Below are 56,990 nucleotides of genomic sequence, written 5' to 3'. Positions count from 1 at the left end.
GCTGTGTGTTGCACCGATCATCCCGAGGTCCGCAGCCTTGTCGGCAAGATCACCGACAGGCGTGTCATCACCTACGGTTTCAACGCGCAGGCCGATGTGCGGGCGTTGAACCTGCGCTACGAGGAGGGTGTGGCGCATTTCGATATCGCGCTGCAGGCCGAGGATATCGTGATCGAAGACTGCAGCCTGCCGATGCCGGGGGATCACAACGTCTCGAACGCACTGGCTGCTGTGGCCGTGGCGCGGCATCTGGGCATGAAAGGCGACGAGATCCGCGGCGCACTCGCCGCCTTTGGCGGCGTGAACCGGCGCTTCACCAAGGTGGGTGAGGTCGGCGGCGTGACGATCATCGACGATTATGGCCATCATCCGGTCGAGATCACGGCGGTGCTGAAAGCCGCGCGTCAGGCCACCACAGGCCGTGTGATCGCGGTGCACCAGCCGCATCGTTATTCGCGCCTGTCCAGCCTTTTCGAGGATTTCTGCGGCTGCTTCAACGAGGCTGATGTGGTGGCCATCGCCGAGGTTTACGCCGCGGGCGAGGCCCCCATCGCGGGTGCCAGCCGTGACGATCTTGTGGCCGGCCTGATCCGGCATGGCCATCGCCATGCCCGCGCGGTCACGGACGAGGACGATCTGCTGCGTCTGGTGCGCGAACAGGCGCGTCCGGGTGATATGGTGGTCTGCCTCGGGGCCGGCACGATCAGCGCATGGGCAAACAACCTGCCCTCGCGCATGGAAGGCTGAGGCGATGCTCTGCCGCCCGCAATGCTGCTGGGTGCTGGGCGGGATTTATCCGGATATTTGGAGCAAGAAGACACAGGCGGTGCGGCGGGTATGAGCATTTCCCTGATCCTTGCCTGTCTCTGGGCGCTGGCGGCCAATCTGGCCGCGATGTTCCCCTCAAGCGACAACCATTGGAAGCGGGCCTATGTGCTGATCGCGCTGGGTATTCCCCTTGTCGGCTATGTGACCTATGAAAACGGTCCGGTCGCAGGGCTTCTGGTTCTGGCGGCAGGGATGAGCATGTTGCGCTGGCCGGTGATCTATCTGGGTCGCTGGATGCGCCGCCGGATGGAGAAACGGGATGGCCCGACCTGATGCGATAACGGGGCTGCGCGGCAGCCTGACAGCGGGTAAGGCGCTGTCCGAGCTGACTTGGTTGCGCGTGGGTGGTCCCGCGGACTGGATCTACCAGCCTACCGATGCAGCGGATCTGGCGCATTTTTTGGGCGCTCTGGATGGGGATGTGCCGGTTTTTCCGATGGGGGTGGGCAGCAACCTGATCGTGCGCGATGGGGGGCTGCGCGCCGTAGTGATCCGGTTGGGGCGCGGTTTCAACGGGATCGGGATCGAAGGCAATCGCGTCACGGCAGGGGCGGCTGCACTGGATGCCCATGTTGCGCGCCGCGCGGCAGAAGCGGGACTTGACCTGACATTTTTGCGCACCATCCCCGGTAGTATCGGCGGGGCCGTGCGGATGAATGCGGGCTGCTATGGGAGCTATGTGGCGGATGTGCTGGTCAGTGTCGAGGCCGTCACCCGCGACGGGCGCATCGTGACGCTAAAGCCTGACGGTCTGCGCTTTACCTATCGTCAAAGCCAACTCCCCGAAGGCTGGGTGCTGGTCGCGGCCACATTCGAAGCTGCTGCGGGGGATCCCGCAGAACTGGCGGCGCGGATGGAGGACCAGCTTGCAAAGCGTGACGCCAGCCAGCCGACGCGCGAGCGTAGCGCGGGCAGCACCTTCCGCAATCCGGCGGGTTTTTCCAGCACAGGGCGCGCCGATGATGTCCATGATCTGAAGGCGTGGAAGGTGATCGAGGACGCCGGAATGCGCGGCGCGCGGCTGGGTGGCGCGCAGATGAGTGAGATGCATGCCAACTTTATGATCAATACTGGGCGGGCAACCGCCGCCGATCTGGAAAACCTTGGTGAAATGGTGCGAAAAAAGGTTTACGATTCAACTGGTATCACGCTAGAGTGGGAAATTATGAGGGTCGGCGAAACGGCCCCGGAACGCGGTTAACAGGCATTAGCAAAAAACGGGGTCATCAAAGACCCGGGAACTGAGGCAAGAATTGGGTATGTCGGGCAGGACAACCCCCAAGGTTGCAGTATTGATGGGCGGCTCCTCGGCTGAGCGTGAGGTGTCGCTGTCATCCGGGCGCGAATGCGTCGCAGCATTGCGGGACGAAGGTTACGAGGTTGTCGCGTTGGACGCGGGGCCTGACCTGCCCGCACGCCTTGTCGAGATTGCCCCCGATGTCGTCTTCAATGCCCTGCATGGACGCTGGGGCGAGGATGGCTGTGTGCAGGGCCTGCTGGAATGGCTGCGCCTGCCCTATACGCATTCGGGCGTGCTGGCCTCGGCGCTGGCGATGGACAAGCAGCGCACCAAGGATATCTACCGCGCCGAAGGCCTGCCTGTGGTGCCCAGCGTGCTGGCCGCCCAATCCGACATTGCTGCAACCCATGTGATGCCACCGCCCTATGTGGTCAAACCCTTCGATGAAGGATCATCCGTCGGTGTGGTGATCGTGCGCGAGGGGATGAATGCTCCGCGCCTGCCCGAGGGTCTGCCGGACGTGCTGATGGTCGAGGCCTATGCCCCCGGGCGCGAGTTGACCGTGACGGTCATGGGCGAGCAAGCGCTTGGCGTGACCGAGATCATCACCGATGGCTGGTATGACTATGATGCCAAATACAAGCCCGGCGGCTCGCGCCATGTGTGCCCCGCCGAACTGCCTGCCCAAATTGCCGAGGCCTGTCTGGATTATGCCTTGCGCGCGCATCGCGCCTTGGGCTGCCGTGGTGTGACACGCACCGATCTGCGTTGGGATGATGCGCGCGGGCTGGATGGTCTGGTGCTGCTGGAAACTAACACCCAACCGGGCATGACACCCACATCGCTGTCGCCCGAACATGCCGGATTGATCGGCATGAGTTTTGGCCAGTTCTGCGCCTGGATGGTCGAGGATGCCTCATGCAGCAGGTGAACGCGCGTCTTGATCCCGCCCCCTCGCGCTGGTCCTACCGGATGCAGCGGCTTATGCTGACGCCGCTTTATCGCAATCTGTTGCGGATCGGGCTGCCCTTTGCCATCAGCTTTGGCGCGGTCACTGCCTATATGGCCGACGATACGCGGCGCGAGGCGGTGATCACTGCAGTGGTCGATCTGCGTGACCAGTTCCAGACGCGGCCTGAATTCATGGTCAACCTGATGGCGATCGACGGGGCCAGCACATCGGTCGCCGAGGACATCCGCGAGATCGTGCAACTGGATTTTCCGCTGAGCAGTTTCGATCTGGACCTTGCCGCCATTCTGACAACGGTGCGCGAATTGCCTGCCGTGGCCGATGCCGAGGTGCGCGTGCGCTCGGGCGGGGTGTTGCAGGTCGATGTAACCGAGCGGATTCCGGCGGTTCTGTGGCGCACCGGCGACGGGCTTGAGGTATTGGACGCCGACGGCCAGATCACCGGACCTGCCAGTTCGCGCGAGGAATTTGCCACGCTGCCACTTATCGCGGGCCATGGCGCTGACGGCCATGTGACCGAAGCGCTGGATCTGGTGCGCGCGGCAGGGCCGTTGGGCGCGCGGATGCGCGGGCTCGTGCGGATGGGCGAGCGGCGCTGGGATGTGGTTCTGGATCGTGATCAGCGCATCCTGTTGCCTGAAGAGGCTCCGGTGCAGGCGCTGGAGCGGGTGATCGCATTGGATCAGGTGCATGAAATGTTGGAGCGGGATGTTTCCGTCGTCGATATGCGGCTAGCCGCACGCCCGACGATCCGCATGAACCCTGCCGCTGTCGAGCAGTGGCAGGAATACCAAAAAACGAACGCGGGGATAGCAGAACGATGATCGAGCTTTATGACAGCCAGCGCGCCATGCGGAATATGCGCCGCGCCGCCATGCAACGCGGCGTTGTGGCCATTCTCGATGTGGGCAGTTCCAAGATCGCCTGTCTGGTCTTGCGCTTTGACGGCACGGATCGGGGGGTGGAACCAGACGGTGTGGGGCCGATGGCAGGACAGGCGGGTTTTCGCGTGATCGGGGCTGCCACAACCCGTTCGCGGGGGGTGCGCTTTGGCGAGATTCACGCCATGCAAGAGACCGAGCGCGCCATCCGCACCGCCGTGCAGGCCGCACAGAAAATGGCGAATATCCGCGTCGATCACGTGATTGCCTGTTTTTCGGGCGCCGATCCGCGCAGCTATGGTCTGGCGGGCGCGATTGATCTGGAAGGCCATGTTGTCACCGAACAGGACGTGAGCCGCGTGCTGAGCGCGTGCGATGTGCCCGATTATGGCGACGGGCGCGAGGTGCTGCACGCGCAACCCGTGAACTTCGCGCTGGATCACCGCACGGGTCTGGGCGATCCGCGCGGGCAGATGGGGATGCGCCTTGCCACGGATATGCATATGCTGACCGTCGATGCGGCCGCGATCCAGAACCTTGCCCATTGCGTCAAGCGTTGCGATCTGGAACTGGCAGGCGTTGCCTCGTCTTCCTATGTGTCGGGCATTTCCGCACTGGTCGAGGACGAGCAGGAGCTTGGCGCGGCTTGTATCGACATGGGCGGCGGGGCGACCGGCATTTCGATCTTCATGAAAAAGCACATGATCTTTGCCGATACGGTCAAGATGGGTGGCGACCACGTGACCGGCGATATCTCGATGGGGCTGGGTGTGCCTGCCGCGACAGCCGAACGGATCAAGACCTTCTATGGTGGTGTTGTGGCGACCGGTATGGATGACCGCGAAATGATCGAGATCGGCGGCGATACCGGCGATTGGGAACATGACCGCCGCCGCGTCAGCCGTGCCGAACTGATCGGGATCATGCGTCCGCGCGTCGAGGAGATCCTTGAAGAAGTGCGTGCGCGTCTGGATGCGGCGGGCTTCGACCATTTGCCCAGCCAGCAGATCGTTCTGACAGGCGGCGGCAGCCAGATCCCCGGGCTTGACGGGTTGGCCAGCCGCATATTGGGCCATCAGGTGCGTCTTGGGCGGCCTTTGCGGGTGCATGGTCTGCCACAATCCGTCACCGGCCCCGGCTTTGCCAGCGCGGTCGGGTTGTGCCTGTTTGCGGCCCATCCGCAGGATGAATGGTGGGACTTCGAGATTCCGGTCGACCGCTATCCTGCACGGTCGTTGAAGCGGGCGGTAAAATGGTTCAAGGACAACTGGTAAACGCTATATATGGCGTCATCGGCAAAATCCCGCGTGACAGCGGCTTGGAATTGCCATATTTTGTGGTGAATTCGCGTTTTTTTGGTGACGATCCCCGCTGTACGCGTTAAGCTTTGAATTGAATTGGCAGAAAAAACGCTCGTGAATGCGGGCCGAACCTCAGGCGGACAGATCATGACATTGAACCTTTCGATGCCCGGACAGGAAGAATTGAAGCCCCGTATCACTGTTTTCGGTGTGGGTGGCGCAGGCGGTAACGCGGTCAATAACATGATCGAGAAAAAGCTGACGGGCGTGGAATTCGTGGTGGCCAACACCGATGCGCAGGCGTTGCAGCAAAGCAATGCGCCCAGCCGCATCCAGTTGGGTGTCAAGGTAACCGAAGGTCTAGGGGCCGGGGCGCGCGCCGCTGTCGGGGCCGCCGCTGCCGAGGAATCGATTGAACAGATCGTCGACCATCTGGCCGGTGCGCATATGTGCTTCATCACCGCCGGCATGGGCGGTGGCACCGGAACGGGCGCTGCCCCGATCATCGCGCAGGCTGCGCGCGAACTGGGTGTGCTGACCGTTGGCGTCGTGACCAAGCCTTTCCAGTTCGAGGGTGCCAAGCGGATGCGTCAGGCCGAGGAAGGCGTCGAGGCGCTGCAAAAGATGGTCGATACCCTGATCATCATTCCGAACCAGAACCTGTTCCGTCTGGCCAATGAAAAGACGACCTTTACCGAAGCCTTCTCGATGGCTGACGATGTACTCTATCAAGGCGTCAAGGGTGTAACTGATCTGATGGTCCGTCCGGGCCTGATCAACCTTGATTTCGCCGATGTCCGCGCCGTCATGGACGAGATGGGCAAGGCAATGATGGGCACAGGCGAGGCGCAGGGCGAAGACCGGGCGATTCAGGCCGCCGAAAAGGCGATCGCGAACCCGCTGCTGGATGAAATCAGCCTGCGCGGTGCCAAAGGTGTTCTGATCAACATCACCGGCGGTCACGATCTGACCCTGTTCGAACTGGACGAGGCCGCAAACCGCATCCGCGAAGAAGTGGACGCCGATGCGAATATCATTGTTGGCTCGACGCTAGATACTGAAATGGAAGGCATGATGCGCGTCAGCGTTGTTGCCACTGGTATTGATGCGATCGAAGTGAACACAGAGATCCCGCGCCCGCGTCGCGGAATGGCGCAGCCGCTGACACAGACAGTTTCGGCTGAAGCACCGGCACCCGCTGCCGAAGCGCGTCCGGCACCGGCACCGGCACCCGAACCCGTTACCCAGCCAGCCGCAACGCAAGCGTCACCTGCGCCGGTCGCGGCACGTGCCGCAGCCCCGCGTGCACCGGAGCCGACATTCTTCGAAGATCTGGACGTCGAGCGGACAGCCGCTTCCGAGCAGATGGACGATATCTTTGCCGAGGACGTGCAGCAGGATGACGATCTGCCGCCACCCGCCTACCAGCCGCGTGTCGCGCAGTTCCAGCCGCAGCAGGACCGCTTCGAGGACGAGGCAGAGAACTTTGTCGCCCCGCGCGCTCCCGCGCCCGGTACACCTTCGCCCGAGGCGTTGGCCCGTTTGCAACATGCCGTGAACAAGGCCGCACCGCAGACTCAGCGTCCGGTGGCCCAGCCGCAGCAGGAACCCGAGCAGCGCGCTCGTTTCGGAATAAACTCGCTGATCAACCGCATGACCGGTCACGCGACTGAAGCACAAGACCGTCCGGCCGCGCAGCCTGCCCGCCAACAACCGCCGGTGCGCGCGCAAGCGCCGCAGGGCTATGCACAGCAGGCGCGCACAAACCCGGCAGAAGCACAGGACCCAGATCAGGAGCGGATCGAAATCCCCGCATTTCTGCGTCGCCAGGCTAACTGATTTGCCTGAAAAAGGGGCATTCGTGTCACAAAAAGAAGGACCGCCTCGGGGCGGTCTTTTCTTTTGTTTCAGTGTCTTGGTGGCGTTTGCGCCGCAGTGCGGCAACTATCCGCTTAGACGCTTCGGGGATGTTTCAGACCGTTACAAAGATTGAATTGTTACCAAAGCGTCATATCCCTATTTTCAGGTCTGAGCGGGGGACACCGCAAAATAACCAGAGGCCGACCGTGCAGCATACCTTGAAATCTCCAGTTCGCTTCAGCGGTGTTGGCCTGCATTCGGGTCAACCTGTGCAGATGGTCATCCATCCTGCCGCTGTTGAACATGGTATATGGTTTCGCCGCAGTGACGTGGTCTTCGGGGATGCGATGATTCCTGCCCGCTGGGATGCCGTGCACCAGTCGCCGCTTTGCACTTTGCTGGAAAATGGCGCGGGCGTGACGGTTTCGACCGTCGAGCATGTAATGGCGGCCTTGTCGGGCTGCGGCGTGCATAACGCGCTGATCGAGGTTGACGGACCCGAAGTGCCGATTCTCGATGGCAGTTCGGCGGCGTTCGTGCGCGCGATCATGGCGCGCGGCCTGCGGCGGCAGGATGCGCCGATCCGTGCTATCAAGGTTCTGGAACCTATCGAGGTGCGTCGCGGGGATGCATGGGCGCGTCTGGACTCGTCCGACAGTCTGGTGATTGATTTCCGTATCCAGTTCGACGATGCCGCGATTGGCGCGCAATCCAAGGCGCTGACCATGTCGAACGGAACATTCGTGCGCGAGCTTTGTGACAGCCGCACCTTCTGCCGTCAGGCCGATGTGGACGCGATGCGCGCCAATGGACTTGCCTTGGGCGGGACGCTGGAAAATGCTGTTGTGGTCGATGGCGACCGTATCCTCAGCCCCGGTGGTTTGCGCCACCATGACGAGGCTGTGCGCCACAAGATGCTGGATGCCCTTGGCGATCTGGCGCTTGCAGGTGCGCCTGTGCTGGGGGCCTATACCGGCCACCGCGCAGGTCATGCGCTGACGAATGACCTGTTGCGCGCCTTGTTTGCCAAGCCATCGGCCTATCGTATGGTTGTATGTGACGCCCCAACGACATCCCGTTTGCCGGGTGTGGGCGTGCATATGGATGAAATTCCCGCCGTGGCATAGGCTTCAAGCTGTCGTGACCGGACAGCATCTGCCCCAGTATTTGCGCCAAAGGCGTTTTGCACCGGAATTTTCTGTGCTAGGACCGTTGGTAACGGCAGGGTCAAGCCCTGCGGAATTGACCAAACAAGGGTGAGAGCAAGCATGACAGGCGGGTCCCGGACAAAGGTGATCGGTGGCATTCTACTGGCTGTTCTGCTGGCAGGTTGCGACAGCGTGACGGAACGCGCAGGCCGCGGTTCGATTCCTCTGGACGGCTTTACTGCCGAGCAGATCTACGAACGAGGCGAGTTCGAGATGGACCGGAACCAGTCCGAGGATGCAGCCTTCTATTTCTCTGAGATCGAGCGGCTTTACCCCTATTCCGAATGGGCCAAGCGCGGATTGATCATGCAGGCCTTCGCCTATCACCGCGCTGGCGACTTTGAAAACAGCCGTGCCGCGGCGCAACGCTTTATCGACTTCTATCCGGCGGATGATGATGCCGCCTATGCGCAGTATCTGCTGGCGCTGTCCTATTACGACCAGATCGACGATGTGGGCCGCGATCAGGGCCTGACCTTTCAGGCGCTGCAAGCCCTGCGGACCGTGATCGAGGTTTATCCCGACAGCGAATATGCCAGCTCTGCCGTGCTGAAATTCGATCTGGCCTTCGACCATCTGGCCAGCAAGGAAATGGAGATCGGGCGCTACTACCTGCGTGGCAACCATTATGCCGCAGCGGTCAACCGTTTCCGAGTCGTGGTGCAGGATTTCCAGACCACCAGCCACACGGCCGAGGCTCTGCACCGTCTGGTCGAGGCCTACCTTTCGCTGGGTCTGACGCAGGAAGCCCAGACAGCGGGTGCCATTCTGGGGCATAACTTCCGCTCGACCACATGGTATGAGGACAGTTTCAAACTGCTGACAGGTCGTGGTCTGGAGCTTGAGGCGGCGGGCGACAGCTGGCTGGCGCAAATCTATCGTCAGACAATCCGCGGACAATGGTTGTGAGCCACACCCTGATGCGGGTGACGGTTTGGATTGGTTGATGCGGGGGCGGACAGGGAATGCTGCGCGCGCTTGAAATTCGCGACATGCTGATCATCGACCGTCTGGAACTGGCGTTCCAGCCCGGCCTGAACGTGCTGACCGGTGAAACCGGTGCTGGCAAGTCGATCCTGCTGGACAGTCTGGGCTTCGTTCTGGGCTGGCGGGGACGCGCCGAACTGGTGCGCCAAGGTGCTGATCAGGGCGAGGTTGTCGCTGTGTTCGATCTGCCGGACGGGCACCCCGCCCATGCCGTGCTGGACGAGGCGGGCCTGCCCAGCGGGCCGGAACTGATCCTGCGCCGGATCAACACCCGTGACGGGCGCAAGACATCATGGGTCAATGACCGCCGCTGTTCCGGCGAGGTGCTGCGCGCGCTGTCCGACAGGCTGGTGGAACTGCATGGCCAGCACGATGATCGCGGATTGCTGGACCCCAAGGGCCACCGCGCCTTGCTGGATGAATTCGGCGCATTGGGGGATTTGCTGGACACGGTGCGCGCCGCGTGGCGCAGCCGCAGCAAACTGGCGCGCCGCCTGTCCGAAGCCGAGACTGCACTTCAGGCAGTGCGTGCCGAAGAAGAATTCCTGCGCCATGCCGTGGCCGAACTGGACGGGCTTGATCCGCAACCGGGCGAGGAGGCGGAACTCGACTCCCGCCGCCGCCTGATGCAAGGGGCCGAACGCACGCGCGAGGATATGGCCCGCGCCTATGCCGCCCTTGGCTTGCAGGGGGCCGAAGGCTCGATGGGGGATGCGCTGCGGTGGCTGGACGGTGTGGCCGATCAGGTTGACGGGATGCTGGATGCCCCGCTGGAGGCGCTGGGGCGCGCGATGAACGAGCTTGCCGATGCGGTGCAGGGGCTGGAGCGCGTGCAGGAGGCGATGAGCTTCAACCCGCAAGAGCTGGAAGAAACCGAAGAACGCCTGTTCGCGATCCGCGCGCTGGCACGCAAACACAGCGTGCTGCCCGATGATCTGGGCGCCTTTGCTGCTGGGCTGCGCGACCGCCTGTCAGCTCTTGACCGCGGTGATGCTGACCTCCGCGCGCTTGGCGCGGACCTGGCGCAGGCCGAGGCCGCCTATGATCAGGCGGCATCTGCACTGTCCGAGGCGCGAATCGCGGCCGCGGGGCGACTTGACCGCGCCGTGACAGCCGAACTTGCCCCGCTAAAGATGGAACGCGCCGTGTTCCGTACCGAGATCGACAGGGCCGAGCCGGCCGCCGAGGGGCGCGATGCCGTGACATTCAGTGTCGCCACCAATCCCGGCGCGCCCGCAGGCCCCTTGGCGCGGATCGCATCGGGGGGCGAACTCAGCCGCTTCCTGTTGGCGTTGAAGGTCTGCCTGAGTGACAGCGCAGCAGGAATCACCATGATCTTCGACGAGATCGACCGCGGCGTGGGCGGGGCCACCGCCGACGCGGTGGGCCGTAGGCTGGCCGCTTTGGCCGCAGGCGGACAGGTGCTGGTCGTGACTCACTCGCCCCAAGTGGCAGCCCTTGGCGCGCATCATTGGCGTGTCGAGAAACAGGTGCGTGCTGATATGACCACCTCGACCGTGGTGCCACTGGACGCGGCGGCCCGCATCGACGAGATTGCCCGCATGGTGGCAGGCGACACGATCACCGAAGAGGCGCGGGGCGCTGCGCGTGCGTTGCTGGCGGGTATGGCCTGATCCAGCCCGCGCGGTGGATGACGCGCGAGCGGAGTTGGATATTTAAGGCAAGAAGAAGCAGGCCGGATCAACCTTGTCGCAACAGCTTGCCGGGGTTCATGATATTGGCCGGATCTAGCGCCATTTTCAGCGTCTGCATCACATCCCAAGCCTCGCCATGTTCAGCCTGCATATAAGCCAGTTTGCCCAGCCCGATCCCGTGTTCGCCGGTGGCGGTGCCGCCCATATCCAGCGCGCGGGTGACCATCCGGTGTGACAGGGCCGCCGCACTGGCGACCTCGGCAGGGTTCTGGTCGTCATAGAGCAGGATCGCGTGGAAATTTCCGTCCCCGACATGGCCGAGGATCGGCCCCGCAATACCAGAGGCGGCGATATCGGCCTGTGTTTCTGTCACAGCCTCGGCCAGTCGCGAGATCGGCACGCAGATATCGGTAACCAGCGCCACCGATCCGGGGCGCGAGGCCTTGATCGCGTAATAGGCATTGTGCCGCATCGACCAGAGTGCGCTGCGATCCTCGGGGCGTGTGGCCCAATCGAAACCGGTGCCGCCATGATCGGCTACGATCTGTCCGAAGGTTTCCGCCTGTTCGCGCACGCCGGTTTCCGATCCGTGGAATTCCACCATCAGATGCGGGGTCAGCGGGATCGTGCTGCCGGACCATGCGTTGACAGCGGCGACGCTGGCCGCGTCGATGAATTCGATGCGCGCCATTGGCAGACCCATCTGGATCGTGTCGATCACGGCGGCCACGGCCTGGGACATGCTGTCAAAGCCGCAGATCGCCGCCGCTGTCGCCTCGGGCTGGCCCTGCAAGCGCAGAGTCAATTCGGTGATCAGGCCCAATGTGCCTTCGGAGCCGACGAAAAGCCCTGTCAGGTCATAGCCTGCGGACGTCTTGCGGGCACGTGTGCCCGTGCGGATCACGCGGCCATCGGCCAGCACGACCTCCAGCGCCAGCACATTGTCGCGCATCGTGCCATAGCGCACCGCCGTGGTGCCGCTGGCGCGGGTCGAGGCCATCCCCCCGATCGAGGCATTGGCGCCGGGATCAACGGGAAAAAACAGCCCCGTGGCGCGCAGTTCGGCATTCAGTGCCTCGCGCGTGACACCCGGTTGCACGCTCACATCCATATCGGCATGGTTGATCTGCAAAACGCGGTTCATCAGCCGGAAATCCACGCAGACCCCGCCTTGCGGTGACTGTGCTTGCCCCTCAAGGGATGTGCCCGCACCATAGCCGATCACGGGGATACCATGCGCCGAACAGATACGTAGAATCGCCGCCACCTCGGCGGTCGATTTGGGATAGACCACCGCATCGGGGGGCATGGCGGGAAAATGGGTCTCGGATCGGCCATGCTGCTCCAGTTCGGACTTGGAGCGGGTGGCGCGTTGTCCTAACAAGGAGTTCAGAGCGTCAAAAGCAGTCTGTCGTGTCATCCGGGTCTCCGAAACGTGCGGTTGAAAAGACCCTAGGCCATGCAAGCAGGACGGGGAAGGGGCTAGACTATGGTCAATCCGAAAGGCCGGCCTGTGCGGCGGCGTCGCAGGTCGCACGGCATGCGGTCGTTGTGATGTTTCAATCCCTGCCCGCTGATCTTCTGAAATTGCGCGATAGCGCCATGGTGGTCCTTGCCGATATGTGGCGAGTGCTGCGCCAGCGCGGTCCCAGCCAGTTCCAGTTCTGGCTTATCGCGCTGGTGATCGGGATTGCTGCGGGTTTTGCAGCGCTGTTTTTCCGCAAGGGGATCGAGACCTTACAGGCCTTTCTATATGGCACGGATGATGTGGCGATGCTGCATAGCTTTGCCTCGACCATGCCGTGGTACTGGGTGCTGTCGCTGCCAATTGCGGGCGGACTGGTCGTGGGGATCATCCTGCACCGTTTCACAGCCGATGCGCGCGTGCGTTCGGTCGCTGATGTGATCCAGGGGGCGGCAATGCAGGACGGGCGGGTCGAGCATCGCGCGGGGCTTGCCTCGGCTGCGGCGTCCTTGATCACGCTGTCCACTGGCGGCTCAAGCGGGCGCGAAGGGCCGGTTGTCCACATTGCAGCAGTGATATCCAGTTGGGTCAGCGAACGCATCCGTGCCGATGGAATCACGGGTCGCGATCTGTTGGGCTGTGCTGTGGCGGCGGCGGTCTCGGCCAGTTTCAACGCGCCGATCGCGGGGGCGATCTTTGCGCTGGAAGTGGTGCTGCGCCATTTCGCGGTCCATTCCTTTGCACCTATCGCCATCGCGGCGGTAGCGGGGACGGTGATCAACCGTATCGAATATGGCGGAGTGACCGAGTTCGTTCTGCCCGGTGTCAGCACATTGGAATTTTATGGCGAATTGCCTGCCTTTCTGATCCTTGGCCTGCTTTGCGGCCTTGTGGCGACCGTGCTGATGCGTGCGATCTTTGTGGCCGAGGATCTGGGAAACAGGATACAGTCTGCTACTGGCCTGCCGCGCTGGCTGCGTCCGGCTGTGTCGGGCGCGATGTTGGGGGGGCTGGCAATCTGGTTTCCCCATATCATCGGCGTCGGCTACGAGACCACCTCCGCCGCCCTGACCGGCCAGTTGCTGCTGCAAGAGGCCGTGGTGTTCTGCATCCTCAAGGTGGTGGCTGTGGCCATCACCATGGGCGGGCGCATGGGGGGCGGGGTATTCTCGCCCTCGCTGATGGTGGGCGCGCTGACGGGGCTGGCCTTCGGCATGATCGCCACGGCGCTGTTTCCAGATGTGTCAGGGGCCTCCACCATCTATGCTCTGGCGGGAATGGGTGCGGTGGCGGCGGCTGTGCTGGGCGCGCCGATTTCCACGACGCTGATCGTGTTCGAGATGACCGGCGACTGGCAGATCGGGATTGCCGTGATGGTTGCGGTGTCGTTGTCCACCGCACTGGCCTCGCGCCTTGTGGACCGCTCGTTCTTTCTGACTCAACTGGAACAGCGCGGCGTGCATCTGGCGGCGGGGCCGCAGGCCTATCTTTTGTCGATGTTCCGCGTGGGGGCCGTGATGCGTAAAGTCGGCGATCCCGGCATGGCGGACGAGGCGCGGTGTCACGAGATGATCGAGGACGGTATCTATGTCGAGATTACCGCTACGCTGGAAGCAGCCTTACCCCTGTTCGACCGCGCGGGCGTGCCCTTTGTGCCAGTGATCACCCCTGCAGATGCCGATGGCACCCCGCAACTATGGGGTGCGCTGTTCCATGTCGATGCTTTGAAGACCTATACAAGCGCATTGGCCGCAACCGCTGCCGAGGAACATAGCTGAGGCCGGTTTCTTCTTACCTCGAATATCCAAGCGGCAGCGCGCGTGACGTGCATCCGGCGAGCGGGTCAGACCTGTTCCACCGCAACAGTGTCCGAGGCGTAGAAAGCTATATGGCCCTTGATCCGCTCCATCGCCGGTTTGGGGTCTTCATAGGACCACGCGGCATTGGCCAATGTTGTGCTTTTCGTCACGATCGAGAAATAGCTCGCCACGCCCTTGTGCGGACAGGTGGTTTTCTGGTCGGTGCTGTCCAGAAAGGCCATCGCGACATCCTTGCGCGGGAAATAGATCACGAAGGGCATGGACCCTTCTGTCAGTTCCAGCGCATCGCTGGATTCGCCTAGAACGGCGCCGCCTGCGCGGACCACCCAAGTGCCTTCGGCTTTGTGGATCTTGATATGATCGGCCATTGTCGTCCCTCGTTTTCTGTTGTCTTGCCCGCCTGATGTAACACGACCCTGTCACAGCGGGGCAGTCGCCTGTGTCAACCATAGCCGTGCCGCGTCGGATATCCGAGGGGCGATTTTTTCCAGACAGGCCGCGTGGTAACCGTTCAGCCAAGCGCGCTCGGTGCTGCCCAACATGGCGGGCAGGATCAGGCGGCGGTCGATCGGTACCCATGTCAACGTATCGAAGGTGTACATGGCGCGGTCATCGGCCCCGGCAAGGGCAGGGGCCTCGCGGACCACGATCAGGTTCTCGATACGGATGCCGAATGCGCCCTCGCGGTAATAACCCGGTTCGTTGGACAGGATCATGCCGGGTTGCAGCGGCACGTCCGAAACACGGCTGATCCGCTGCGGGCCTTCATGGACGCACAGATAGACGCCGACGCCGTGGCCGGTGCCGTGGTTGAAATCAAGCCCCGCCGCCCAAAGCGGCGCGCGGGCGATAGCGTCGATATCGCGCCCCGCCAGCCCCTTGGGAAAGCGCAGTTGGGAAACCCCGATCATACCCTGCAACACACGGGTAAAGCAGGCTTTCTCATCCTCGCCGACATCGCCCACAGGCAAAGTGCGGGTGATATCGGTGGTGCCATCCAGATACTGGCCGCCGCTGTCGACCACGATCAGATGGCCCTGTTCCAGCCGCGCATTGCTGCTGCGTGACACGCGGTAATGCATGATCGCGCCATTGGGGCCGGTGCCCGCGATGGTCTCGAAGCTGATATCGCGCAGGGCGTTGCTGGCGCGGCGGAAGCCTTCCAGCGCGGTGGCGACGTCGATCTCGGTCAGGCTGCCTGCGGGTTGTGCGTCGAACCATGTCAGGAACTCGACCATCGCGGCGGCATCGCGCAGATGCGCCTCGGTCGTAGCGGCGATCTCGGCGCTGGTTTTGGTGGCTTTGGGCATGATGCAGGGGTCTTGGCCCCATACACAGGCAACACCCGCCTCGGCCAGTTCCTGGCTGACCCAGAGCGGGGCCGTCGCGCGGTCGACGCGCACGGGGCCTGTCAGGCTGCGCAGGCCGGGGCCGAAAGCCTCGACAGGGCGCAGGGTGACCTCGTCGCCCAGATGGGCGCGCAAGGCGTCATCGCATTTGGCGGGATCGGTATAGAGCGTCAGTTTGCCTGTATCATGCAGGATGGCGAAACCATGCGGCACCGGGTTACGCGGGATATCAGTGCCGCGGATGTTCAGCAGCCATGCGATGGAATCGGCCAGCGTGATCACTGCGGCTGTCTGTCCCGCATTCCGCAAGCCCACCGCAAGGCGGGTACGCTTGGCGTGATGCGCCTCGCCCGCCAGATCCTCGGGGTAGGGGGTGATCAAGCCTGCAGGCGGTGCAGGCTGGTCGGGCCAGATCCGGTCGACCGCATTCGAGACAGCGCGCAGGGTGATGGCGGTGCCTGCCAGCGCCTCCTCGATCTTGGCGATCTCCTCGGCCGTGTGCAACCACGGATCGAAGCCCACGATCCCGCCATTGGGCAATTGCCCGCGCAGCCATTCGGCCAGCGACAGATCAGGCCAAGGCACCGGCGTGAAATGGTCAAGGTCCACCTGTCCCTTGACCTGCGTGCGGTAGCGCCCGTCGATGAAGACACCCGCGATATGCGGCAGCACGCAGGCGAAACCGGCCGATCCTGTAAAGCCCGTCAGCCATGACAGTCGCGTATCGCGGGGCGCGACATATTCGCCCTGATGCGCATCAGCACGCGGAACCACAAAGCCGGTCAGCCCGTCGCGCGCAAGATCCTCGCGCAGTGCCGCCAGCCGTGGCGGACCCTGCTCGGGGCGGGCGCTTTCGTCAAAACTCTGGAACATCCTACATCGCCCTCTTCATGCCGATCATACGGGCACGCGCGCGCGGGTCGCGGTCGAACAGGCCTGCCAGTTGTTCGGTCATGGCTCCGGCCAACTGGTCGACATCAGTGATCGTGACCGCGTGCTGGTAATAGCGCGTCACGTCATGGCCGATGCCGATGGCGATCAGTTCCACCGCGCGGCGCCGCTCGACCATGGCGATGACGTCGCGCAGGTGTTTTTCCAGATAGTTCGCGGGGTTCACCGACAGGGTGGAATCGTCCACCGGCGCGCCGTCCGAGATCACCATCATAATCTTGCGCGCCTCTGGCCGCGCCATCATGCGGCGATGCGCCCATTCCAGCGCCTCGCCGTCGATGTTTTCCTTCAGCAGGCCCTCTTTCATCATCAGTCCCAGATTGGGCCGTGTTCGCCGCCATGGGGCATCTGCGGATTTATAGACGATGTGGCGCAGATCGTTCAGGCGGCCGGGCTGCTGCGGGCGACCTTCGGCCAGCCATTTTTCGCGGCTCTGGCCACCTTTCCAGGCGCGGGTGGTAAAGCCGAGAATCTCGACCTTGACCGAACAACGTTCCAGCGTGCGCGCCAGAACATCGGCACAGATCGCGGCGATACTGATGGGGCGGCCCCGCATCGAGCCGGAGTTGTCCAATAGAAGTGTCACCACAGTGTCGCGGAATTCGGTGTCTTTCTCGACCTTGAAGGACAAAGGCGTGGTGGGATTCGCGACCACGCGCGCCAGACGGCCTGCATCCAGAATACCCTCTTCCATATCAAACAACCACGAACGGTTCTGCTGCGCCTGCAGGCGGCGTTGCAGCTTGTTGGCCAGCCGCCCCACGGCCCCCTTCAAGGGCTCCAATTGCTGGTCCAGATAGGCGCGCAGACGTTCCAGTTCGACCGGATCAGCCAGTTCCTCGGCCAGAATTTCCTCGTCGAAATCGGTGTTGTAGACCGCGTAGTTCGGGTCGGCATCAGAGATAGGCTGCGGGGCAGGCGGCTCCAGCGGGGCCTCGCCGTCGGGCAGTTCGGTATCCTCGCCCATCTCCTGATCGGCCATCTCGTCCATGCTGACCTGCGCCTGGCTTGCGTCCTGGCTGTCCTCTTGGGATTGCTCGGGGCTGGCTTCGGCCTCTTCCTGCTGCTGGTCGTCCTGACCGCTGCTATCGGGGTCTTCCTGCTGATCGGCGCTATCGTCGGCGTTGTCGTCATCCTCGTCGGACTGGTCGGGATCATCGCCCAACTGGTCGCCGTAACCCAGATCCTCGATCACCTTGCGCGCGAATTTGGCAAAAGCCCCCTGATCGGCCAACGTGTCCTGCAAACCTTCCAGCGTGCCGCCCGCCTGATCCTCGATAAAGCCGCGCCACAACTCCATCACGTTCTGCGCACCGGTCGGCAGATCGCGGCCTGTGGCCAGATGGCGGATCATGTAACCCGCAGCGGTGGCCAGCGGCGCATCCGAGGCTTGCGTGATCTGGTCATAGCCCGCGCGCGCGGCCTCATGCGCGATCTTGGCGTCGATATTGCCAGCCGTGCCCGGCATGTCGCGCGCGCCCATCGCCTCGCAACGGGCGGTTTCCATCGCCTCGTAAAGCTCGCGGGCCATCTGGCCCGGAGGGGCGTAGCGCGCATGTAGGGCATCATTGTGGTAGCGGCGGTGCAACGCCAGCGCGTCGGCGGTGCCGCGCGCCAGCATTACCTCGTCGCGGGACATGCGTCGGCTGACCTGCGGCAAGCGCATCGCGTCACCGGACAGCCCCGAAGGATCGACCGAATAGCTGACCGTCAGATCGGGGTCATGGGCCATGACCTTGGTGGCCTCGGCCAGCGCCTTTTTGAACGGATCGGCGGGGTTGTCGGTCGGTTTGCTCATCTCACCTCTCCGGTCGCGGTCAAGGGCTTAGCCGCCCCTGTCGGGGCATCTGCGCGCGCGGACGACCCGATAGGGGCGGAAAAGCAACGGATCACTTCATCGCCATGCTGGCCGCCGATTCCGGCAATTCCTCGTCGAACAGGCGCTGGTAGAACTCGGCGACGGTCTGGCGTTCCAACTCGTCGCATTTGTTCAGGAAGGACAGGCGGAACGCATAACCTACATTGCGGAAAATCTCGGCGTTCTGTGCCCATGCGATCACGGTGCGTGGGCTCATCACGGTGGACAGATCGCCGTTCATGAAGGCGGTACGCGTCAGGTCGGCCACGGTCACCATTTGCTTGATCGTCTTGCGGCCCTTTTCGGTGTTGTAATGCGGATTCTTGGCCAGCACGATATTGGTCTCGGCCTCGATGCTGAGATAGTTCAGCGTCGCGACAAGGCTCCAACGGTCCATCTGACCCTGGTTGATCTGTTGCGTGCCGTGATACAGGCCGGTCGTATCGCCCAGACCCACGGTGTTCGCGGTCGCAAACAGGCGGAAATACTTGTGGGGCGTGATCACCTCGTTCTGGTCCAGCAGTGTCAGCTTGCCGTCCACTTCCAGCACGCGCTGGATCACGAACATCACATCGGCGCGGCCCGCGTCATATTCGTCGAACACGATCGCGGTCGGGTTGCGCAAGGCCCAAGGCAGGATGCCCTCGTGGAATTCGGTCACCTGCACGCCGTCTTTCAGCTTGATCGCATCCTTGCCGATCAGGTCGATCCGGCTGATGTGGCTGTCAAGGTTGACGCGCACGCAGGGCCAGTTCAGGCGGCTCGAGACCTGTTCGATATGCGTCGATTTGCCCGTGCCATGATAGCCCTGGATCATCACGCGGCGGTTATGGCTGAAACCCGCGAGAATCGCCAAGGTCGTGTCGGGATCGAATTTATAAGTGCTGTCATGCTCGGGCACGCGTTCGGTACGCTCGGGAAAACCTTTGACAACCATATCGGTGTCGATCCCGAAAACCTCACGGACCGAGATATCCTCGGTGGGTTTCGCGTTGATGTCGATCATGCCATCGGCCATGGAGCTGTCCTTCCCGTATAGGGCCTCCGGCCCTCATGCATCTGCGTGGTATCTCTGTCAGGTTTGGTGCAACATAATACGCCCAAGGGCAAGGGGGCGCGCCGTTTTCCCTTGCGGCGATGCGCCGTGATTTCCCGATCTGCCTTGCGGGATGAAACTTTCGGCGGGTGAAACTTTTTCAGGCCGTATCGCGTGACTTCTTCAGGTTCCTTTACGTCGGGAGCCTGTTCATGTGCCTCCCCGGTCACATGAACGTGCACCGCCTGCGCTTGCGGAACTGCAGGCGGTGCACGCAAATGGAATGGATCAGGAGGATCGGATATGAACCGACGCAGTTTTTCTATATTGTCCGGTGCGGCGCTGGCCTTCGGGCTATCCGGCACGCACCGCAGCCGCGCACAGGGCGGATCGTTCGCGGTGACGCGCACCGATGCGGAATGGCGCGCCATGTTGACGACGGCGCAATACAACGTGATGCGCGAGGAAGGCACCGAACGGGCCGGATCGTCACCGCTCGACAAGGTCTATGATCCGGGCGTCTACCATTGCCGTGGCTGTGATCTGGCGCTTTACGCATCCGAGGCCAAGTATGACAGCCGCACCGGCTGGCCCAGTTTCTACGCGGCATTGCCCGGCGCGATCGGCACCAAACCCGATCGCAAGCTTTTCGTGACGCGCACGGAATGTCACTGCAGTCGTTGTGGCAGTCATCTGGGACATATCTTCGATGACGGACCTGCGCCGACCGGCAAGCGGCATTGTCTGAACGGGGTGTCGCTGGTCTTCAAACCGGCCTGAAACCCGTCCTGACCGACTTGCGCGGCAGGCTCTTTACCGCCAGATCGCTCGCGAGATTCACAAGTGGAATTGATCGCGGGCGATATTGTCGCTAGCTTAGTCCAAGATGTGGCGGACTGGACAAGTGAACATGGCGAAAAGCCCTGAACCTGATGCGATGCTGTGCTTCAATCTTTATGCGGCCAGTCACGCGTTCACGCGTTATTACAAGCGTCTTCTGGCGCCGCTGGGGCTGACCTATCCGCAATATCTGGTGATGTTGCGGCTGCACCAGTCCGATGGCCAGCATGTCGGCAGTCTGGCGCGGGATCTGTGTCTTGAAACCAATACACTGTCACCGCTGCTCAAACGGATCGAGGCGATGGGCCTCGTCCGGCGGGCGCGCAGCGGCGATGACGAGCGGCGGGTCGATCTGTTTCTGACGGACAAGGGGCGTAAGGTTGCCAATGAATGCTCGGACATTCCCTATCAGATCATGCAGGAACTGGATCTCGATCTAGAGACTGCCCTGAAGCATTCCGAAAGCCTGTTGGGATTGCGCCAAACTCTGTCGCTCCGCGACAAGAGCGATCACTAGACCAAGGGGCAAGCCCACTTATTTGAAATTGCGGCTGTCCTTGATCTGGTCCCAAGCCCAGACAACCTCTTGCAACTGGTCTTCCTGACTGCGGTCCCCGCCGTTCATATCGGGATGCAGCACCTTGATCAGCGCCTTGTAGGATTTGCGGACCTCGGCCTTGGTCCAGTGGTCCTTGGCTTCCAGAATCTCGATCGCACGACGCTCGGTCGGTGGCAGCTTGCGCGTGCCGCCGGTGATCGACTTGCCCGGATTACGCGTAGCGTTGCTGCCCAGCACCTGATGCGCGTCTTCGATCCCCAGCCGTGCCCATGCGCGGGCTTCGGGATCGCCCAGCGGTTTGGTGGCGCGTTCCCAGACCTTGTCTTTGGACATTTGCGCGTTGATTTCGGCCTCCGTGGTGCCGTCAAAAAAATTCCATTTCAGGTTATACTCGCGCACATGCTCTTTGCAGAACCACAGATAGTCGTCCAGCACATCGGGTGCCTTGGGCGCGCGGAACTTTCCAGCCTCCTGACAGCCCTCGTGATCGCAAATCCGGCTTGAGGTCTCAACAGCGCCGGACATGCCACGGCGACCGCGGGGGTTCTTCTTCTTGGCTGACGATACGGACATGTCGAATCCGAAGGGATCTGGCTTGGACATAGGTTCACCTTTTCGACTCGGAGCACAGAGTTTAGACTGTTTGCCTGAGGATTGAAGGGGGCAGCAGGCAAAATAATGACACGGACAGAAGAGATCACACAGGCACTTGAAACAGCGTTCACACCGCAACATCTTGAAGTTATTGACGAAAGCGAGCAGCATCGCGGGCATTCGGGCTATGCCGAGGGCGGTGAGAGCCATTTTCGCGTTGTTATCAGGTCGCCAAAATTCGAGACAATGACCAGATTGGAGCGGCATCGCGCGATTCATGGTGCTTTGGGGCCCGATCTGATCGGGCGTATCCATGCGCTGGCGCTTGATATTCAGGCCTGATCGCAACACCGGCTAAAAAAACGTGGCCAGACGGAAGAAGGCCAGACCGCAGATTGTGTCAGGTCTCGTCGCGCGGCGTATCCTTGACCAGACTGCCGGTCAGTGCGCGCGGCGAGGGCACGGGCGGCGCATTGCCGGAAGGCTCCGACACAGCGGATAGCGAGGGTCGCAGGAACGGAACTGCCTCTGGCAAGGGGCGCGATGTCTGGGTGCCTGTCTCGATCTCGCGCGGGTTGAAAGCGGCCAGATCGGTATCGCGCTTGCGGCGGAAAACCAGCATGTTGTGATAGACCGTCTTGGTCCCCGTCAGGCCCGCGCGCTCCTCGGATGGCAGGGTTTCGGCACGCAGGAATTCCCAGCCGTCATTGGCCATGGCGTTCATGGCTTCCTGCAATGTCAGGGCAAAGCGGTCGGGGGCTGTCTTGGCGCCCTTGGCCTTTGTCCCTTTCACGGGGGCAGGTATCACGCGGTATTCATAGCTCATGGGATGAGATCCTGACATTTGGGTCGGGTGTGTCTAGCAGGGGCGGCGGTGTCATTCCAGCCTTTGTCGTGGCGCTCGCACAAAGACCGGCGATTATCCGCGTTGCCCTGCGTGCCGCCCTCAGCGCCGCTTGAGAGCTATCGCACGTCCGATCCGTTCGGGGCGTGGCAGAGTATCATGTGCTGTCTGCAGGGCGGCCAGTTTGGCGCGGATATCATCGGGCATGGGCGCGACTTTCGGACCGGACATGTCAATATGCAGCCCCAGCGCCTCGCCGGTGGCGGCCAGCCAGCCATCCTCGTGCCAGAGTTCCTGATAGGTGTGGAACCGCTTTTCGTCATGGGCAATCAGGTGGAAGGTCGAGCGGACCTTGGCCCCCAAATGCAGTTCGCGGACATAGCAGATGTGAAATTCCGCTGTAAATGTCGAATGCCCCCGTGACTTGATATAGTCTGGCCCAAAGCCCATCAACTGATAGGCCTCGTCGGCGCAGCGATCGAACAGCACGTTGTAATAGGCCATGTTCATATGGCCGTTATGGTCGATCCATTGCGGTTCGACCTCCATCACCGAGGATATGAACGGCGCGGGAATGGTCATGGCTGTCTCCTGTCCCCTGAACGGTTTGCGATCCTCATAGGCCGAGCTTTTCCATCACAAGCTGGTTCACCGCTGCCGGATTGGCCTTGCCGCCCGTGGCTTTCATCACCTGCCCCACAAACCAGCCAGCCAGTTTCGGATTCTGCTTGGCCTTTTCGACCTGCGCGGGGTTCTCGGCGATGATCTGGTCTACAGCGGCCTCGATCGCGCCGGTATCGGTGACCTGCTTCATGCCGCGCGTCTCGACGATCTGCGCGGGATCGCCGCCATCGGTATAGACGATCTCGAACAGGTCTTTGGCGATCTTGCCGTTGATATCGCCCGAGGCAATCAGGTCGATAATCCCGCCCAGTTGCGCGGGGCTGACAGGGCTTTGCGCGATATCAAGGCTGTCTTTCTTCAGGCGGCCAAACAGTTCGTTGATAACCCAGTTCGCCGCCATCTTGCCATCGCGCCCCTGCGCCACTGCCTCGAAATAGCCCGCAGCATCCAGTTCGGCGGTCAGCACGCTGGCATCATAATCGGTCAGGCCGAAATCCCCCATGAACCGCGCCTTCTTGGCGTCGGGCAGTTCGGGCAGGCGGGCCTTGATATCATCGACCCAAGCCTGTTCGATCTCGAGCGGCAAAAGGTCCGGATCGGGGAAATAGCGGTAGTCATGCGCCTCTTCCTTGGAGCGCATCGAACGGGTCTCGTTGCGGTCGGGATCATAGAGGCGGGTTTCCTGTACGACCGCGCCGCCGCCTTCGACGATTGCGATCTGGCGCCGCGCCTCGACCTCGATCGCCATCTGGATGAAGCGCATCGAGTTCATGTTCTTGATCTCGCAACGCGTCCCAAGATGGCTGAAATCGCCGGTCGCCTGAAATTTCTCGTATTGGCCGGGCGCGCAGATCGACACGTTTACATCGGCGCGCAAGTTGCCGTTCTGCATATTGCCATCGCAGGTGCCAAGATAGCGCAGGATCTGGCGCAGCTTGGTGACATAGGCCGCTGCCTCTTCGGGGCCGCGGATATCGGGACGGCTGACAATCTCCATCAGTGCCACGCCGGTGCGGTTCAGGTCCACAAACGACATGTTCGGGTCCATGTCGTGGATGGATTTACCCGCATCCTGTTCGATATGGATACGCTCGACCCGCACAAGCCGCGCGATGCCGTTGCCCATCTCGACCAGTATTTCGCCCTCGCCCACGATGGGGTGGTAAAGCTGGCTGATCTGGTAGCCCTGCGGCAGGTCGGGATAGAAATAGTTCTTGCGGTCGAAAGCCGACCACAGGTTGATCTGGGCGTTCAGGCCCAGCCCCGTGCGGACCGCCTGTTCCACGCAGAAATCGTTGATCACGGGCAACATGCCGGGCATGGCTGCATCCACGAAGGAAACATTGGCGTTGGGCTCATTGCCGAATTTGGTGGAGGCACCGGAAAACAGCTTTGCATTCGAGGCGATCTGAGCGTGGACCTCCATCCCGATGACCAGTTCCCAATCTTGCTTGGCTCCGCTGATCACGCGGGGTTTCGGAGTCTCGTAGGTCAGATCAAGCATCGGGCCGGTCCTTTGTCACACTGTGCCAGCGTTCTAGGGCAGGGCTGCGGGCGGAGCAAGAGGGCAGAGGGCGCAGTCTGTGCAAGGCTGTCATGGGCGACGTTGCGTCTGTGGCACTGTGATGAGCAAGGCTACGCCTGTGGCATTGCGATGAGCAAAGGTGCGCCTGTGGCGCAACAACAGGCTTTCGCGACTCGGTTCGTCAAGGCAATCTGCGCCGATGCTGTCGCGCGCCATTCTTGTTTTGCTTTGGATCGCCTTGGTCCCCTCGCTTGCCACGGGGCAGGACGTTGCAATCACGACCGCAACTCTGACCACATCAGGGATGCTGCCCGCAGCCCCCACGCGGCCGCAAGCGCGCAGTGACGTGCTGCCCCGCATGGCATGGGACAGGCAGCGCGGGTCGGCGTTGTGGACAAGGGCGGCGCTGTCGGCCCTGCAGGGCCATGCCGCGGCGCTGCCGCGCTTGGTGCCCGGCGATATCGACACATGGTGCCCTGCCTACCGGCAGGCCGATGTGGACAGACGCCGCGCCTTCTGGGTCGGCTTTGCCTCGGCGCTGGCGCGCTATGAAAGCGGGCACCGTGCGGCGGCTGTCGGGGGTGGCGGGCTTTATCACGGATTGCTTCAGATATTGCCCGCAACGGCGGTAGGCTATGGCTGTCATGCGCGCAGCGGTGCGGCCTTGCAAAGCGGGGCTGCGAACCTGTCCTGTGCGCTCAGGATCATGGCGCGCACAGTGGCGCGCGACGGCGTGATCGCCCAGCAGGCCGGACGCTGGCGCGGTGTCGCCGCAGATTGGGGGCCGATGCGCGACGCGGGCAAACGGGGCGCAATGCAGGGCTGGCTGGCACAGCAAACCTATTGCAAGCCGCTCTCCGCGATACGGCCACAGGCGCGCCCCGCAGATCTGGTTGGTCAGAGCAACGAAAAAGGGTGACGTTCCACCTGAATACCGGCCTGTTGCAAGGCTGTTTCCAGCCTGTCCATGGAGGGCAGGCATTCTTGCGGCAGCCGGATACGGCTGTTGTCGTGCAGGACAAGGCTGACACGGAAGCTCAGATCCAGCCGCCGGTCCAGACGCACGGCCTTGATCCGCACAAGGGGCAGGGTCTGCCTCTGACGCCCGCTATGCCATTCCAGCCCGTTTGCGTCGATCCGCATTCCTGACGGACGGTCCGCGACCAGATCCCAGACAGCGGGCAGCGTGAACAGCGCGATGCCGGCCACGATCCAGACGGACGCGTCCACGGCGACGATCAGTGCTGCCAATGCGGACCAGATCGCCGCTAGAACCCCGGCAGTGCGGCTATTGCGGCCACGCAACCGATAGGCCAGCACAGGCGGGTCTTCTGGCGGGTCTTCGGGCGGGTCCTCAGGCGGCAAGGGGCGGCTCATGCTGCAGGCTGGTCATGGATATTTTTGGCAAGAAGAGGCAGGGGCTTTCCCTTGTGTTGCGGTCAGTCACCCAGAATGAGGCTGACCATTTCGGTCGTATCGCGGCTGAGATGGGGGGCGGCAAGAATACGCTCCAACGCGGCGCGGGCGTGGCGCTGGCGGGCGCTGTCATAGCGTTTCCATGTTTCGAAGGCCGCACACATCCGCGCCGTGGTCTGCGGGTTGAGCGGATCAAGCCGGATCAGCCAGTCGGCCAGCGTTGCATAGCCTTTGCCGGTGGCGTGGTGGAACCCTGCCGCATGGCCCGCCAGCGCCCCGAAAGTGGCGCGGAAACGGTTGGGGTTGCGGATGTTGAAGTCGGGATGTGCTGTCAGAGCGACGGCGCGGCTGGCGGCATCTTCGGGGCGGGCATGGCTGACGGACAGGGCAAACCATTTGTCCATCACCAGCCGGTCACGGCGCCACTGGTCGTGGAAGGCTTGATGTTCCGCCTCGCCCAATTGCCGCGCCATCAGGCAGGACAGAGCCGTCAGTTGCTGGGACATGTTATCTGCGGCTGCATATTGGGCGCGCGCGGTACTGCCACCGTCCAGACGGGTCAGCAAGGACAGCAACAGGGCCTGCAAGTCGCGTTTGCCAGCGGCGGCCGCATCGGGGCTGTAGGGGCCCGGTACAGTCATCGCAGCGTAGAGTTCCGGCAGCAGATCGGCCAGATGCTGTGCCATCGCTTGCCCCAGACGGTCGGTGGCCATGTAGATGGCTTGCGGGTCTGGCGTATGGCCCGCATCATGCAGGCTTTGGGCGATATCGTCCTGACTGGGCGGGCGCACGGCCAGCGCGCGGAAGGCCGGATCAAGGCTGTCATCGCGCAGCACGGCGCGCAGCGCGTCCAGATAGGCAGGGTCGACCGCGCTGCCGCTCAACGTCATCTGCATGAGGGTCTCGCGGCCAAGGGCGCGCCCTGACTCCCATTTGTTGAACGGGTCGGTGTCATGGGCCAGCAGAAAGGCGCGCTCGGCATTGTCGGAGGCACGCTCGAGGATCACGGGCGCGGAAAAGCCACGCAGGATCGAGGGGACTGGTTTCGCAGAGAGGTTCTTGAAGCGGAAATTCTGTGAAACCTCGGTCATTTCCAGGATGGTGGTCGGCACGACCTCGTTCCCGTTGGGGTTCAGCAGCCCCACGGCAATCGGGATCACGCGCGCGTCCTTGTCGGGCTGGCCGGGCGTCGCGGGCGTATGCTGTTGGATATGCAACGTATAGGTGCCGTCTTGCCAGCTGTCTGTGACCGTCAGGCGCGGAGTGCCCGCATCTGTATACCAGCGCTTGAACTGGGTCAGGTCGCGGCCTGTCACATCCTCGAAGACTTTCAACCAGTCCTCGATGGTCACGGCCTGCCCGTCATGGCGAGCGAAATATGCCTTGAGCGCATCGGCATAGGCCGCATCGCCCACCAGAGTCTTGAGCATGCCGACCAGTTCGGCGCCTTTCTCATAGACGGTGGCGGTGTAGAAATTGTTGATCTCGACAAAGCTGGAGGGGCGCACCGGATGGGCCAGCGGTCCGTTATCCTCGCGGAACTGGCGCGCGCGCAGGGCGATCACATCCGCGATCCGCTTGACCGGTGCCGAGCGCATGTCGGATGTGAACTGGCTGTCGCGGTAAACGGTCAGCCCTTCCTTGAGGCATAGCTGGAACCAGTCGCGGCAGGTGACGCGGTTGCCGGTCCAATTGTGGAAATACTCATGCGCGATGATCGCCTCGATGCGTTCATAATTCGCGTCCGTCGAGGTGTCGGGCGAAGCGAGAACGCAGCTTGAGTTGAATATGTTCAAGCCTTTATTCTCCATTGCGCCCATATTGAAATCATCGACGGCGACGATGTTGAAAATATCCAAGTCATATTCGAGCCCGTAGACCTGTTCATCCCACAACATCGCGCGTTTCAGCGCGTCCATGCCAAAGGCGCATTTGCCCTCGTCCCCCGGACGCACCCAGATATTGAGGGTAACATCGCGGCCGGATGCGGTGGTGAATTGATCCGCATGCGCGACCAGATCGCCTGCGACCAAGGCAAAGAGATAGGCAGGCTTGGGCCAAGGGTCGTGCCATTCGTCCCAATCCTCGCCCTGTGCTGTCGGGTTGCCGTTTGACAGTTTGACAGTCTCGGCCCCTTCGATCCGGACGGTGAAGACGGCCATCACATCGGGACGGTCGGGATAATAGGTGATCTTGCGAAAGCCTTCGGCCTCGCATTGGGTGCAATACATCCCGCCCGACTGGTAGAGCCCTTCCAGCGCGGTATTGGCGGCGGGCGCGATCTCGACCTCGGCCTCGAAAATAAAGGGCGCGTCGGGAACGGGGCAGGTCAGGCCCTGGGGCGTGACTTCGGGGGTGATGGCCTGTCCGTCGATACTGGCGGTGATCAGGGTCAACTGCTCGCCATGCAGGAAAAACCGCCGGTCTGTGCTGTCCGGATTGGGCCTGAAACGGATATGGCTGATCACGCGTGTCTTGTGCGGGTCCAGCCGGAAGGTCAGGTGCACCGCGTCGATCAGATAGCCGAAAGGCGTGTAATCGGACAGGTAAACGGGCTGGGGACTGGCGTCTTTCATTTCATTCCTCGGGATGTTGCTGTCAGAAGGGTAGGGCGCGTGGTGCCCCTTCGCAATGGGCGCGCCTGTCGTGCTGGCTGCGAGATGAGTATTTTTGGCAAGATGAAGCCTGTTGCGGCGTTGCCTTTGGCGCGGGGCTGCTAGATCGCTTGGGATGGCGGGCGTGATACTCTGGTTCAAGCGGGATCTGCGGGTGGCGGATCATCCGGCGCTGGCACAGGCGGCGCGGACAGGCTTGCCTGTGCTGCCGCTCTACATTGTCGAGCCGGGGCTATGGGCGCAAAGCGATGCCGATGCGCGGCATTACGGCCTGCTGCGCGAGGCGTTGGTGGATTTGAAGGATCAGTTGGAGCGGATCAGTCTGCGGCTGGTTGTGCGTGTTGGCGCGGCTGTCGATGTGCTGGAAGATTTGCGGCAGGCGCTGGGGATTACGCAGGTGGTCAGCCATGCGGAAACCGGCAACCGCTGGACCTATGCGCGGGATCGCCATGTGGCGGCATGGGCGCGAGGCCAAGGTGTGGTCTGGACCGAACTGCCGCAATCGGGTGTCGTTCGCCGGATGCGCGGGCGCGACGGTTGGGCAGCGCAGCGCGATGCCTTCATGCGCGCGCCTCTGGTGGTGGCGGGGCCGGTCACACCGACAACCGGTGTCGCGTCACAGGCATTGCCGGGGGCTGCCACACTCAAGCTTGGTGCGGATGCACCGCTGCGGCAGACGGGCGGGCGCGCTGCCGGTCTGTCCTTGCTGGCGTCGTTTCTGGAGGACCGCGGGCAGGATTACCGGCGCGCCATGTCCTCGCCGCTAGAGGGGGCTACGGCCTGTTCGCGGCTGTCACCGCATCTGGCGCTGGGCGCGCTGTCGTTGCGCGAGGTGGACCAGAGCGCGGCGCGCGCGGCGGCTTTGGCACGCGGGGCGGCATGGGCGGGATCAGTGCGGTCGTTCCGGTCGCGTCTGGCTTGGCGGGACCATTTCATCCAGAAGCTGGAGGACGAGCCGGAGATCGAGCATCGCTGTCTGCATCCTGCCTATGAGGGCTTGCGCCCCGCGATACCTGATCACGAACGGCTGGAGGCATGGACGAAGGGCGAGACAGGCTTGCCTTTTGTCGATGCCTGCATGCGCTCGCTTGCGGCTACCGGTTGGCTGAATTTCCGGATGCGCAGCATGGTCACTTCGGTGGCCAGCTACCACCTGTGGCTGGACTGGCGGGCGACAGGCGCACATCTGGCGCGGATGTTCACCGATTACGAGCCGGGCATCCACTGGAGCCAAGCGCAAATGCAATCGGGCACGACGGGGATCAATACGATCAGGATGTATAATCCGGTCAAGCAGGGGCTGGATCAGGACCGGGTGGGGGCGTTTACGCGGGCTTGGGTGCCGGAACTGGCGGATGTGCCGGATGCATTCCTGCAAGAGCCGTGGCGCTGGGAAGGGGCCGCGCGCCTGCGCTATCCGGTTCCGGTCGTGGATGTGAAACAGGCCGCCGCCTCCGCGCGCGACCGGGTCTGGGCGGTGCGCAAGGGCGAGGGGTTTCGCGCGCAGGCGGCGCAAGTTGTGCAAAAACACGCCAGTCGCAAGGACGCCAAGGGGCGGTTCCGCCGCGATCCTGTGCGTCTGAAAAAGGATACGCGGCAGATGGGATTCAATTTCTGATGGCGATGCGACGCAAATCCGACCTGCCCGAAAAGACCTGCGCCACGTGCGGGCGGCCTTTCACGTGGCGCAAGAAATGGGAACGTGTCTGGGACGAGGTGCGCTATTGTTCCGACCGGTGCCGGACCATGCGCGGCAAGGCCAGGGGTGTGCCGGACAAGACGGGTGAGGGGCGCTGATTTTGGTTAGTTTTCCTGACCGCCCGTGTTGCCTATCGGAAACTTTGGTTCTAGAACGCGACACAACGGGGTTAGCGGCCGGATGCCGCCATCTGAGGGAGCCAGACCATGACAGAGCGCGTGACCACAAACGGATTGCAGGTTGACCGGAAGCTTTTCGATTTCGTCGAGACGCGCGCCCTGCCGGGAACCGGTGTTGCTCCCGATGCCTTCTGGTCGGGATTTGCCGCGCTGATCCGCGATCTGAGTTCGAAAAACCGCGCATTGCTGGACAAGCGCGCTGATCTGCAAAGCCAGATCGACGCCTGGCACATCGCGCGGCGCAACCAGTCGCATGATGCGGCGGCGTATAAGGCGTTTCTGGAACAGATCGGATATCTTCTGCCGGAAGGCGGTGATTTCAAGATCGAGACCAGCAATGTCGACCCCGAGATTTCCAGCATCCCCGGCCCGCAGCTTGTGGTGCCGATCACCAATGCACGTTTTGCGTTGAACGCCGCGAATGCCCGCTGGGGCAGCCTCTACGACGCGCTCTACGGCACCGATGCGATGGGGCGCCTCGCGCCCAAAGGCGGCTATGATCGCGGCCACGGTGCGCGCGTTGTGGCACGTGCCCGCGTGTTTCTGGACGAGGCATTCCCTGTGCAGGGCACCAGCCATGCAGATGCGCGGCGCTATCACGTGCAGGACGGGCAGCTTTTGATCGACGATCATCCGCTGATGGACCCCGCAAAATTTGCCGGCTTCCGTGGTCATCCCAAGGCGCCGGACGCGGTGCTTCTTGTCAATAACGGGTTGCATGTCGAACTGGTTTTCGACCGCACCCATCCGATCGGCAGCCGCGATCAGGCAGGGCTGGCAGATGTGGTGCTGGAATCCGCGATTTCTGCGATCATGGATTGCGAGGATTCGGTAGCCTGCGTCGATGCCGAGGACAAGGTGTTGGCCTATGGAAACTGGCTGGGTCTGATGCAGGGCGATCTGGAAGAGACATTCGAGAAGGGTGGCAAACCGCTGACGCGCCGCCTGTCGGCGGATCGGGTGTTCACAGCGCCTGATGGCAGTGTCCTGACCCTGAAGGGCCGCGCGCTGCTTTGGGTGCGTAATGTCGGTCATCTGATGACCAACCCCGCCATTCTGGATGCCGAGGGCAACGAGGTGTTCGAGGGTCTGATGGATGCGATGATGACTGTCATGATCGCCATGCACGACCTGCAAAAACGCGGCAATTCCACTTTAGGGTCGGTCTATGTCGTAAAACCCAAGATGCACGGCCCCGAGGAAGTGGCCTTTGCCGACGAGATTTTCGCACGGGTCGAGGATGTGTTGGGCCTGCCGCGCAGCACCGTCAAAATCGGTGTGATGGACGAGGAGCGGCGCACGAGCGTCAACCTCAAGGAATGTATCCGCGCCGCCAAAACCCGCGTGGCCTTCATCAACACCGGCTTTCTGGACCGCACGGGCGACGAGATCCACACCAGCATGGAAGCAGGTCCTTTCAGCCGCAAGGATTTCATCAAGCGCAAGGGCTGGATCACCGCCTATGAGGATCTGAATGTCGATATCGGGCTTGAATGTGGCTTGTCCGGCAAGGCGCAGATTGGCAAGGGCATGTGGGCCATGCCCGACATGATGGCCGCGATGCTGGAGCAGAAGATCGGCCACCCCAAGGCGGGCGCGAACTGCGCTTGGGTGCCCAGCCCCACGGCGGCCACGCTGCATGCGCTGCATTACCACAAGGTCGATGTCTTCGCCGTGCAGGGGCGTCTTGCAAAGGGCGGACGGCGCGGCCATGTCGAGGGCGTTCTGGATATCCCGCTGGCCACCTACCAGAAATGGACCGAGGCGCAGAAGATCGCCGAGGTCGAGAATAACGCCCAAGGCATTCTGGGCTATGTCGTGCGCTGGATTGATCAGGGTGTAGGCTGTTCCAAAGTGCCGGATATGAACGATGTCGGTCTCATGGAAGACCGCGCGACCTGCCGCATTTCGGCGCAGCATATCGCCAACTGGCTGCATCATGGCGTTGTCAGCCGCGATCAGGTGATGGAGGCGATGCGGAAAATGGCCGCTGTCGTGGACCGTCAGAATGCGTCCGATCCGCTTTATCGGCCGATGGCACCGGATTTCGACGGCATCGCCTTTCAGGCGGCTTGCGATCTGGTGTTCCAGGGGCGCGTGCAGCCCTCTGGTTATACCGAGCCGGTACTGCACCGGCGTCGTTTGGAATTCAAAGCGGCATAACTGGCCCATCAAAAGGATATCATGATGATTTCACTGGATCAGGCACGGCTGATGATCGACGTGGCCCGCAAGGCAGGCCACGAGATGGGGTTGAAGCCGCTTAGCGTTGCTGTGCTGGACGCGGGCGGGCATCTGCTGGCTTTCGAGCGCGAGGATGGCGCAAGCCCCGGGCGTTTCGAGATCGCACGTGGCAAGGCCTATGGCGCAGTCATGCTTGGCATGCCTGGATCGGCCCTGCAGGCGCGGGCGGAACAGCAGCCCTATTTTATTGCTGCTGTGAATGGTGCCTATGATGGCAAGCTGATCCCTGTACCGGGTGGCGTGCTGGTCATGCAGGGAGATAATGTCGTGGGCGCTGTCGGTGTGACGGGCGACACATCCGACAATGATGCTGCCGTGGCCGTGGCGGGGATCGAGGCCGCAGGCTTTGCCGCCAAGGCCTGATCCGGTCAAGGTGCAGACAGGCGGTGAGCGGCGCAAAAGCGCCGTAAATACGGGCAGATGCGGCAAAGCGGGGCAGAAATGCCCCGCTTTCGTGTTTCATTGCTGTGCGGAAACCTATATCTTGGGATTTAACAGGCGCGTAACACCATCAGGACAGCAGGCATGGCACGACCCGTCGTCGGCATTATCGGCAACCATCATCTGATCAATGACCAGTATCCCGCACATGCAGGCGGTGCGATGAACTCCGAGGCTGTGGCCTGTGTCGCGGGCTGTATGCCGCTGCTTATTCCGGCCGATCCGCGTTTCGTGTCGGTCGATGAACTGCTCGACAGTTGCGATGGTTTCCTGCTGACAGGCGGACGTCCGAATGTGCACCCCAACGAATATGGCGAGGACGAGACCGAGGCGCATGGCGCCTTCGACCGTGCCCGCGATGCGATTGCCCTGCCGCTGGTGCGGGCCTGTGTCGAGCGCGGCCAGCCGTTTCTGGGCATTTGCCGTGGTTTTCAGGAAGTGAATGTCGCGATGGGCGGCAGTCTTTACCCCGAAATCCGCGATCTGCCGGGGCGGATGAACCACCGCATGCCCCCCGATGGCACGCTTGAGGAAAAATTCGCCCTGCGGCACACCGTCAGCTTCAGCGAGGGAGGCGTTTTCCACCGTCTGATGGGCGCGCCGGAGGTGATGACGAATACCTTGCACGGGCAGGGCATCTGCCGTGCCGGTGCAAGGATCGTGATAGACGGATATGCCCCCGATGGCACGCCCGAGGCGATTTATGTCAAGGATGCGCCGGGATTTACTCTTTCGGTTCAATGGCATCCTGAATGGGACGCGGCAAATGATCCGGTCTCGCGGCCCTTGTTCACAGCTTTTGGTGATGCGGTGCGCGACTGGGCGGCGCGGGATCGCAAAGTCCTGAAATCGGCCTGATAGCTATACGATTTGCGCCAGCGCAAGGCGGGTAAACCTGTGCGGTGATATGCTGCGGCTTTCCCTCAAGCCGGAGATATGACCATGAAAATCCTGATCGCCTATGCCACGACCGAAGGTCAAACCCGCAAGATCGCGCGATTTTGCGCCGACCATCTGATCGCCAAGGGGGCAAGCGTCGAGCTTTTGCCGCTTGCCGATCTGGAAGACGATGACCCATTTGACATTTCCCGCTTTGACGCCGCCATTCTGGCGGGGTCACTGCATGGTGGGGTTTTGCAGTCTCACTTATCACGCTTTGCCGCGCATCACGCCGCGGACCTGTCCAAGCGGGCGGGGTTGTTCCTGATGGTTTCATTGGCCGCAGCAGGCAATGATCCTGAGGAACGCGCAGATATTGCGCGCATTGCCTCGGAATTCGCACAAAACACCGGCTGGACTCCATCTGAAGTGGTGCATGTTGCTGGCGCATTCCGTTTCACGCAATACGACTTTTTCAAAGGTCTGGCCATGCGCTGGATCGCCCATAGCAAGGGCGAGGTTGTCGATCCGCAACGCGACAAGGAATACACCGATTGGGATGCGCTGGCTGGCGTGCTGGACCGCTGGCACGGCTAAAGGCCGCGCGACTTCGTGCTTACGTTGACCCCGATTGGTTCCTAGAGGCAGGCCAGCAGGCGGCTTTCATGTTTGCGCAGACAAATGCGTGCGGTATTGCCATAACTGTTGGGGTCGCTTCGCAACGCCGGAAAGCAGCGGAACAGGTCTTCGCGGCTGTCCTCGGACAGGGCTTGCAGGCCAATCTCGCCGGGATGGAAGCTTTCGCTGGCAGTCCCTTCGGCAAAGATGATCTCGTGCTGGTCGAACAGCAGATGCACATAGGTGACACTGTCGCAGTCCGTTTGTGTCACGGTGCGTCCGTTCACCAGATGTTTTGCCGAAAGCAGTACTTCGGGTGATTCGAAATAGAGGGCAGCCATACTGGAACGGTGCAAGATCCGGTGCTGCGGCGATACAAGCAGAGGGCGGGTGTTGCCGAAAACGCCGGTCTCTATGCGGATAGGTGCGAAATTGCCCTGACCTTGCACCGAGCGATGCCCCACCCAGCGCAGGGGTTGCATACCGTTGTCGCGTGTCACCACCAGATCACCGGGGCGCAGATCCTCGACGCGGCGCAGTCCTTGCGCTGTCAGGATGTCCGTGCCCGCCGTAAAGCAGATGATCACGCTTTCCATATTGGAGAAGGTGACAACCGTGCCGTCGGCTAAAGTGGCATTGCCCGCCAGCGCATTGGGATCGGTATTGGTGTAGGTGACATCGTCCCAGTCGATCAGCCCTGCAAAATCAATCGTATCGCCGCCGGGTTCATCTGTCTCGCCACCGTCAATCGTGATGCCACCGCCACCAAGCGCGGTCTCGTCGAGCACAAATGAGTCGTTGCCCGCACCACCGAAGACGGTATCGCCCGATCCGACAGAGATCAGGTCGTTGCCCGCGTCTCCGTAGATCAGATCTGCACCCGCGCCGCCGATGATTGTATCATTGCCATTGCCGCCATAGAGGACATCATCACCGGTGCCGCCGAACAACTGGTCATCTCCGCTCTCGCCGTAGATGTCGTCATTGCCATCGCCACCGGCCAGAGTGTCATCACCCGCCACATGCGGGATGGTTGTAAAATGGATATCGGTAATCCAGATGCCCTGTGTGTCAGACAGACCGTTCCCATAGGCGATACTGATCTCGCTGACAGGTCCGGTGATCTCGATCAGGGCCGAACCGCCAAGATCGTCAGGATTGTCCGCGCTGTTATTGGCGGTGATGGTGTCGCCAGCCAGCGTGTCGCCACCGCCTAGCGTGATGGACACGGGAACAGAGTTGCCGTTCGCATCCAGCGCCGTGACGGTGATGATGTCACGGTGGTTGCCAATGCCCCAGTCAATGTCGTTGATGCGGAAGCGCACGTTCTGGACCTGATCCTGCATGCCGCTGTCAGGTTCAGCATCGAAACGGATCGTCGTGGTTGATGTTGCAGCGTCACCGTCGCCGAACAGGTAGAGGCTCGAACTGGGGTCGAACGGCTCGCCCGGGGCGACATACATTGTCTCGCCGGTTTCGACTTCATAGGTCGGATTGTTATTGCCGTTATTGGCAAAGCTGACCGAAACTTTCATTGCTCCGGTGTCTTGCGTAAAGCCTGCGGCAAGGTTGGTGGCATCGGGACCAACTGTTGTCCAGTCAAGCACCTCGTTGAGCGCAGCGGCAGGTTCGGCGCCCGTATCGCCGAAGATTACATCATTGCCACTGCCGCCATCTATGTTGTCATTGCCACTTTCGCCGTAAACCGTATCGTTTTCGGCACTGGACAGAACGGTATCGTTCCCGGCGCCTGCTCTGACGACATTGGCGTCGGTGCCTACGCCTTCGCCTTCGATATCGGTAAAGCTGTTGTCGATCAGCTCGCTTCTATCTGTCCCCTCGATTATCTGATCCGCAACGGAATGGCGCGGCGCAGTGCTGACGCTTCCGGATGACACCGAGGAGATCGAGGAACTGGGGACAAAATAGACGAATCCGTCCGTTGCCTGATAATAGACACCGGAGGTGGTGTTGGTGGATACCAGCGAATACCAGAACTGCCTGCCGGTCCATGTCCATGTCCCGTTGCCGATTACTGACGCGGTTGAGAATGTGATCAGCGAGGTGCCAATCGAATCTCCATTGTCCAGCGTTGAATCGACAAGATTGACCCTGTAACCAGTGGGCATTACTCGTACTCCGTCACACAAAAAAACTCTGCCGCAGGTTCGGTCAGTTTGTTTCATGCGGGAATACAATCGGGTCGCGGCGAATGTTTGTGCGATTTATGGCAAATTATCGACAAGCTGCATTTCAACGAAACCGCCCGCAACAAAGATTGCGGGTGGTGTTTTGTGTGCCTGTGGATTGGTGCCTGAGCTGGCCGCTAAATGGTCAAATCAGCAGGTCAAACTGGTCCAGCAAAGGCAGGCTGCGTGCGCGTTTGCCGGTCAGATCGAACAGGGCATTTGCCAACGCCGGCATCGCCGGAGGTGTGCCAGGTTCGCCCACGCCCGACATATGACGGTTCGTTTCCAGAACCCGCGTTTCGATCAACGGAGAGTTGTGTAGCCGCAGCCCGTCATAATCAGGGAAATTGCCCTGTTCGACAGCCCCATCCGCAAAGGTGATCCGGCCAAAAACCGCTGCTGACAGACCGAAGATCATGCCGCCTTCAAGCTGGGCGCGGATATTTCCCGGATCAAGCGCAACCCCCACATCCGCCGCGATCCAAGCACGGTTGATGCGGATCGTGCCGCCCTCGTCGATCACTTCGACCACCTGCGCGACGGGACAGCCGAAGCTATAGGTGAAGCCCACCCCGCGCCCGAACCCGTCGGGGGTCTGGCCGGTCCATCCGGACATCTCGCGCACAGCTTCGAGCGTTCCGGCCGAAGGCGCATGTTCATCGCGCATCATCGACAGACGGAATTCCAGTGGATCGGCTCCTGCGGCATGGGCCAGCTCGTCGATGAACGTGTCGTGGAAGAACCCGTTGAACGAGTTGCCCACTGCGCGCCAGAAGCCCACGGGAATGTCCATCTCGGCCAGATAGCCACGGATGCGGTAATTCGGAATCGCGTAGGGCTGGTCGAAAGCGCCCTCGACATGGCCCTTGTCCGGACCCGGAGGGGCCATGCCCGCCAGACGCTGCCCCGCCTGCCGCGTGGTCGATTGCGCCGCGATCTGCCCGTCCAGCAGCACGGCGCGCCCGTCCTGCACGGCACCGCGGAACCGCGCAATGGCACCGGGGCGGTAGAAATCATGACGCATGTCTTCCTCGCGCGACCATGTCAGTTGCACAGGCGTGCCGGGCATGGCGGCGGCAAGGCGCGCGGCATAGACCGCATAGTCGCTTTCACCGCGCCGCCCGAACCCGCCGCCCAGAAGCGTCGTGTGTACGGTCACCTGTTCCACTGCAAGGCCGGTCGCATCGGCGCATTTGCCCTGAATGATGACAGGGGCCTGATTGCCGCACCAGATGGTCAGACCCTCGGCTGTCATATGGGCGGTGGCGTTCATCGGTTCCATCGTGGCATGGGCCAGATAGGGCAGGCGGTATTCTGCGGTCACCTCGGTCGCGCCCTGCGGGACCTCCTCGGTGTTACCATCGTCGCGCATGGTGGAGTTTGCCTTGCCGTCGAATGCGGCCGCGATCACAGCAAAGGCGTCATCTGTTGTGGCGGGATTGATCGAGGTTTCCCAGTCGATTTCGACAGCCTCGGCGGCCTGCATTGCGATCCATGTATTGTTCGCCACTACAGCGATCCCGTCACCCAGATCCACCACGCGCTCTACCCCGGTCATGGCCAGCGCGGGGGCAGGGTCATAATCGCGCATGCTAGCGCCAAGGGCGGGGTTGCGGCGCAGGGCCGCAAATTTCATCCCTTCGACCCGCACGTCGATCCCGAAGGTTGCGGTGCCGGTCACCTTGGCGGGAATGTCGAGGCGCGGCATCGACTTGCCCAGATATTTCCATTGCGATGCGGGACGCAGCGCGATGTTCTGCAGCGGTTCGATCCGGGCGGCATCGGCGGCCAGTTCCACATAGGACAGCCGCGTACCATCCGGTGCGATCACATATCCGTCCCCGGTTGCCAGATCGCTGCGCGCCAGACCCAGACGCTGCGCTGCCGCCTCTTTCAGCGTTTCGCGGGCGGTCGCTCCGGCAAGGCGCATCTTGTCGAAGGCATCCACGGTTGAGGTCGATCCGCCCGTGACCTGTAGCGACATCATCTTGGGCAGGACGGCCAGCGCCTCTTTGAGGCTGTGCTGCATATCGGTCAGGGCATAATCCTTGAAGGGCATACCCGCCCCCATTAGTGCCCCATTGTAATAAGCTTGCGCGGGCGGGCCGTGCAGCGCGGTGACATCCTGCCACGCGACATCCAGTTCCTCGGCCACCAAGGCGGCGAGGGTGGAATGGATGCCTTGGCCCATTTCGGCGCGGGGGGTGATGATCGTGACCCCATCTGCGTTGATCAGCACATAGGGGTTGAGCGCCGCGCCATCCTCGGACGACAGCGGATTAGGCGGGGTCTGACGTGCCTTGTAGACACCAAAGGCGACACCGCCCAGAATGGCGACCGAGCCGATCAAGAACGAGCGGCGGGCGATTTTACCGATGCTGGCCATGGATCACGCCTCCTTCAGGCTGCGGGCCGCGTCATGGATCGCGGCACGGATGCGGGGATAAGTGCCGCAGCGGCACAGATTGCCCTGCATCGCATTGTCGATATCGGCATCTGTCGGCTCGGGTGTCTCGGCCAGCAGGCTGGCGGCTTGCATGATCTGACCTGACTGGCAATAACCGCATTGCGCCACCTGATGCGTGACCCATGCCTGTTGCAGCGCATGCATCGCATCGGGCGTGCCCAGCCCCTCGATCGTGGTCACCTCGCCCCAGACATCGCCAAGCGCCACCTGACAGGACCGCACGGCCTGTCCGTCTATCTGCACGGTGCAGGCACCGCAGGCGGCGACACCGCAGCCGAATTTCGTGCCCGTCAGGCCGACTGCGTCACGCAGCACCCACAGCAACGGCACCTCGGGGGGCAGATCGACACTATGGTCGGTTCCGTTGATGGTCAGGCTGGTGGACATGGCGCAAACTCCGGTTGGTTTCAGGATGCTCTTGGGCTGCTCTGACAAAATGATCGTAAAATGTCATTTTGTCAATCTGGTAAATTGACGAAATGGACTGTGTCTGTCACATAGTCAGCATGCATGACCAAACCAAACCAGATTTGGCGCAAGATCCCCGCCGCAAGGCCATTCTGAAGGCTGCATTCGAGGCCTTTTGCAGCTATGGTTTCCGCCGCACCTCGATGGAAGACATAGCGCGGGGTGCTGGCATGTCACGCGCCGCGCTCTATCTGCATTACCGTAACAAGGAAGATATTTTCCGCTCTCTGGCGCAGTTCTACTATGATGACGCGGCCGCCCAGATCGAAAGCGTCCTGTCACGTGATCTGCCCTTGCAAGAGACACTGGCGCAGGCTTTTGCTGCGCAAAGCGGCCAGATATTCGAGGCGCTTCTCTCCTCGCCGCATGGGAACGAGTTGCTGGACACCAAATACGCCTCCAGCGCCGATATCGCCCAGGCGGGCGAGGCGCGTCTGGTGGGGATCTATGCCGGATGGTTGCAGCAGGCGGCGGCAACGGGCCGGATTACCCTTGCGGTCAGCGGCGGGGATGCCACTGCACTGGCCAACACCATGATGGCCGCGCTGCACGGGCTGAAAGCGCCGCGCCCCAGCCCCGACAGCTATAGCGCCGCCATGCGCCTGTTGGCGCATGTTTTTGCCCGTGCGATCACAACGGGCTGATGGTCCGTTCCGGTTTCATCTTGCTCCAAGCACTCAAATCCGGTCGCGCCACCTACACCGTGCTCACAGATCGGTCCGCAGGTGCCAAAGCTCTGGGAAAAGCTCTACGTCCAGCATCCGCCGGAGATAGCTGACCCCGCCGGTCCCGCCGGTGCCGCGTTTGAAGCCGATCACGCGCTCGACCGTCGTGACATGGTTGAAGCGCCAGCGACGGAAGTAATCCTCGAAGTCCATCAGTTTCTCAGCCAGTTCATAAAGTTCCCAATGGGTTTGCGGCGCGCGGTAGACGGTGATCCATGCCTCTTTCACCGCCTCCGACGGCGTATAGCTTTGCCCGACATCGCGCGACAGCACCGTATCGGGCAGCGGTACGGTTTGCGCCAACAGGCGCAGCGCCGCGTCGTAAAGCGAGGGTTGCGCCAGTTCATCTTCCAGCAGGGCCAAAACCTCGGGGCGGTGGGCATGGGGGCGCAGCATGGCGTGGTTGCGGTTGCCCAGCATGAATTCGATCTGGCGGTATTGATGCGACTGGAAGCCCGAGGATTGCCCCAGAGCATCGCGGAAGGCCGTGTAGTCGCTGGGGGTCATCGTCCGTAGCACGTCCCATGCGTTGTTGAGCTGCTCGAAGATACGCGCCACGCGGGCCAGCATCTTGAAGGCAGGCCGCACAGCACCCGTGCCCAGCGCGGCGCGGGCAGCTGAAATCTCGTGGATGGCCAGACGCATCCACAGTTCCGAGGTCTGGTGCTGGATGATGAACAGCATCTCGTCATGGGTGTCGGTGCAGGTTTTCTGCGCGTTCAGGATCATGTCAAGCGACAGGTAATCGCCATAGGACATGCGCCCGTCAAAGGACATCTGCGCCCCTTCGGCGGCGGGATCGTAGGGTGTTGTGGTCATGGTGGCCTCATGTTCTGCTTTGCTGGGCTGCAAGTGGCGTCATGGATATTTGACGCAAGTAGAAACAGAAGCTCGGTGTCAGCCGTTCAGCGCCGCGCCACAGGCCAGCCGCCGCCAGAAAGCTACCCAACCTGAAGGGCGGCAGAGCGGCAGGCTTTCGGTGGCGGCAGGTTGCATCGGCATCAGGTCACACGGGCGCGGGTTTTGAACTCTGGCTTGTCCCAGAGCCGGTTGTTCATGACATCGGCGATGATGGCGGCCGCCTTGTCCACATCGCCTGCGTCGATGAACAGCGGCGTGAAGCCGAAGCGCATGATATCAGGCGCGCGGAAATCGCCTACGACGCCGCGCGCGATCAGGGCCTGTATTGCGGCATAGCCGTTCTTGAAGCGGAACGAGACCTGACTGCCGCGCTGGTCTGCATCGCGCGGGCTGGCAAGGGTCAGCATGGGGCAGGCGGCCTCGACCCCGTTCATAAACTGCTCGGACAGCGCGATAGAGGCGCTGCGGATCTCCTGCATCGTTGTCATTTCCCAGATATCAAGGGCCGCTTCCAGTGCGGCCAGTGCCAGAACAGGCGGTGTGCCGACACGCATGCGTTCGATCCCTGCGCCGGGGCGGTAGGAGGTATCAAAGGCAAAGGGCGCTTCGTGACCCAGCCAGCCGGACAGGGCAGGGCGGGCTGTATCGGCATGGCGGGGGGCGACATAGATAAAGGCTGGCGCGCCTGGTCCGCCATTGATGTATTTATAGGTGCAGCCTACCGCGAAATCGGCTTTGCAGCCTACCAGATCGACGGGCAAAGCGCCCGCGCTATGAGCCAGATCCCAGATCGTCAGCGCACCCGCTGCATGGGCGCGCGCGGTCAGGTCGGCCATGTCGTGCTTGCGGCCCGTGCGGTAATCCACCTCGGTGATCAGGGTGACGGCGACTTCTTCTGTGATATTGGCGGCCACATCCTCGGGGGCGACGACGCGCAACTCGTGCCCGCGCGCGAGCGAGGCGATCAGCCCCTCGGCCATATAGAGATCGGAGGGAAAGTTGCCGCTGTCGGACAGGATCACGCGGCGGCCGGGCCGCATCTCCAGTGCCGAGGCCAGCGCCTGATAGACCTTGACGGACAAGGTGTCGCCCATCACGACATGGCCTGCCTCGGCCCCGATCAGACGCGCGATCCGGTCGCCGACACGGGTGGGCTGCTCCATCCAGCCGGCCTTGTTCCAGCCGGTGATCAGCATTTGCCCCCATTCATCCGCGATCATACGCGCGACCCGCGCGGCGGCAGCGCGTGGCAGTGGCCCCAGCGAATTGCCATCCAGATAGACCATGCCTGCGGGCAGGTCGAACATGGCTTTGGTTGCGGCAAAGTCGGTCATCATGGGCTCCGGTAGATATTTTAGGCTTAAACTACCTTGACCGGATAGGGATCTCGCACCGGTTTGTCCATGAAAAACCCCGATGCGAGGCCCTCGCGGACCTTACCGGACCTGACCGCCGGCGATTTCCACACATTGCCCGTTGACCGCGCCGGACAGCGGATGGCACAGCCACATCGCGGCGGTGGCCACTTCCTCGACCGAGATCAGGCGACGGTGGCGGTTGCTGTCGGCCATGGCCTGACGCGCCTGTTCCACGCTCATGCCAGTGCGTTGCGCGATGGATTCCGAATTCAGCGCCACGATATCTGTTTCCACATAGCCAGGGCACAGCGCGTTGAAGGTGATTGGCCCGCCCATATATTCCTCGGAATAGGAGCGGATCAGCCCGATCACCCCGTGTTTCGAGGCGGAATAAGCCCCCGCACCCTTGAGGCCGCGCAGCCCCGCCAATGACGAGACCACGATGACACGGCCCCAGTCTGTATCCAGCATGCCGCGCATGGATTCGCGGATGGTCAGGAAAGCGCCGTCCAGATTTGTCCTCATGATGCGCTGCCAGAATTCCAGATCGGTCTTTTGCAGGCTCTTGCCCTCGGCAATGCCCGCATTGGCGACGACAATCTGGATCGGCCCGCGCGCTGCCACGGCGGTTTTGATGCCCTCCACGACCTGCGCTTCGTCCATCACATCCATGGCAAGCGCGTGCAGGCCGTTGCCTGCGACCGCCTCAAGCACTTCGGTGCGTCGTCCGGTGATGGTGACCTGTGCGCCTTCGGCGGCGAGTGCCTGTGCGATGGCAAGGCCGATGCCTGTGCCGCCGCCTGTGACCAATGCGTGTTTGCCTGAATGCAACATGATGTTCCTCCCTTTTGCGGCAGACTATCCGTCACGGCTTGCATGGCAAGGGGGGCGGTCGGTTTTCCGCCGCAAGGTCACTTTACAATGACATTCGCGTCTGTGAATATGATTGGCGCAAGGCGGGAGGCTATTGCGACAGGAGGATCACATGAAACAGATGATGACAGTCGGCACCGTGCTGGCCTTGGTGGCAGCCCAAGCCATGGCGAGCGAGGATATCGCGGACAAATATCCACAATCCGAGCTTTACGACAAACCGGTCGAAGTGATCCCGCATGTCTGGTCCGCGATCGGGGCCACGGCTCCGCCGACTTACGAGAATGCAGGCCACAACAACAACCTGTCCTTTGTTGTCACCGGGGACGGGGTGATTGTAGTCAATGGCGGTGCCTCGGTCCGTCTGGCTGCGGCCTTGCATGACGAGATCAAGGCCGTGACAGATCAGGCGGTCAAACTGGTGATCAACGAGAACGGGCAGGGCCATGCCGTTCTGGGCAATTCCTACTGGGTGGATCAGGGTGTCGATATTCTGGCCCATACCGATGCGATTGCCGAGGTCGAGGCGCATGGCGACCAGATCCTGATGGGCATGCAGGGCTATAACAAGGATCGCGCCGAGGGCACGCGGATCGCGGTGCCGAACCTGTCTTTCGATGACCGCTACGACATCACGATGGGCGATGTCACGCTGGAGGTGCTGCATCTGGGCCCCGCGCACGGCCCCGGCGATACGCAGGTCTGGATACCGCAATGGGGCGTCATGATCGCGGGCGATATCGCCTTTCACGAACGCATGCCGCCAATCTTTGCCGATACCTGCACCTCATGCTGGATCGAGACATGGGAAACCGCGTTTGAGCCGCTGAACCCGACCTATGTGATCCCCGGTCACGGCCATCCGACCAATTTGGCGCAGGTGCGCCACTATACGCGCGACTATCTGGTAGACCTGCGCGAGAAGATCGGCGCCCATATCGAGGAAGGCGGCGATCTGGCGAGCGCCTTCTATGTCGATCAGGAAAAATGGCGCAACCTTGATACATTCGAGGAACTGGCAACGCGTAACGCGGGCCGCGTGTTCGAGGAGATGGAGTTCGAATGAGGCGGTTTGCATCTGCCCTGTCTCTGTCGGCCCTGATCGGCGTGACAGGGCTGCTGGCACCCGCAACGGCAGCATCCGAGGAAGCGCTGCTTGAGGCAATCACCGGCTATATGGATTTTGCCACTTATGATTCGGGTATCATCATGCCCGACCAGATGGACCGTCTGGTCTTTGACAGCGCGATGATCGTTGATACGCGCGACGCGGCGCAATTCGCGGAAGGTCATATCCCCGGTGCTGTGAATATAGAATGGCGCGCGGTGCCGGGCCGTCTGGACGAGTTGCCCGCAAGCGGCATGGTCATTCTTTATTGCAACACCGGCACCCTGTCGGCGCAGGCAGCCTTTGCCGCCCGCCTGTTGGGGCGCGAGAATGTGCTGATGCTCCAGACCGGCTATGAGGGGTGGCAGACCACAGCCGCCTATCGTCCTGAATGATGCGTGCCCTGCTCAAATGGATTGATCTGCCGCCGGTGTGGTTGATCGCGATGATCGCGCTGGTCTGGGCGCAAGCGCAATATCTGCCGCTTGGCCTGTCGTTTGGCGGGGCATGGGCGGATTTCGTGGGCGGTATTCTTGTAGGGGGCGGGCTGATCCTGATGGTGCTGGCCGTGCACGAGATGCGCAAGGCCCGCACTACCATCGTGCCGCATCTGGAGGCTACCAAACTGGTGCAGTCGGGCATCTTCAGCCGCAGCCGGAACCCGATCTATCTGGGCGATGTTCTGGTGCTGGCAGGGTTGATTCTGCGCTTTGATGCGGTGCTGGCGCTACCATTGGTGCCGGTATTCCTTTGGATACTAGAAAAGCGCTTTGTCATCCCCGAAGAAAACCGCCTCAGACGCAGTTTCAGGGCGGATTTCGCCCGCTATTGCCAGAAAACCCGCCGATGGATTTGACAGTGCCGCGCAATAAGTGCATCGCAGGACCGATCAGCTTGTGAAATATTGTTGCGCCGCACTATAAACAAGTTTCCGGTCGCGCGGCGGCCGGTACAAGACCTGCGAAAAGGGGGACGCGAGACGTGAAGATCGGTACGCCAAAGGAAATAATCGAGGGTGAAGCCCGTGTGGCCATGACCCCTGACTCTGCGCTTCAGTTGCAGAAACTGGGACATAGTTGTGTGATCGAGGCCGGTGCCGGTATGGCCGCCGGTTTCTCGGACAAGGCCTATGAGGAGGCGGGCGTCGAGGTGGTGAAAACCGCTGCCGCCCTGTGGAAAGCCGCCGATATCGTGGCCAAGGTGCGCCCGCCCTCTGAGGCGGAAGTCAAGAAGATGAACGAGGGTCAGACCCTGATCTCGATGTTCTATCCGGTCGCCAACGAGTCGCTGATGAAACAGGCTGCCGCCAAGGGTGCCAATGTTATTGCGATGGATATGGTGCCGCGCATCAGCCGCGCGCAGAAGATGGACGCGCTGTCGTCCATGGCGAATATCGCGGGCTACCGCGCGGTGATCGAAGCCGGCAACAACTTTGGCCGCTTCTTCACCGGCCAGATCACGGCGGCGGGCAAAGTGCCTCCCGCCAAGGTTCTGGTCGTGGGTGCGGGTGTGGCAGGTCTTGCCGCGATCGGGACATCGACCAGCCTTGGTGCAATCACCTTTGCCTTTGACGTGCGCCCCGAAGTGGCCGAGCAGGTTGAATCCATGGGCGCGCAATTCGTCTATCTGGATTTTGCCGAAGCCGTGCAGGACGGGGCCGCGACAGGTGGCTATGCCGCACCGTCCAGCCCCGAATTCCGCGAGGCGCAGCTTGCCAAGTTCCGCGAGCTTGCCCCCGATATGGATATCGTGATCACCACCGCGCTGATCCCCAACCGTGAAGCGCCCGAGTTGTGGACGCCCGATATGGTTGCGGCGATGAAGCCCGGCTCCGTGATCGTCGATCTGGCGGCGGAAAAGGGCGGCAACTGCAAGCTGACCGTGATGGACGAAAAGATCGTCACCGAGAATGGTGTCACGATCATCGGCTACACCGATTTCCCCAGCCGTATGGCCGCGCAAGCCTCGACGCTCTATGCGACCAACATCCGCCATATGATGACCGACCTGACCCCCGGCAAGGACGGACAAGTTGTTCATAACATGGAAGATGACGTGATCCGCGGCGCGACCGTGACCTTCGGCAAAGAGGTGACATTCCCGCCACCGCCGCCAAAAGTGGCCGCGATTGCGGCGCAAAAGCCCAAGGAAAAGGGCAAGGAACTGACCGCTGAGGAAAAGCGTGCGAATGAAATCGCGGCCTTCAAGACGCAGACCCGCAATCAGGTCGGTCTTCTGGCGATCGGTGCCGTGCTTCTTCTGGCGGTCGGCCTTGTCGCGCCAGCCAGCTTCATGCAGCATTTCATCGTGTTCCTGCTGTCTGTCTTCATCGGCTTCCAGGTGATCTGGAATGTCGCGCACAGCCTGCATACCCCGCTGATGGCCGTGACCAACGCCATTTCCTCGATCATTATTCTGGGCGCTCTGATCCAGATCGGATCGTCCTCGATGCTGATCACGCTGCTGGCGGCACTGGGCATTTTCATGGCTGCGATCAACATTGTCGGCGGCTTCCTCGTGACACGGCGCATGCTTGCCATGTTCCAGAAATCCTAAGGAGCAGGTAATATGGAATACGGATTTACTATTGCAGCTTATGCTGTGGCCGCCGTGCTGTTCATCCTGTCTCTGGGCGGGTTGAGCGGACAGGAAAGCGCGAAACGCGCTGTTTGGTACGGGATCGTCGGTATGGCGATTGCCGTGGTCGGCACGCTGATCGGACCGGGCCAGGGCCTGTGGGCCGCATCGCTGGTGTTGATCGCCTTGGGCGCTGCTGTCGGTTATCAGTTGGCAACGCGCGTTCAGATGACCCAGATGCCGGAACTGGTGGCAATCATGCACAGCCTCGTCGGTCTGGCGGCTGTGTTTGTGGGCTTCAACGCCGATCTGATGATCAACGATATCGCGCAGATCTATAATGCGAACGGTCAGGTTCTGGGGGCTGTGTCGGATGACGGCTATACCGCCATCGGCCTGCCTGCCGCGATCTATGGCGAGCTGTCGTCTTTCGGGCAGTTGATTGCCAAGAAAACATCCGTTGAAATCGCGATCCTGCGGGTTGAACTGGTGCTTGGTATCTGGATCGGTGCAGTCACCTTTACCGGCTCGGTCATTGCCTATGGCAAGCTGGCGGGCAAGGTGAACACAGCGGCGCAGAAACTGCCGGGCGGTCATATTCTGAATGCGGCGGCGGCGGGTCTCTCGCTGGTGCTGGCAGTCATGTATATGAACGAGGCCGGTAGCTGGACACTGGTGCTGCTGGCATTGCTGGCGCTGTTCATCGGCTATCACCTGATCATGGGGATCGGCGGCGCTGATATGCCCGTGGTTGTCTCGATGCTGAACAGCTATTCCGGCTGGGCGGCAGCGGCCATCGGCTTCAGCCTTGGCAATGATCTGCTGATCGTGGTCGGCGCGCTGGTCGGCTCTTCGGGTGCGATCCTGTCCTACATCATGTGCAAGGCGATGAACCGGTCCTTCATCAGCGTCATTCTGGGCGGCTTCGGCGGCCCCGCGGGCGAGCAGATGGCGGTCGAAGGCGAACAGGTGGCGATTGACGCCGACGGTGTTGCCAATGCGCTGGACGAGGCTGACAGCATCATCATCATTCCGGGCTACGGGATGGCGGTGGCGCAGGCCCAGCAAAGCGTGTCCGAGCTGACCAAGCGCCTGCGTGCCAAAGGCAAGACCGTCCGTTTCGCGATCCACCCCGTGGCGGGGCGTCTGCCCGGTCACATGAACGTGCTGCTGGCGGAAGCCAAGGTGCCCTACGATATCGTTCTGGAGATGGACGAAATCAACGAGGATTTCCCAAGCACGGATGTGGCCATCGTGATCGGCTCGAATGACATCGTAAACCCTGCGGCGCAGGACGATCCCAACAGCCCCATCGCCGGTATGCCGGTTCTGGAATGCTGGAAAGCCAAACAGGTGTTCGTGTCCAAGCGCGGGCAAGGCACCGGCTATTCGGGGATCGAGAACCCCTTGTTTTTCAAGGAAAACACACGGATGTTCTACGGCGATGCCAAGAAATCGCTGGATGAATTGCTGGCCAAGATCAGCTGATCCTTGCGCCAGAACGCTACCGGAAAAGGCACCCCACGGGGTGCCTTTTTTGTTATAGGCTGCACCCAATGCCCGCGAAACAGGCTTGGGTATACTGTCGTGTTCCGTAAATAACTGAAATAAAACAACTTTATCTTTAACTTCGCCGCTCTAAAGTATATCCTGTGCCGAACGTCAGGAGTTGCCCATGTCGCCCATTCAGGACCATCCGCTGCGCTATGAACTGGCCAATGAACTGCATGCGCGGCCCTTTCCGTCCATTGATGCGCCCGGATCGGCCTTCTATCTGGCGATCAAGAAGGAACAGGATGCCGCCAGCAGAGACCGAGGTGCCGATCTGGCGCATCTGACAGCTTTGCTGGACCGTTTCGGCGCGGCCCATCCACAGCCCGGTGCGACGCATTATTTCGGGCAGATTGGGCGGCATATGCTGAAATGGGAAAGCCATACCGAATTCGTGACCTACACGGCATTCTCGGAAAGCCTAAGTGCGCGGGCCTTCGATCCTGTGGATTTCGACGTGTTTCCAGCGGAATGGCTGGCCAAGGCCCCTGGCGTGCGTGTCACCTCGGCCCTCATCCGGATGGAGGAGATCGGCGAGAAAGCCTCTGTCGTCAACAAGCTGAACGACTGGTTCGTGCCGGAAAGTCTGGCCGTCAGTCGCGTTCTGGACGATGCCGCCATCGTCGCGGGCGATTTCCGCATTGATCCGGCTGGCCATATGCGTTTTGCGATCTTTGTATCGCCCGAAACAGGCGCGCGGCGGATCGGGCGTGTCGTGCAGCGTCTGTGTGAGATCGAAACCTACAAGACCATGTCGATGCTGGCCTTCTCGCAGGTCAAGGCGATGTCGGCGACGCTGGCCGCGATCGACGCGCAGTTGACACAGTTGATGGATGATATGACCCGCAATGAAAAGCCAGCCGACCAGACGCTTGCGGGCCTGCTGGAAGTCTCGGCCATGCTGGAAAACAAGGTCGCCCGTGCCTCGTTCCGCTTCGGTGCGGCAGCAGCTTATGAGGCTATCGTTCACCAGCGGATCGAGGTGCTGCGCGAGGAGCGTTTCGACGGACGGCAGACATTCGCGGAATTCATGATGCGCCGCTACGATCCCGCGATGCGGACGGTCAAAGCCTCGCAGGCGCGACTGGCGGCGATGGCGGACAGGGCGATGCGAGCAGGGGAGCTGTTGCGCACACGCGTGGATGTGGAACGCTCGGCCCAGAACCAGAACTTGCTGGAAAGTATGAATGTGCGGGCGGATATGCAGTTGCGCCTGCAAAAGACAGTCGAAGGACTGTCCGTTGTGGCGATCAGCTATTACGCGGTGTCGCTGATGTCCTACGTGGTTTATCCCCTTGCCGAAGCTATAAGCATCAGCAAGGGAACATTGACAGCGGCGCTTACTCTGCCGGTAATGCTGTTGGTCTGGTGGCTGGTGCGGCGCGTTCAGAAGAGCCTGCACTAAGCGCCCAGTTCGTCAGCAGACCACCCGCGCCGATGGCGGCAATCGCAAGGATGGCGGCAATCGACAGGGTCGGGATGCCAGACAGACCTGCGCCAACGGTGCATCCACCAGCCAGAACGCCGCCCACACCCATCAGGGCTGCACCTGACATATAACGTCCGGTTTCACGCGGGCTGTGGAAGCTCTGCCATGCGAATTCACCACGGATCAGGCTGCTGGCTAGCGCGCCCAGAACAACGGCACCGATCAGCGCGGCCCCGAATGTGGCCGAGATCGAGGTTGACGCAACGGTGAAGAACAGCGCTTCGGCGGCGGCAGAGGTGAAGGACAGGCTTTCCATCGCGATGGGGTCAAACTCGTCCTGCAGGATAAAGCCGGTGCCAACCCAGCCCAGCGGGACAAGCACACCGATCAGGGCCGCAAGCGCCAGTATGCCCGCGCGATTTCCCGAACGTAGCGCGATGACCAGTGCAGCAGCAGCAATCAGGCCCGCCCAGAGCAGCGGTGCTCCCGGCAGAGCCACCGAATCCAGCGACAGGGTGATAGAGCCGAGCGTTGTGCGCAGCGGTGCCAGCACGCCTTTCAGCGTCGCATGGGCGACAACGGCGAATACCACCAGCACCAGAGCGGCACGCAAATTGCCCGATCCGGTCAGCACAGTCAGACGCGACACGCACCCGCGTGTCAGCACCATGCCCGCACCGAACAGCAGGCCACCGGCGACGATTGCCAGAACCGGCAATTCGCCCGCCATGAACCGATGCTCTGCAAAGGTGATCCAGCCTGCGGCGACAGCACCCTGCGTGCCCAGCACGGCGACGGCCAAGGCGGTCAGCCAGACGCCGGCCGCCTGTTTGCGATCCTTGCCCACAATGGAGCGGCGGAAGCAGAAGCGGGTGATCTGCGCGAGAATGCCAAAGGCAACGCCGAGGGCAAGGGCGAAATAGACAGCCGCCTGCGGGGCGGTCAGTGTCTCGAAGCCGAGGGATTCGAACATGGGTTTTCTCCGCAATCTGGAATTTTGTCCCAGATGGACGGGTTATACTTTATAATCAAGAGAGGGGCTTGTCGGGAAATCGTTCTGTAACGGAATATTTTTCCTTGCGGCGGCGCAGGGGCAGGTCGCATGTTCCTCTCGCCTGCCGTTTGCAAACAAGAAGACCCGCACCGGTGGTGCGGGCCACTCGCCTGTCCTTATTTCGCTCAGCGCCCCCGAATACGCGGGTCCAGCGCATCCCGCAGACCGTCACCCAGATAGTTGACGCTCAGCACCGTCAGCGAGATCGCCAGACCGGGCCAGAGAACGCGCTGTGGATGCTGTTGCATGTAATCGACCGCATCAAACAGCAGGCGGCCCCATGTCGGAAAATCCGGCGGAAAGCCCAGACCAAGGAAGGACAGCGCGCTTTCCGTGATGATCGCATTGGCAATGCCCAGCGTGGCAGACACCATGATGGGCGACATCACGTTGGGCAGGATATGGCGTGTGATCATGCGGAAATTGGTCGTCCCGATCGACCGCGCGGCCAGCACGAATTCCCGCTCTTTCAGGGCCAGCACATCGCCGCGCACGATGCGTGCCGTGGGCATCCAGCTTGTAATGCCGATGGCTGTAACGATCAGGATGAAGATACCTGTCTCGGGGCCGAAGGCCGCGTTTAACGGTTCGCGGAACAGCAGCACCATCACCAGCAGAAGGGGCAGCAGCGGCAGGGCAAGGAACAGGTCGGTCGTCCGCATCAGGATGTTGTCCAGCTTGCGGAAGTACCCTGCCAGAACCCCGATCAGACTGCCAAGCACCAGTGCCAGCAGCATCGCTGTAATCCCGACCGAAACCGAGGTCTGACCGCCCGCCATCATGCGCGCCAGCATGTCCCGGCCCAACTGGTCTGTGCCCAAGGGATGCACCCAGCTTGGCCCCTGATTGCGGGACCGGATGTCGATGAAAGTCGCGTCATAGGGCCAGAGCAAAGGCCCTAGGAAGACCGACACCACGATCAACAGAAACACAATGCCGCCCAGCAGCGCGCCTTTATGGCTTTTGAACTGTTCCCATATGTCACGCCACTGGCTGCGCGGCGGGGCCGTGGGGATGGGTTGGTCGGTCATCTCAGTCATAGCGGATCCTCGGGTCAAGGATGCCGTAAAGCACATCCGCGATCAGATTGAAGATGACGATCAGCAGCGCGAAAATGAAGGTCAGGGTTTGCACCATCGGCAGGTCGTTCGCCTCGATCGAGGTGATCAGAAGCTGGCCCAGACCGTTGACCTTGAAGACCTGCTCGGTGATGATCGCGCCCCCGAAGACTTGCGGCACGCCCAAGGCGATCACGGTGACTACGGGGATCATCGAATTGCGCAGGACGTGCACCAGAACAACGGTCTTCTCGCCCAGACCCTTGGCCCGCGCCGTGCGGACGTAATCCTGATTGAGATTGTCCAGCATTGACGCCCGCATGAAGCGGCTGATCTGCGCGGCATTATACAGCGCCAGTACGGCAACGGGCATGATCATCTGGCGGATCTGGAACATGAAGCTGTCCCAGTCGGAGACCTTGTGCGTGGTGTCATAGATCGACGGGAACCAACCCAGGTTGACCGAGAAGATGACGATCAGCAAAACGCCGGTAAAGAAGGTCGGCACCGAAAAGCCCACCATCGACACGAATGTGCCGATCTGGTCAAAAGCCGAATATTGCCGGTAGGCTGAATAGATGCCGATGGGCAGGGCGATCATTACTCCCAGCACATAGGACATGCCGACTACCCACAATGTCTGCGGCAGACGCTGCACCACGATATCCATAACGGGGCTGCGGGTCTGCCAAGACAGCACGCGCAATTTACCTTCCGAGAAAGTGGTGCCGAAGATACTGTCGATCAGAACTTGTGGCTCGACCCAGAAGAATTGCACAAGCCACTTGAAGAACTGGATATGCACCGGCGCGCCAAGGCCAAGCGCCTCGCGCATCCTTTCCTTGACTTCGGGCGGCACGGTCAGCGGCACCTGTGCCATTGGATCACCCGGGGCAAGCTGGAGCAGGCTGAATATGACAAGCGAGATGAACAAAAGGGTGGGGATGGCAAGAACCAGTCGCCGGAAGGTAAAGGTCAGCATGGGCGGCGCCTTTGCGGGTCGCTGTGAAATAGACCAAAATCAACGGCCCCGTCCCGCAAGAGACAGGGCCGCGATATCAGTTGCTTACTTGATACGATGCCAGTCAGCCACGTTCCAAAGCTCGCTGTCCCATGTGTTCAGGACCACACCGCCAAGGCTGTTGGAATGGGCCGAGACGCGACCGCGGTCCACCAGCGGGATGATGACATTGCTTTCCTTGGTGACCATGTCGTTCAGCTTGCGCGCGATCTCGCCGCGCTTCTCCAACTCGCCGGTGCGGCCCAGTTCGGCGACCATGGCGTCATAGGCGGGATCACAGAAACGGGTGATGTTTTCACCCTGCCACTGGGTTTCCGGACGCGGAGCCTTGTCACAGGTCTGCGCCGCCAGATAGGCTTCGGGATCGGTGCCGTCGAAGTTGTTGGCATACATTTCCAGATCGGCATAGAATTTCTGGAACGTGTCGGGGCTGCCCGGATCACCACCGAAGAAGACCGAGGCGCTGACGTTGCGCAGTTCGGTTTCCACGCCGATTTCATCCCACCACTGTTTGATCAGGGCCTGAAAGTCCTGACGCACGGCGTTGGTCGAAGTCTGGAACAGCACCGACAGGCGCACACCGTCTTTTTCGCGGATGCCACCGGCACCACGGGTCCAGCCGGCCTCGTCCAGCAGTGCGTTTGCGCCGGCGATGTCATGTGTCAGACAGTCGGTATTGTCCGAGGCATAAAGCTCGGGCGCGGGGACAAGGTTGCAGGTCGGACGACCCGCCTGACCATAGCCGATTTCGACCAACAGGTTGCGGTCAATCGCCATCGACAGGGCCTGACGCACGGCCGGATCGGTCAGGAACGGATGCGGATGCTTCGCAGTGGCACGCTCGCCCTCGGGCAGCGACGGGGAAGGATCGGTCATATTGACCATGATCCGCTCGACCAGAGAGCCGAATGCGGCGATGGTCTGGCCCTTGCCGCCGGCCTGCATCTGCTCGATCACCTCGGGGGCAAGCTGCAGGTTCCATGCATAATCGAATTCGCCGGTTTCCAGCACGGCGCGCCCTGCTGCTGTGGCATCGCCGCCGCCTTTGAAGGTCATCGTGGCGAAAGCTGGCTTGGCGGGATCGCGGTAATTGGGGTTGGCTTCCAGCGAGATCACGTCATTGGGCCGGAATTCGGTCACGCGGAAAGGGCCGGTGCCGATCGGGTTGAAGTTCGCCTCGGTGCATTCGGGGGCTTTGGCGCCCAGACAATCCGCGAATTGCGCGGCCTGTATGATCGGGGCCTGCGCGCCCATGAAGGGGCCGTAAGGATTGGGTTTGGCTTCCGAGAAAGTGACCTTGACGGTCAGATCGTCAATCGCCTCGACCGCGCTGACGCCGTCGAACTTGGCCGCCTGCGCGCAACCGCCTTCGGGATGCATACAATATTCAGCGGTGAATTTCACGTCGGCGGCGGTGACAGGCGTGCCGTCGGACCACAGCAGATCGGGCTTCAGTTTCCATGTGATCGAGGTCAGATCCTCGCTGACGCCGCCGTTTTCCAAAGTCGGGATTTCCGCGGCCAGAAATGGCACAAGCGCGCCGGTCTGGTCGTAGCGGCCCAGCGGTTCGATGATCATCGACGCCGATTCGAGGTCCTTGGTGCCGCCCGACAGATAGGGGTTCAGGATCGAGGGGGCTTGCCAGTAGATGATATTCACATGGCCGTCCGCGCCGCGCTCGGCAAAGGCTGCGGGGGCCAGTGCCACAAGGGCGGCAGCACCTAGCAGGGTTGATTTCAGGGTCATTTGTCTCTCCATGTTGGACACGTGGTGTCTCTCTTATTTCCGGATGCGGGGCTTGGGATCGCGCCTTTATCCCGCCGGATTGCACCTTGAGGCCGTCAACGCGCATCTCGCCGCTGCTGCACCCGCCAATGTTCCTTCATCACAGACCTTCCCCGATCAAAAATCAAGCACGGGTTTGTGATGCCGACTCCGGCCTTGGGGTTGTCCGTCGTGTCACGCAAAGGGATTTGACAGTCCGGAAGCGCTGTCTGTAGCCTCGATGATCAGGACCCCACAGACAGGATTGCCACCATGCTCGACCAGCCGATTGCGAGGATCGAAAACCTGCGTGTGGAATTCCAGACCAAGGATGGTCCGGTAGTGGGTGTCGAGGATGTTTCCTTTTCGATCAATCCCGGTGAAACCGTATGCGTTGTTGGTGAATCAGGCTCTGGCAAGTCGGTGTCCAGCCTGTCGCTGATGCGTCTGGTCGAGTTCGGTGGCGGGGCTATTGCGGGGGGCAGATTGCTGTTCGACCGAAAAACCGGCGGTCAGGTGGACCTTGCGAAAACCGATCAGGATCTGATGCGGACGATTCGCGGCAACGAGATCGGGATGATCTTTCAAGAGCCGATGACCGCACTGAATCCGGTCTTTACCGTGGGGCGCCAACTGACCGAAGGGCTGCGCCTGCACAAGGCAATGACCAAAAAAGAGGCGGAAACCCGCGCGCTGGACCTGCTGAAGCAGGTGCGCATCCCCGAACCTGAGCGGCGGCTGCGTCAGTATCCCCATGAGTTGAGCGGCGGCATGCGCCAGCGGGTCGTGATCGCGATGGCGCTGGCCTGCGAGCCGCGCCTGCTGATCGCGGACGAGCCGACAACGGCGCTGGATGTGACTATTCAGGCCGAGATTCTGGCCCTGATCGACCGGCTGAAACGCGAAACCGGTACAGCGGTCATGTTCATCACCCATGACATGGCTGTGGTGGCACAGATGGCCGACCGCGTGGTTGTGATGTTCCGTGGCAACAAGGTCGAAGAGGGTACGGTTCAGGAGATTTTCGAGAACCCGCAGCATGACTATACCAAGGCGCTGCTATCCGCCGTGCCGCGTCTGGGCGAGATGACGGGCAAGGCCCTGCCGGAACCGATGCGCCTGCTGGGATCGACTGGCCCTGCGGCCCTGCCGATTGCGGGCACGGAAACACCGCTGCTGACTGTGAAGAACCTGACCACCCGCTTTGCCGTGCTGGGCGGCCTGTTCCGGCGCACCGTTGCCAATGTCCACGCGGTCGAGGACGTGTCCTTCACCCTGAACAAGGGGCGCACCCTGTCGCTAGTGGGGGAAAGCGGATGTGGCAAATCCACCTGCGGGCGCTCGATCCTGCGTCTGGTGGAACCCATGTCGGGGTCCGTGATGCTGGATGGCACCGATATCATGGCGCTGGACCAGCGCGCGCTGCGCCGCGCACGGCAGGATATGCAGATGGTGTTTCAGGACCCGTTTGCCAGCCTCAACCCGCAGATGCAGCTTTCGGATCAGGTGGCCGAACCCCTGCGGAATTTCGGCACCCATTCAGGCAGTGCGCTAACCGACAAGGTGGCCGATCTGTTCGACCGCGTGCATCTGCCGCGCAATTTCATGCGCCGTTTCCCGCACGAGCTTTCCGGCGGTCAGCGTCAGCGCGTCGCCATCGCGCGGGCTTTGGCGTTGAACCCCAAGCTGATCATCGCCGATGAGGCGGTCAGCGCACTGGATGTATCGGTACAGGCGCAGGTTCTGAACCTGATGATGGAATTGCAGGCCGATCTGGGCCTGTCGTTCCTGTTCATCAGCCATGATATGGCCGTGGTCGAACGCGTCAGCCACGATGTCGGCGTGATGTATCTGGGCCGGATCGTGGAAATGGGCCCGCGTCAGGCGGTGTTTGAGGACCCGCAGCACGCCTATACCCGTGCCCTGATGAAAGCCGTTCCAGTGGCCGATCCGCGTCAGCGCAAATCGGAAAAGGACCTGAAATTCAAGCCGATCCCCTCA

Annotated in this window: 50 protein-coding genes (2 of these 50 cut by a window edge); 29 read left to right on the top strand and 21 right to left on the bottom strand. The window is 61.6% G+C overall.

The features are described from left to right. From murC to recN, 10 genes are all read left to right on the top strand, one after another. Positions 1-747: the 3' portion of a UDP-N-acetylmuramate--L-alanine ligase gene (gene murC / locus K7H22_RS10695; protein ID WP_230800804.1), read on the top strand. 651 nt of this gene lie to the left of the window's left edge; 747 of the gene's 1,398 nt are visible here — the last part of the coding sequence; its start codon lies beyond the left edge, outside the window; its stop codon occupies positions 745-747. Between the two features lie 90 nt (positions 748-837). Continuing rightward, positions 838-1,101, top strand: a complete 264-nt coding sequence (locus K7H22_RS10690; protein ID WP_230800803.1) for a DUF2484 family protein — start codon at positions 838-840, stop codon at positions 1,099-1,101. Next, the gene (gene murB, locus K7H22_RS10685; protein WP_230800802.1) at positions 1,088-2,029 is read left to right on the top strand and encodes a UDP-N-acetylmuramate dehydrogenase; all 942 of its coding nucleotides are present in this window, start codon (positions 1,088-1,090) and stop codon (positions 2,027-2,029) included. The genes K7H22_RS10690 and murB overlap by 14 nt, the downstream gene beginning before the upstream one ends. Before the next feature lie 58 nt (positions 2,030-2,087). Next, positions 2,088-2,999 (top strand): D-alanine--D-alanine ligase, encoded by a 912-nt coding sequence (locus tag K7H22_RS10680; RefSeq protein WP_230800801.1) that lies wholly within the window; start codon positions 2,088-2,090, stop codon positions 2,997-2,999. After that, positions 2,987-3,862 carry a cell division protein FtsQ/DivIB gene (locus K7H22_RS10675; RefSeq protein ID WP_230800800.1) on the top strand — a complete coding sequence of 292 codons (876 nt, stop codon included), beginning with the start codon at positions 2,987-2,989 and terminating at the stop codon, positions 3,860-3,862. Before K7H22_RS10680 ends, K7H22_RS10675 begins: the two co-directional genes overlap by 13 nt. Then, the gene (gene ftsA, locus K7H22_RS10670) at positions 3,859-5,193 is read left to right on the top strand and encodes a cell division protein FtsA (protein ID WP_230800799.1); all 1,335 of its coding nucleotides are present in this window, start codon (positions 3,859-3,861) and stop codon (positions 5,191-5,193) included. The genes K7H22_RS10675 and ftsA overlap by 4 nt, the downstream gene beginning before the upstream one ends. 174 nt (positions 5,194-5,367) lie before the next feature. Further along, positions 5,368-7,059: a cell division protein FtsZ gene (gene ftsZ / locus K7H22_RS10665; protein ID WP_230800798.1), complete on the top strand. Its 1,692-nt coding sequence runs from the start codon at positions 5,368-5,370 to the stop codon at positions 7,057-7,059. Between the two features lie 227 nt (positions 7,060-7,286). Next, entirely contained in the window at positions 7,287-8,207 is a 921-nt protein-coding gene (gene lpxC / locus K7H22_RS10660; RefSeq protein WP_230800797.1) for a UDP-3-O-acyl-N-acetylglucosamine deacetylase, read from the top strand. Between the two features lie 141 nt (positions 8,208-8,348). Then, complete coding sequence (locus tag K7H22_RS10655) at positions 8,349-9,197, top strand: outer membrane protein assembly factor BamD (RefSeq protein ID WP_230800796.1); 849 nt, start codon at positions 8,349-8,351, stop codon at positions 9,195-9,197. A 56-nt stretch (positions 9,198-9,253) separates the two neighbouring features. After that, positions 9,254-10,909, top strand: a complete 1,656-nt coding sequence (gene recN / locus K7H22_RS10650) for a DNA repair protein RecN (protein WP_230800795.1) — start codon at positions 9,254-9,256, stop codon at positions 10,907-10,909. Positions 10,910-10,976: 67 nt separating this feature from the next. On the opposite strand, the gene K7H22_RS10645 is transcribed toward recN, so the two are convergent. Further along, positions 10,977-12,350 carry an FAD-binding oxidoreductase gene (locus K7H22_RS10645; protein WP_230800794.1) on the bottom strand — a complete coding sequence of 458 codons (1,374 nt, stop codon included), beginning with the start codon at positions 12,348-12,350 and terminating at the stop codon, positions 10,977-10,979. Positions 12,351-12,532: 182 nt separating this feature from the next. Here K7H22_RS10645 and K7H22_RS10640 point away from each other — a divergent pair, with 182 nt between their 5' ends. Further along, a complete protein-coding gene (locus K7H22_RS10640; RefSeq protein WP_230800909.1) occupies positions 12,533-14,173 on the top strand; it encodes a chloride channel protein in 1,641 nt (546 codons plus the stop codon). A 65-nt stretch (positions 14,174-14,238) separates the two neighbouring features. Here the strand turns inward: K7H22_RS10640 and K7H22_RS10635 are convergent, their stop codons facing one another. The 4 genes from K7H22_RS10635 to cobS form a co-directional block, all read right to left on the bottom strand. Next, positions 14,239-14,583 (bottom strand): DUF427 domain-containing protein, encoded by a 345-nt coding sequence (locus K7H22_RS10635; RefSeq protein WP_230800793.1) that lies wholly within the window; start codon positions 14,581-14,583, stop codon positions 14,239-14,241. Between the two features lie 51 nt (positions 14,584-14,634). Then, positions 14,635-16,437: an aminopeptidase P family protein gene (locus tag K7H22_RS10630; RefSeq protein WP_230800792.1), complete on the bottom strand. Its 1,803-nt coding sequence runs from the start codon at positions 16,435-16,437 to the stop codon at positions 14,635-14,637. A 1-nt stretch (position 16,438) separates the two neighbouring features. Continuing rightward, positions 16,439-18,313, bottom strand: a complete 1,875-nt coding sequence (gene cobT, locus K7H22_RS10625; RefSeq protein ID WP_230800791.1) for a cobaltochelatase subunit CobT — start codon at positions 18,311-18,313, stop codon at positions 16,439-16,441. Positions 18,314-18,404: 91 nt separating this feature from the next. Beyond that, entirely contained in the window at positions 18,405-19,391 is a 987-nt protein-coding gene (cobS, locus tag K7H22_RS10620; protein WP_230800790.1) for a cobaltochelatase subunit CobS, read from the bottom strand. 321 nt (positions 19,392-19,712) lie between these two features. Between cobS and msrB the strand changes: the two genes are divergently transcribed. After that, positions 19,713-20,189 (top strand): peptide-methionine (R)-S-oxide reductase MsrB, encoded by a 477-nt coding sequence (msrB, locus tag K7H22_RS10615; protein ID WP_230800789.1) that lies wholly within the window; start codon positions 19,713-19,715, stop codon positions 20,187-20,189. A 130-nt stretch (positions 20,190-20,319) separates the two neighbouring features. Continuing rightward, entirely contained in the window at positions 20,320-20,766 is a 447-nt protein-coding gene (locus tag K7H22_RS10610) for a MarR family winged helix-turn-helix transcriptional regulator (RefSeq protein WP_230800788.1), read from the top strand. A gap of 18 nt (positions 20,767-20,784) precedes the next feature. Here K7H22_RS10610 and K7H22_RS10605 read toward each other — a convergent pair whose 3' ends face one another. Next, positions 20,785-21,411, bottom strand: coding sequence for a J domain-containing protein (locus K7H22_RS10605; RefSeq protein ID WP_230800787.1), 627 nt, complete (start codon positions 21,409-21,411; stop codon positions 20,785-20,787). A gap of 75 nt (positions 21,412-21,486) precedes the next feature. Between K7H22_RS10605 and K7H22_RS10600 the strand changes: the two genes are divergently transcribed. After that, positions 21,487-21,744 (top strand): BolA family protein, encoded by a 258-nt coding sequence (locus K7H22_RS10600; protein WP_230800786.1) that lies wholly within the window; start codon positions 21,487-21,489, stop codon positions 21,742-21,744. 58 nt (positions 21,745-21,802) lie between these two features. On the opposite strand, the gene K7H22_RS10595 is transcribed toward K7H22_RS10600, so the two are convergent. The 3 genes from K7H22_RS10595 to gatB form a co-directional block, all read right to left on the bottom strand. Continuing rightward, positions 21,803-22,228, bottom strand: coding sequence for a DUF4177 domain-containing protein (locus tag K7H22_RS10595; RefSeq protein ID WP_230800785.1), 426 nt, complete (start codon positions 22,226-22,228; stop codon positions 21,803-21,805). Positions 22,229-22,348: 120 nt separating this feature from the next. Further along, on the bottom strand, positions 22,349-22,828 hold the full coding sequence (locus tag K7H22_RS10590) for a thioesterase family protein (protein ID WP_230800784.1): 480 nt from the start codon (positions 22,826-22,828) through the stop codon (positions 22,349-22,351). Positions 22,829-22,862: 34 nt separating this feature from the next. Continuing rightward, a complete protein-coding gene (gatB, locus tag K7H22_RS10585; protein ID WP_230800783.1) occupies positions 22,863-24,374 on the bottom strand; it encodes an Asp-tRNA(Asn)/Glu-tRNA(Gln) amidotransferase subunit GatB in 1,512 nt (503 codons plus the stop codon). 220 nt (positions 24,375-24,594) lie between these two features. On the opposite strand from gatB, the gene K7H22_RS10580 reads away from it, so the two are divergent. Next, positions 24,595-25,314 carry a lytic transglycosylase gene (locus tag K7H22_RS10580; protein WP_230800782.1) on the top strand — a complete coding sequence of 240 codons (720 nt, stop codon included), beginning with the start codon at positions 24,595-24,597 and terminating at the stop codon, positions 25,312-25,314. Here K7H22_RS10580 and K7H22_RS10575 read toward each other — a convergent pair. Next, a complete protein-coding gene (locus tag K7H22_RS10575; protein ID WP_230800781.1) occupies positions 25,293-25,772 on the bottom strand; it encodes a hypothetical protein in 480 nt (159 codons plus the stop codon). The genes K7H22_RS10580 and K7H22_RS10575 overlap by 22 nt on opposite strands. A gap of 62 nt (positions 25,773-25,834) precedes the next feature. Continuing rightward, on the bottom strand, positions 25,835-28,387 hold the full coding sequence (gene pepN / locus K7H22_RS10570) for an aminopeptidase N (protein WP_230800780.1): 2,553 nt from the start codon (positions 28,385-28,387) through the stop codon (positions 25,835-25,837). A 154-nt stretch (positions 28,388-28,541) separates the two neighbouring features. Between pepN and K7H22_RS10565 the strand changes: the two genes are divergently transcribed. The 6 genes from K7H22_RS10565 to K7H22_RS10540 all read left to right on the top strand — a co-directional run bounded on the left by K7H22_RS10565 (position 28,542) and on the right by K7H22_RS10540 (position 34,465). Next, positions 28,542-30,044: an FAD-binding domain-containing protein gene (locus tag K7H22_RS10565; protein ID WP_230800779.1), complete on the top strand. Its 1,503-nt coding sequence runs from the start codon at positions 28,542-28,544 to the stop codon at positions 30,042-30,044. Then, on the top strand, positions 30,044-30,223 hold the full coding sequence (locus tag K7H22_RS10560; protein WP_419248171.1) for a DUF2256 domain-containing protein: 180 nt from the start codon (positions 30,044-30,046) through the stop codon (positions 30,221-30,223). The genes K7H22_RS10565 and K7H22_RS10560 overlap by 1 nt, the downstream gene beginning before the upstream one ends. A 108-nt stretch (positions 30,224-30,331) precedes the next feature. Next, positions 30,332-32,467, top strand: coding sequence for a malate synthase G (locus K7H22_RS10555; RefSeq protein WP_230800778.1), 2,136 nt, complete (start codon positions 30,332-30,334; stop codon positions 32,465-32,467). 21 nt (positions 32,468-32,488) lie between these two features. Then, positions 32,489-32,911, top strand: a complete 423-nt coding sequence (locus tag K7H22_RS10550; protein ID WP_230800777.1) for a GlcG/HbpS family heme-binding protein — start codon at positions 32,489-32,491, stop codon at positions 32,909-32,911. A 162-nt stretch (positions 32,912-33,073) separates the two neighbouring features. Further along, positions 33,074-33,847 (top strand): gamma-glutamyl-gamma-aminobutyrate hydrolase family protein, encoded by a 774-nt coding sequence (locus K7H22_RS10545; RefSeq protein WP_230800776.1) that lies wholly within the window; start codon positions 33,074-33,076, stop codon positions 33,845-33,847. 78 nt (positions 33,848-33,925) lie between these two features. Then, on the top strand, positions 33,926-34,465 hold the full coding sequence (locus K7H22_RS10540; RefSeq protein ID WP_230800775.1) for a flavodoxin domain-containing protein: 540 nt from the start codon (positions 33,926-33,928) through the stop codon (positions 34,463-34,465). A 41-nt stretch (positions 34,466-34,506) separates the two neighbouring features. On the opposite strand, the gene K7H22_RS10535 is transcribed toward K7H22_RS10540, so the two are convergent. From K7H22_RS10535 to K7H22_RS10525, 3 genes are all read right to left on the bottom strand, one after another. Further along, on the bottom strand, positions 34,507-36,615 hold the full coding sequence (locus K7H22_RS10535; protein ID WP_230800774.1) for a Hint domain-containing protein: 2,109 nt from the start codon (positions 36,613-36,615) through the stop codon (positions 34,507-34,509). A 205-nt stretch (positions 36,616-36,820) separates the two neighbouring features. Next, positions 36,821-39,061 (bottom strand): xanthine dehydrogenase family protein molybdopterin-binding subunit, encoded by a 2,241-nt coding sequence (locus tag K7H22_RS10530; protein WP_230800773.1) that lies wholly within the window; start codon positions 39,059-39,061, stop codon positions 36,821-36,823. A gap of 3 nt (positions 39,062-39,064) precedes the next feature. Then, positions 39,065-39,529, bottom strand: coding sequence for a (2Fe-2S)-binding protein (locus tag K7H22_RS10525; RefSeq protein ID WP_230800772.1), 465 nt, complete (start codon positions 39,527-39,529; stop codon positions 39,065-39,067). Positions 39,530-39,648: 119 nt separating this feature from the next. On the opposite strand from K7H22_RS10525, the gene K7H22_RS10520 reads away from it, so the two are divergent. Then, on the top strand, positions 39,649-40,254 hold the full coding sequence (locus tag K7H22_RS10520) for a TetR/AcrR family transcriptional regulator (RefSeq protein WP_230800771.1): 606 nt from the start codon (positions 39,649-39,651) through the stop codon (positions 40,252-40,254). 63 nt (positions 40,255-40,317) lie between these two features. Here the strand turns inward: K7H22_RS10520 and kynA are convergent, their stop codons facing one another. The 3 genes from kynA to K7H22_RS10505 all read right to left on the bottom strand — a co-directional run bounded on the left by kynA (position 40,318) and on the right by K7H22_RS10505 (position 43,388). Continuing rightward, positions 40,318-41,154, bottom strand: a complete 837-nt coding sequence (gene kynA / locus K7H22_RS10515) for a tryptophan 2,3-dioxygenase (protein ID WP_230800770.1) — start codon at positions 41,152-41,154, stop codon at positions 40,318-40,320. 182 nt (positions 41,155-41,336) lie between these two features. Continuing rightward, complete coding sequence (kynU, locus tag K7H22_RS10510) at positions 41,337-42,530, bottom strand: kynureninase (RefSeq protein ID WP_230800769.1); 1,194 nt, start codon at positions 42,528-42,530, stop codon at positions 41,337-41,339. 102 nt (positions 42,531-42,632) lie between these two features. Further along, positions 42,633-43,388: an SDR family NAD(P)-dependent oxidoreductase gene (locus tag K7H22_RS10505; protein ID WP_230800768.1), complete on the bottom strand. Its 756-nt coding sequence runs from the start codon at positions 43,386-43,388 to the stop codon at positions 42,633-42,635. Positions 43,389-43,539: 151 nt separating this feature from the next. Between K7H22_RS10505 and K7H22_RS10500 the strand changes: the two genes are divergently transcribed. From K7H22_RS10500 to K7H22_RS10475, 6 genes are all read left to right on the top strand, one after another. Then, positions 43,540-44,493, top strand: coding sequence for an MBL fold metallo-hydrolase (locus K7H22_RS10500; protein WP_419248170.1), 954 nt, complete (start codon positions 43,540-43,542; stop codon positions 44,491-44,493). Next, complete coding sequence (locus K7H22_RS10495; RefSeq protein ID WP_230800767.1) at positions 44,490-44,930, top strand: rhodanese-like domain-containing protein; 441 nt, start codon at positions 44,490-44,492, stop codon at positions 44,928-44,930. Before K7H22_RS10500 ends, K7H22_RS10495 begins: the two co-directional genes overlap by 4 nt. Continuing rightward, positions 44,930-45,391, top strand: coding sequence for a methyltransferase family protein (locus tag K7H22_RS10490; RefSeq protein WP_230800906.1), 462 nt, complete (start codon positions 44,930-44,932; stop codon positions 45,389-45,391). Before K7H22_RS10495 ends, K7H22_RS10490 begins: the two co-directional genes overlap by 1 nt. A gap of 125 nt (positions 45,392-45,516) precedes the next feature. Beyond that, entirely contained in the window at positions 45,517-47,091 is a 1,575-nt protein-coding gene (locus K7H22_RS10485) for a Re/Si-specific NAD(P)(+) transhydrogenase subunit alpha (RefSeq protein WP_230800766.1), read from the top strand. A 12-nt stretch (positions 47,092-47,103) separates the two neighbouring features. Further along, complete coding sequence (locus K7H22_RS10480; protein ID WP_230800765.1) at positions 47,104-48,600, top strand: NAD(P)(+) transhydrogenase (Re/Si-specific) subunit beta; 1,497 nt, start codon at positions 47,104-47,106, stop codon at positions 48,598-48,600. A gap of 187 nt (positions 48,601-48,787) precedes the next feature. Continuing rightward, positions 48,788-50,068: a DUF3422 family protein gene (locus K7H22_RS10475; RefSeq protein ID WP_230800764.1), complete on the top strand. Its 1,281-nt coding sequence runs from the start codon at positions 48,788-48,790 to the stop codon at positions 50,066-50,068. Here the strand turns inward: K7H22_RS10475 and K7H22_RS10470 are convergent. The 4 genes from K7H22_RS10470 to K7H22_RS10455 form a co-directional block, all read right to left on the bottom strand. Further along, on the bottom strand, positions 50,004-51,065 hold the full coding sequence (locus K7H22_RS10470; RefSeq protein WP_230800763.1) for a YeeE/YedE family protein: 1,062 nt from the start codon (positions 51,063-51,065) through the stop codon (positions 50,004-50,006). The genes K7H22_RS10475 and K7H22_RS10470 overlap by 65 nt on opposite strands. Positions 51,066-51,271: 206 nt before the next feature. Then, positions 51,272-52,186 (bottom strand): ABC transporter permease, encoded by a 915-nt coding sequence (locus tag K7H22_RS10465; protein WP_230800762.1) that lies wholly within the window; start codon positions 52,184-52,186, stop codon positions 51,272-51,274. After that, positions 52,179-53,186, bottom strand: coding sequence for an ABC transporter permease (locus K7H22_RS10460; protein WP_230800761.1), 1,008 nt, complete (start codon positions 53,184-53,186; stop codon positions 52,179-52,181). The genes K7H22_RS10465 and K7H22_RS10460 overlap by 8 nt, the downstream gene beginning before the upstream one ends. An 84-nt stretch (positions 53,187-53,270) precedes the next feature. Next, entirely contained in the window at positions 53,271-54,971 is a 1,701-nt protein-coding gene (locus tag K7H22_RS10455) for a peptide ABC transporter substrate-binding protein (protein WP_230800760.1), read from the bottom strand. Between the two features lie 291 nt (positions 54,972-55,262). Between K7H22_RS10455 and K7H22_RS10450 the strand changes: the two genes are divergently transcribed. Continuing rightward, positions 55,263-56,990, top strand: partial view of an ABC transporter ATP-binding protein gene (locus K7H22_RS10450; RefSeq protein WP_230800759.1) — the 5' portion only. The gene runs 93 nt beyond the window's last position; the window shows 1,728 of its 1,821 coding nt (coding positions 1-1,728); its start codon is at positions 55,263-55,265; its stop codon lies off the right edge, out of view.

The organism is Seohaeicola saemankumensis (assembly GCF_021021435.1).
GTDB lineage: Bacteria > Pseudomonadota > Alphaproteobacteria > Rhodobacterales > Rhodobacteraceae > Seohaeicola.
The sequence above is the reverse complement of the archived record's forward strand: the minus strand, read 5'-3'. Positions and strand labels throughout refer to the sequence as shown.

Bases quoted from the DNA above. Each gene is read 5' to 3' on its own strand.
- K7H22_RS10690 (WP_230800803.1), top strand. From the start codon at position 838: ATGAGCATTTCCCTGATCCTTGCCTGTCTCTGGGCGCTGGCGGCCAAT.
- murB (WP_230800802.1), top strand. From the start codon at position 1,088: ATGGCCCGACCTGATGCGATAACGGGGCTGCGCGGCAGCCTGACAGCG.
- K7H22_RS10680 (WP_230800801.1), top strand. From the start codon at position 2,088: ATGTCGGGCAGGACAACCCCCAAGGTTGCAGTATTGATGGGCGGCTCC.
- K7H22_RS10675 (WP_230800800.1), top strand. From the start codon at position 2,987: ATGCAGCAGGTGAACGCGCGTCTTGATCCCGCCCCCTCGCGCTGGTCC.
- ftsA (WP_230800799.1), top strand. From the start codon at position 3,859: ATGATCGAGCTTTATGACAGCCAGCGCGCCATGCGGAATATGCGCCGC.
- ftsZ (WP_230800798.1), top strand. From the start codon at position 5,368: ATGACATTGAACCTTTCGATGCCCGGACAGGAAGAATTGAAGCCCCGT.
- K7H22_RS10655 (WP_230800796.1), top strand. From the start codon at position 8,349: ATGACAGGCGGGTCCCGGACAAAGGTGATCGGTGGCATTCTACTGGCT.
- recN (WP_230800795.1), top strand. From the start codon at position 9,254: ATGCTGCGCGCGCTTGAAATTCGCGACATGCTGATCATCGACCGTCTG.
- K7H22_RS10645 (WP_230800794.1), bottom strand. From the start codon at position 12,350: ATGACACGACAGACTGCTTTTGACGCTCTGAACTCCTTGTTAGGACAA.
- K7H22_RS10640 (WP_230800909.1), top strand. From the start codon at position 12,533: ATGGTGGTCCTTGCCGATATGTGGCGAGTGCTGCGCCAGCGCGGTCCC.
- K7H22_RS10635 (WP_230800793.1), bottom strand. From the start codon at position 14,583: ATGGCCGATCATATCAAGATCCACAAAGCCGAAGGCACTTGGGTGGTC.
- K7H22_RS10630 (WP_230800792.1), bottom strand. From the start codon at position 16,437: ATGTTCCAGAGTTTTGACGAAAGCGCCCGCCCCGAGCAGGGTCCGCCA.
- cobT (WP_230800791.1), bottom strand. From the start codon at position 18,313: ATGAGCAAACCGACCGACAACCCCGCCGATCCGTTCAAAAAGGCGCTG.
- cobS (WP_230800790.1), bottom strand. From the start codon at position 19,391: ATGGCCGATGGCATGATCGACATCAACGCGAAACCCACCGAGGATATC.
- msrB (WP_230800789.1), top strand. From the start codon at position 19,713: ATGAACCGACGCAGTTTTTCTATATTGTCCGGTGCGGCGCTGGCCTTC.
- K7H22_RS10610 (WP_230800788.1), top strand. From the start codon at position 20,320: ATGGCGAAAAGCCCTGAACCTGATGCGATGCTGTGCTTCAATCTTTAT.
- K7H22_RS10605 (WP_230800787.1), bottom strand. From the start codon at position 21,411: ATGTCCAAGCCAGATCCCTTCGGATTCGACATGTCCGTATCGTCAGCC.
- K7H22_RS10600 (WP_230800786.1), top strand. From the start codon at position 21,487: ATGACACGGACAGAAGAGATCACACAGGCACTTGAAACAGCGTTCACA.
- K7H22_RS10595 (WP_230800785.1), bottom strand. From the start codon at position 22,228: ATGAGCTATGAATACCGCGTGATACCTGCCCCCGTGAAAGGGACAAAG.
- K7H22_RS10590 (WP_230800784.1), bottom strand. From the start codon at position 22,828: ATGACCATTCCCGCGCCGTTCATATCCTCGGTGATGGAGGTCGAACCG.
- gatB (WP_230800783.1), bottom strand. From the start codon at position 24,374: ATGCTTGATCTGACCTACGAGACTCCGAAACCCCGCGTGATCAGCGGA.
- K7H22_RS10580 (WP_230800782.1), top strand. From the start codon at position 24,595: ATGCTGTCGCGCGCCATTCTTGTTTTGCTTTGGATCGCCTTGGTCCCC.
- K7H22_RS10575 (WP_230800781.1), bottom strand. From the start codon at position 25,772: ATGAGCCGCCCCTTGCCGCCTGAGGACCCGCCCGAAGACCCGCCAGAA.
- pepN (WP_230800780.1), bottom strand. From the start codon at position 28,387: ATGAAAGACGCCAGTCCCCAGCCCGTTTACCTGTCCGATTACACGCCT.
- K7H22_RS10565 (WP_230800779.1), top strand. From the start codon at position 28,542: ATGGCGGGCGTGATACTCTGGTTCAAGCGGGATCTGCGGGTGGCGGAT.
- K7H22_RS10560 (WP_419248171.1), top strand. From the start codon at position 30,044: ATGGCGATGCGACGCAAATCCGACCTGCCCGAAAAGACCTGCGCCACG.
- K7H22_RS10555 (WP_230800778.1), top strand. From the start codon at position 30,332: ATGACAGAGCGCGTGACCACAAACGGATTGCAGGTTGACCGGAAGCTT.
- K7H22_RS10550 (WP_230800777.1), top strand. From the start codon at position 32,489: ATGATGATTTCACTGGATCAGGCACGGCTGATGATCGACGTGGCCCGC.
- K7H22_RS10545 (WP_230800776.1), top strand. From the start codon at position 33,074: ATGGCACGACCCGTCGTCGGCATTATCGGCAACCATCATCTGATCAAT.
- K7H22_RS10540 (WP_230800775.1), top strand. From the start codon at position 33,926: ATGACCATGAAAATCCTGATCGCCTATGCCACGACCGAAGGTCAAACC.
- K7H22_RS10535 (WP_230800774.1), bottom strand. From the start codon at position 36,615: ATGCCCACTGGTTACAGGGTCAATCTTGTCGATTCAACGCTGGACAAT.
- K7H22_RS10530 (WP_230800773.1), bottom strand. From the start codon at position 39,061: ATGGCCAGCATCGGTAAAATCGCCCGCCGCTCGTTCTTGATCGGCTCG.
- K7H22_RS10525 (WP_230800772.1), bottom strand. From the start codon at position 39,529: ATGTCCACCAGCCTGACCATCAACGGAACCGACCATAGTGTCGATCTG.
- K7H22_RS10520 (WP_230800771.1), top strand. From the start codon at position 39,649: ATGCATGACCAAACCAAACCAGATTTGGCGCAAGATCCCCGCCGCAAG.
- kynA (WP_230800770.1), bottom strand. From the start codon at position 41,154: ATGACCACAACACCCTACGATCCCGCCGCCGAAGGGGCGCAGATGTCC.
- kynU (WP_230800769.1), bottom strand. From the start codon at position 42,530: ATGACCGACTTTGCCGCAACCAAAGCCATGTTCGACCTGCCCGCAGGC.
- K7H22_RS10505 (WP_230800768.1), bottom strand. From the start codon at position 43,388: ATGTTGCATTCAGGCAAACACGCATTGGTCACAGGCGGCGGCACAGGC.
- K7H22_RS10500 (WP_419248170.1), top strand. From the start codon at position 43,540: ATGAAACAGATGATGACAGTCGGCACCGTGCTGGCCTTGGTGGCAGCC.
- K7H22_RS10495 (WP_230800767.1), top strand. From the start codon at position 44,490: ATGAGGCGGTTTGCATCTGCCCTGTCTCTGTCGGCCCTGATCGGCGTG.
- K7H22_RS10490 (WP_230800906.1), top strand. From the start codon at position 44,930: ATGCGTGCCCTGCTCAAATGGATTGATCTGCCGCCGGTGTGGTTGATC.
- K7H22_RS10480 (WP_230800765.1), top strand. From the start codon at position 47,104: ATGGAATACGGATTTACTATTGCAGCTTATGCTGTGGCCGCCGTGCTG.
- K7H22_RS10475 (WP_230800764.1), top strand. From the start codon at position 48,788: ATGTCGCCCATTCAGGACCATCCGCTGCGCTATGAACTGGCCAATGAA.
- K7H22_RS10470 (WP_230800763.1), bottom strand. From the start codon at position 51,065: ATGTTCGAATCCCTCGGCTTCGAGACACTGACCGCCCCGCAGGCGGCT.
- K7H22_RS10465 (WP_230800762.1), bottom strand. From the start codon at position 52,186: ATGACTGAGATGACCGACCAACCCATCCCCACGGCCCCGCCGCGCAGC.
- K7H22_RS10460 (WP_230800761.1), bottom strand. From the start codon at position 53,186: ATGCTGACCTTTACCTTCCGGCGACTGGTTCTTGCCATCCCCACCCTT.
- K7H22_RS10455 (WP_230800760.1), bottom strand. From the start codon at position 54,971: ATGACCCTGAAATCAACCCTGCTAGGTGCTGCCGCCCTTGTGGCACTG.